General features: G+C 38.0%; 57 protein-coding genes, 1 pseudogene and 1 riboswitch (1 of these 59 running past the window's edge). Of the genes and pseudogenes, 34 read left to right on the plus strand and 24 right to left on the minus strand.

The genetic code is table 11. From position 1 onward, the window contains the following. Window positions 1-447: pseudogene (locus A3GE_RS12160) on the plus strand (hypothetical protein); the annotation flags it as partial. A 43-nt stretch (window positions 448-490) separates the two neighbouring features. Continuing rightward, entirely contained in the window at window positions 491-1,489 is a 999-nt protein-coding gene (locus tag A3GE_RS10920; RefSeq protein ID WP_018355505.1) for a hypothetical protein, read from the plus strand. A gap of 74 nt (window positions 1,490-1,563) precedes the next feature. Here the strand turns inward: A3GE_RS10920 and A3GE_RS0101465 are convergent, their stop codons facing one another. Then, window positions 1,564-1,893 carry a TusE/DsrC/DsvC family sulfur relay protein gene (locus A3GE_RS0101465; RefSeq protein WP_018355506.1) on the minus strand — a complete coding sequence of 110 codons (330 nt, stop codon included), beginning with the start codon at window positions 1,891-1,893 and terminating at the stop codon, window positions 1,564-1,566. A gap of 1 nt (window position 1,894) precedes the next feature. Next, window positions 1,895-2,827 carry a tRNA 2-thiocytidine(32) synthetase TtcA gene (gene ttcA, locus A3GE_RS0101470; protein ID WP_018355507.1) on the minus strand — a complete coding sequence of 311 codons (933 nt, stop codon included), beginning with the start codon at window positions 2,825-2,827 and terminating at the stop codon, window positions 1,895-1,897. A gap of 149 nt (window positions 2,828-2,976) precedes the next feature. On the opposite strand from ttcA, the gene mukF reads away from it, so the two are divergent. From mukF to A3GE_RS10925, 7 genes are all read left to right on the plus strand, one after another. After that, the gene (gene mukF, locus A3GE_RS0101475; protein ID WP_018355508.1) at window positions 2,977-4,311 is read left to right on the plus strand and encodes a chromosome partition protein MukF; all 1,335 of its coding nucleotides are present in this window, start codon (window positions 2,977-2,979) and stop codon (window positions 4,309-4,311) included. 67 nt (window positions 4,312-4,378) lie between these two features. Next, window positions 4,379-5,137, plus strand: coding sequence for a chromosome partition protein MukE (gene mukE, locus A3GE_RS0101480; protein ID WP_018355509.1), 759 nt, complete (start codon window positions 4,379-4,381; stop codon window positions 5,135-5,137). After that, a complete protein-coding gene (gene mukB, locus A3GE_RS0101485) occupies window positions 5,137-9,660 on the plus strand; it encodes a chromosome partition protein MukB (RefSeq protein WP_018355510.1) in 4,524 nt (1,507 codons plus the stop codon). Before mukE ends, mukB begins: the two co-directional genes overlap by 1 nt. 61 nt (window positions 9,661-9,721) lie before the next feature. Then, on the plus strand, window positions 9,722-10,612 hold the full coding sequence (locus A3GE_RS0101490) for a restriction endonuclease (RefSeq protein WP_018355511.1): 891 nt from the start codon (window positions 9,722-9,724) through the stop codon (window positions 10,610-10,612). Between the two features lie 17 nt (window positions 10,613-10,629). Then, window positions 10,630-11,505, plus strand: a complete 876-nt coding sequence (locus A3GE_RS0101495; RefSeq protein WP_018355512.1) for an EamA family transporter — start codon at window positions 10,630-10,632, stop codon at window positions 11,503-11,505. Between the two features lie 12 nt (window positions 11,506-11,517). Continuing rightward, the gene (gene sbcB, locus A3GE_RS0101500; protein WP_018355513.1) at window positions 11,518-12,939 is read left to right on the plus strand and encodes an exodeoxyribonuclease I; all 1,422 of its coding nucleotides are present in this window, start codon (window positions 11,518-11,520) and stop codon (window positions 12,937-12,939) included. 413 nt (window positions 12,940-13,352) lie between these two features. Beyond that, window positions 13,353-13,682: a hypothetical protein gene (locus A3GE_RS10925; protein WP_018355514.1), complete on the plus strand. Its 330-nt coding sequence runs from the start codon at window positions 13,353-13,355 to the stop codon at window positions 13,680-13,682. Here A3GE_RS10925 and A3GE_RS0101510 read toward each other — a convergent pair. The 4 genes from A3GE_RS0101510 to A3GE_RS0101525 all read right to left on the minus strand — a co-directional run bounded on the left by A3GE_RS0101510 (window position 13,641) and on the right by A3GE_RS0101525 (window position 14,777). Then, window positions 13,641-13,850, minus strand: a complete 210-nt coding sequence (locus A3GE_RS0101510) for a hypothetical protein (protein ID WP_018355515.1) — start codon at window positions 13,848-13,850, stop codon at window positions 13,641-13,643. The genes A3GE_RS10925 and A3GE_RS0101510 overlap by 42 nt on opposite strands. Before the next feature lie 12 nt (window positions 13,851-13,862). Then, on the minus strand, window positions 13,863-14,048 hold the full coding sequence (locus tag A3GE_RS0101515) for a hypothetical protein (protein ID WP_018355516.1): 186 nt from the start codon (window positions 14,046-14,048) through the stop codon (window positions 13,863-13,865). Window positions 14,049-14,133: 85 nt separating this feature from the next. Continuing rightward, complete coding sequence (locus tag A3GE_RS0101520; RefSeq protein ID WP_018355517.1) at window positions 14,134-14,595, minus strand: hypothetical protein; 462 nt, start codon at window positions 14,593-14,595, stop codon at window positions 14,134-14,136. Next, entirely contained in the window at window positions 14,592-14,777 is a 186-nt protein-coding gene (locus A3GE_RS0101525) for a hypothetical protein (protein ID WP_018355518.1), read from the minus strand. Before A3GE_RS0101525 ends, A3GE_RS0101520 begins: the two co-directional genes overlap by 4 nt. A gap of 149 nt (window positions 14,778-14,926) precedes the next feature. Between A3GE_RS0101525 and A3GE_RS0101530 the strand changes: the two genes are divergently transcribed. From A3GE_RS0101530 to ftnA (A3GE_RS0101585), 12 genes are all read left to right on the plus strand, one after another. Then, window positions 14,927-16,075 (plus strand): phage/plasmid replication domain-containing protein, encoded by a 1,149-nt coding sequence (locus tag A3GE_RS0101530; protein WP_018355519.1) that lies wholly within the window; start codon window positions 14,927-14,929, stop codon window positions 16,073-16,075. Window positions 16,076-16,109: 34 nt separating this feature from the next. Beyond that, on the plus strand, window positions 16,110-16,436 hold the full coding sequence (locus A3GE_RS0101535; protein WP_018355520.1) for a DNA-binding protein: 327 nt from the start codon (window positions 16,110-16,112) through the stop codon (window positions 16,434-16,436). 85 nt (window positions 16,437-16,521) lie between these two features. Next, complete coding sequence (locus A3GE_RS0101545; protein WP_018355522.1) at window positions 16,522-16,782, plus strand: hypothetical protein; 261 nt, start codon at window positions 16,522-16,524, stop codon at window positions 16,780-16,782. Window positions 16,783-16,800: 18 nt separating this feature from the next. Then, the gene (locus tag A3GE_RS0101550; RefSeq protein WP_018355523.1) at window positions 16,801-17,034 is read left to right on the plus strand and encodes a hypothetical protein; all 234 of its coding nucleotides are present in this window, start codon (window positions 16,801-16,803) and stop codon (window positions 17,032-17,034) included. A 50-nt stretch (window positions 17,035-17,084) separates the two neighbouring features. Continuing rightward, window positions 17,085-18,077 (plus strand): hypothetical protein, encoded by a 993-nt coding sequence (locus A3GE_RS10930; protein ID WP_018355524.1) that lies wholly within the window; start codon window positions 17,085-17,087, stop codon window positions 18,075-18,077. Then, window positions 18,028-18,477 carry a hypothetical protein gene (locus tag A3GE_RS10935; RefSeq protein WP_018355525.1) on the plus strand — a complete coding sequence of 150 codons (450 nt, stop codon included), beginning with the start codon at window positions 18,028-18,030 and terminating at the stop codon, window positions 18,475-18,477. The genes A3GE_RS10930 and A3GE_RS10935 overlap by 50 nt, the downstream gene beginning before the upstream one ends. A gap of 12 nt (window positions 18,478-18,489) precedes the next feature. After that, window positions 18,490-18,786, plus strand: coding sequence for a DUF2523 family protein (locus A3GE_RS0101560; protein WP_018355526.1), 297 nt, complete (start codon window positions 18,490-18,492; stop codon window positions 18,784-18,786). Window positions 18,787-18,790: 4 nt separating this feature from the next. Beyond that, entirely contained in the window at window positions 18,791-19,813 is a 1,023-nt protein-coding gene (locus A3GE_RS0101565; protein ID WP_018355527.1) for a zonular occludens toxin family protein, read from the plus strand. Next, window positions 19,810-20,937 carry a type II secretion system protein GspD gene (locus A3GE_RS0101570; RefSeq protein ID WP_018355528.1) on the plus strand — a complete coding sequence of 376 codons (1,128 nt, stop codon included), beginning with the start codon at window positions 19,810-19,812 and terminating at the stop codon, window positions 20,935-20,937. The genes A3GE_RS0101565 and A3GE_RS0101570 overlap by 4 nt, the downstream gene beginning before the upstream one ends. Window positions 20,938-21,072: 135 nt before the next feature. Further along, on the plus strand, window positions 21,073-21,372 hold the full coding sequence (locus A3GE_RS0101575; protein WP_018355529.1) for a hypothetical protein: 300 nt from the start codon (window positions 21,073-21,075) through the stop codon (window positions 21,370-21,372). Between the two features lie 854 nt (window positions 21,373-22,226). Beyond that, window positions 22,227-22,715 carry a non-heme ferritin gene (ftnA, locus tag A3GE_RS0101580; protein ID WP_018355530.1) on the plus strand — a complete coding sequence of 163 codons (489 nt, stop codon included), beginning with the start codon at window positions 22,227-22,229 and terminating at the stop codon, window positions 22,713-22,715. Window positions 22,716-22,725: 10 nt separating this feature from the next. Next, a complete protein-coding gene (ftnA, locus tag A3GE_RS0101585) occupies window positions 22,726-23,226 on the plus strand; it encodes a non-heme ferritin (RefSeq protein ID WP_018355531.1) in 501 nt (166 codons plus the stop codon). A 44-nt stretch (window positions 23,227-23,270) separates the two neighbouring features. On the opposite strand, the gene moaE is transcribed toward ftnA (A3GE_RS0101585), so the two are convergent. From moaE to moaA, 4 genes are all read right to left on the minus strand, one after another. Next, window positions 23,271-23,723, minus strand: coding sequence for a molybdopterin synthase catalytic subunit MoaE (moaE, locus tag A3GE_RS0101590; RefSeq protein ID WP_018355532.1), 453 nt, complete (start codon window positions 23,721-23,723; stop codon window positions 23,271-23,273). A gap of 1 nt (window position 23,724) precedes the next feature. Then, window positions 23,725-23,970 carry a molybdopterin synthase sulfur carrier subunit gene (gene moaD / locus A3GE_RS0101595; protein WP_018355533.1) on the minus strand — a complete coding sequence of 82 codons (246 nt, stop codon included), beginning with the start codon at window positions 23,968-23,970 and terminating at the stop codon, window positions 23,725-23,727. A gap of 3 nt (window positions 23,971-23,973) precedes the next feature. Continuing rightward, window positions 23,974-24,450, minus strand: a complete 477-nt coding sequence (gene moaC / locus A3GE_RS0101600) for a cyclic pyranopterin monophosphate synthase MoaC (RefSeq protein WP_026215344.1) — start codon at window positions 24,448-24,450, stop codon at window positions 23,974-23,976. 42 nt (window positions 24,451-24,492) lie between these two features. After that, window positions 24,493-25,506, minus strand: coding sequence for a GTP 3',8-cyclase MoaA (gene moaA / locus A3GE_RS0101605; protein WP_018355535.1), 1,014 nt, complete (start codon window positions 25,504-25,506; stop codon window positions 24,493-24,495). Further along, a riboswitch (molybdenum cofactor riboswitch) is annotated at window positions 25,495-25,634 on the minus strand. (Overlaps the previous gene by 12 nt.) A gap of 148 nt (window positions 25,635-25,782) precedes the next feature. Here moaA and A3GE_RS0101610 point away from each other — a divergent pair. Beyond that, on the plus strand, window positions 25,783-26,718 hold the full coding sequence (locus A3GE_RS0101610; RefSeq protein WP_018355536.1) for a gluconeogenesis factor YvcK family protein: 936 nt from the start codon (window positions 25,783-25,785) through the stop codon (window positions 26,716-26,718). A gap of 45 nt (window positions 26,719-26,763) precedes the next feature. Here A3GE_RS0101610 and thiI read toward each other — a convergent pair whose 3' ends face one another. Continuing rightward, a complete protein-coding gene (thiI, locus tag A3GE_RS0101615) occupies window positions 26,764-28,215 on the minus strand; it encodes a tRNA uracil 4-sulfurtransferase ThiI (protein ID WP_018355537.1) in 1,452 nt (483 codons plus the stop codon). Between the two features lie 169 nt (window positions 28,216-28,384). On the opposite strand from thiI, the gene xseB reads away from it, so the two are divergent. From xseB to dxs, 3 genes are all read left to right on the plus strand, one after another. After that, entirely contained in the window at window positions 28,385-28,624 is a 240-nt protein-coding gene (xseB, locus tag A3GE_RS0101625) for an exodeoxyribonuclease VII small subunit (protein ID WP_018355539.1), read from the plus strand. Between the two features lies 1 nt (window position 28,625). Continuing rightward, window positions 28,626-29,516, plus strand: coding sequence for a (2E,6E)-farnesyl diphosphate synthase (ispA, locus tag A3GE_RS0101630; RefSeq protein WP_018355540.1), 891 nt, complete (start codon window positions 28,626-28,628; stop codon window positions 29,514-29,516). A gap of 66 nt (window positions 29,517-29,582) precedes the next feature. After that, complete coding sequence (dxs, locus tag A3GE_RS0101635) at window positions 29,583-31,436, plus strand: 1-deoxy-D-xylulose-5-phosphate synthase (RefSeq protein WP_018355541.1); 1,854 nt, start codon at window positions 29,583-29,585, stop codon at window positions 31,434-31,436. Between the two features lie 212 nt (window positions 31,437-31,648). On the opposite strand, the gene A3GE_RS0101640 is transcribed toward dxs, so the two are convergent. Genes A3GE_RS0101640 through A3GE_RS0101650 form a run of 3 tightly spaced genes read right to left on the minus strand, consistent with a single transcriptional unit; the run spans window position 31,649 to window position 34,134 of the window. Continuing rightward, complete coding sequence (locus tag A3GE_RS0101640) at window positions 31,649-33,001, minus strand: anti-phage deoxyguanosine triphosphatase (RefSeq protein ID WP_018355542.1); 1,353 nt, start codon at window positions 32,999-33,001, stop codon at window positions 31,649-31,651. 5 nt (window positions 33,002-33,006) lie between these two features. Beyond that, window positions 33,007-33,699: a CidB/LrgB family autolysis modulator gene (locus tag A3GE_RS0101645; RefSeq protein ID WP_018355543.1), complete on the minus strand. Its 693-nt coding sequence runs from the start codon at window positions 33,697-33,699 to the stop codon at window positions 33,007-33,009. 9 nt (window positions 33,700-33,708) lie between these two features. Then, window positions 33,709-34,134: a CidA/LrgA family protein gene (locus tag A3GE_RS0101650; RefSeq protein ID WP_018355544.1), complete on the minus strand. Its 426-nt coding sequence runs from the start codon at window positions 34,132-34,134 to the stop codon at window positions 33,709-33,711. A gap of 227 nt (window positions 34,135-34,361) precedes the next feature. On the opposite strand from A3GE_RS0101650, the gene A3GE_RS0101655 reads away from it, so the two are divergent. The 7 genes from A3GE_RS0101655 to A3GE_RS0101685 all read left to right on the plus strand — a co-directional run bounded on the left by A3GE_RS0101655 (window position 34,362) and on the right by A3GE_RS0101685 (window position 41,739). Beyond that, window positions 34,362-34,847 (plus strand): thermonuclease family protein, encoded by a 486-nt coding sequence (locus A3GE_RS0101655; protein WP_018355545.1) that lies wholly within the window; start codon window positions 34,362-34,364, stop codon window positions 34,845-34,847. Then, entirely contained in the window at window positions 34,837-36,036 is a 1,200-nt protein-coding gene (locus A3GE_RS0101660; RefSeq protein WP_018355546.1) for a cysteine desulfurase, read from the plus strand. Before A3GE_RS0101655 ends, A3GE_RS0101660 begins: the two co-directional genes overlap by 11 nt. Then, entirely contained in the window at window positions 36,033-36,413 is a 381-nt protein-coding gene (locus A3GE_RS0101665) for a SufE family protein (RefSeq protein WP_018355547.1), read from the plus strand. The genes A3GE_RS0101660 and A3GE_RS0101665 overlap by 4 nt, the downstream gene beginning before the upstream one ends. After that, a complete protein-coding gene (locus A3GE_RS0101670) occupies window positions 36,404-37,189 on the plus strand; it encodes a Zn-ribbon-containing protein (protein ID WP_018355548.1) in 786 nt (261 codons plus the stop codon). The genes A3GE_RS0101665 and A3GE_RS0101670 overlap by 10 nt, the downstream gene beginning before the upstream one ends. A gap of 12 nt (window positions 37,190-37,201) precedes the next feature. Beyond that, entirely contained in the window at window positions 37,202-38,041 is an 840-nt protein-coding gene (gene queF, locus A3GE_RS0101675; RefSeq protein WP_018355549.1) for an NADPH-dependent 7-cyano-7-deazaguanine reductase QueF, read from the plus strand. Window positions 38,042-38,049: 8 nt separating this feature from the next. Next, window positions 38,050-39,405, plus strand: coding sequence for a nucleotide 5'-monophosphate nucleosidase PpnN (ppnN, locus tag A3GE_RS0101680; protein WP_018355550.1), 1,356 nt, complete (start codon window positions 38,050-38,052; stop codon window positions 39,403-39,405). A 294-nt stretch (window positions 39,406-39,699) separates the two neighbouring features. Next, entirely contained in the window at window positions 39,700-41,739 is a 2,040-nt protein-coding gene (locus A3GE_RS0101685) for a TonB-dependent siderophore receptor (RefSeq protein ID WP_018355551.1), read from the plus strand. Window positions 41,740-41,857: 118 nt separating this feature from the next. On the opposite strand, the gene mak is transcribed toward A3GE_RS0101685, so the two are convergent. After that, a complete protein-coding gene (gene mak / locus A3GE_RS0101690; protein ID WP_018355552.1) occupies window positions 41,858-42,763 on the minus strand; it encodes a fructokinase in 906 nt (301 codons plus the stop codon). A gap of 152 nt (window positions 42,764-42,915) precedes the next feature. Between mak and A3GE_RS0101695 the strand changes: the two genes are divergently transcribed. Further along, the gene (locus tag A3GE_RS0101695) at window positions 42,916-43,635 is read left to right on the plus strand and encodes a response regulator transcription factor (protein WP_018355553.1); all 720 of its coding nucleotides are present in this window, start codon (window positions 42,916-42,918) and stop codon (window positions 43,633-43,635) included. 155 nt (window positions 43,636-43,790) lie between these two features. Here A3GE_RS0101695 and A3GE_RS0101700 read toward each other — a convergent pair whose 3' ends face one another. From A3GE_RS0101700 to A3GE_RS0101710, 3 genes are read right to left on the minus strand one after another with little or no spacing between them, the layout of a single operon-like run. Further along, complete coding sequence (locus A3GE_RS0101700; protein ID WP_018355554.1) at window positions 43,791-44,720, minus strand: ABC transporter substrate-binding protein; 930 nt, start codon at window positions 44,718-44,720, stop codon at window positions 43,791-43,793. 29 nt (window positions 44,721-44,749) lie between these two features. Continuing rightward, the gene (locus A3GE_RS0101705) at window positions 44,750-45,721 is read right to left on the minus strand and encodes an ABC transporter permease subunit (protein ID WP_018355555.1); all 972 of its coding nucleotides are present in this window, start codon (window positions 45,719-45,721) and stop codon (window positions 44,750-44,752) included. Between the two features lie 45 nt (window positions 45,722-45,766). Beyond that, window positions 45,767-47,278 carry a sugar ABC transporter ATP-binding protein gene (locus tag A3GE_RS0101710; RefSeq protein WP_018355556.1) on the minus strand — a complete coding sequence of 504 codons (1,512 nt, stop codon included), beginning with the start codon at window positions 47,276-47,278 and terminating at the stop codon, window positions 45,767-45,769. A gap of 217 nt (window positions 47,279-47,495) precedes the next feature. On the opposite strand from A3GE_RS0101710, the gene A3GE_RS0101715 reads away from it, so the two are divergent. After that, window positions 47,496-50,084, plus strand: coding sequence for an ATP-binding protein (locus tag A3GE_RS0101715; protein ID WP_026215346.1), 2,589 nt, complete (start codon window positions 47,496-47,498; stop codon window positions 50,082-50,084). A gap of 35 nt (window positions 50,085-50,119) precedes the next feature. Here the strand turns inward: A3GE_RS0101715 and tyrA are convergent, their stop codons facing one another. From tyrA to nusA, 6 genes are all read right to left on the minus strand, one after another. Next, a complete protein-coding gene (gene tyrA / locus A3GE_RS0101720; RefSeq protein WP_018355558.1) occupies window positions 50,120-51,244 on the minus strand; it encodes a bifunctional chorismate mutase/prephenate dehydrogenase in 1,125 nt (374 codons plus the stop codon). Between the two features lie 88 nt (window positions 51,245-51,332). After that, a complete protein-coding gene (gene truB, locus A3GE_RS0101725; protein ID WP_018355559.1) occupies window positions 51,333-52,253 on the minus strand; it encodes a tRNA pseudouridine(55) synthase TruB in 921 nt (306 codons plus the stop codon). After that, window positions 52,253-52,639: a 30S ribosome-binding factor RbfA gene (gene rbfA, locus A3GE_RS0101730; RefSeq protein ID WP_018355560.1), complete on the minus strand. Its 387-nt coding sequence runs from the start codon at window positions 52,637-52,639 to the stop codon at window positions 52,253-52,255. Before rbfA ends, truB begins: the two co-directional genes overlap by 1 nt. A gap of 274 nt (window positions 52,640-52,913) precedes the next feature. Next, complete coding sequence (locus A3GE_RS0101735) at window positions 52,914-54,395, minus strand: nicotinate phosphoribosyltransferase (protein ID WP_018355561.1); 1,482 nt, start codon at window positions 54,393-54,395, stop codon at window positions 52,914-52,916. Between the two features lie 360 nt (window positions 54,396-54,755). Beyond that, a complete protein-coding gene (gene infB, locus A3GE_RS0101740; RefSeq protein WP_018355562.1) occupies window positions 54,756-57,284 on the minus strand; it encodes a translation initiation factor IF-2 in 2,529 nt (842 codons plus the stop codon). A 12-nt stretch (window positions 57,285-57,296) separates the two neighbouring features. Beyond that, a protein-coding gene (nusA, locus tag A3GE_RS0101745) for a transcription termination factor NusA (RefSeq protein ID WP_018355563.1) crosses the window boundary here: on the minus strand, window positions 57,297-57,671 show its final stretch. The gene runs 1,113 nt beyond the window's last position; 375 of the gene's 1,488 nt are visible here — the last part of the coding sequence; its start codon lies beyond the right edge, outside the window — the gene reads right to left on this strand; its stop codon occupies window positions 57,297-57,299.

Below are 57,671 nucleotides of genomic sequence, written 5' to 3' on the forward strand. Positions count from 1 at the left end.
TTAAGCGGTATCGTGTATAACCTTTACGGGCTTTATCCTTTTAGCCTAACGGGACGTTATTCTTTACAAATCGGCATTCCCAATAAAGCAGGGAAACTGCCTTTTTTAATGTACGGTTGCTACCCGAACCCAAGCCTTGAGCATAACCGTTATCTTTTGCGTGCCATTCGGGATTTTGTGCGTGAAGAAAACCCGAAAAGCCTAAAATATGTGGGGCGTTGGTATAAATTCCCTTGGCTGAATCCGTTAATTTTCCTGTTTAACGTGGGCAGTATTTTTCGAATGCCTTTTAACCAAAAGCTGGCGGATAAACAAATTGATGAGGAATTAAAAGCGTGGAAAAAACGCACTGAAAACAGTAAAAAACACTGGTTTGAAGCCGTGCAACGCCAACAGAAGAGTGTTAATCAACAACTGGCTGAATTAAAAATGGATAATAAAATTTAGTGAAAATTGACCGCACTTTTATGATTTTAGTTAAAGGAATCCAATGAAACTCCTCGAAAAATGGCTTCATTTTTACCGCACTTACACCTTGGGTTATTCCATTCGTCGGGTAAATCAAGATGAATTGGAGGTCCGACACTTAATTTTAGACGCTTTTCCACGAGGAATGATCCGCCTGATTTTTTTGGCGATTTTAGGCGTGATTGCCTTTATTGATTTTCAACACGGAGTTAGACCCTTTGATAATCAAATCAAGGCGATTAAATATGATTTTGAATGGGCTTTTAACCCAGATAAGAGCATAAAAAAAATATATGATATAGAACTTAGTGTAATGTCTAGAGAAGGTTTCAAAAGAAAATACCCAAATGTGAAATTAGATGACTATGAGGTATATAGGCAAAAGTATTTAGATAAAGACAGCTTACGTTTAATTCGCCCTATTTTCCATATTATCTGGCCGTTATTACTCCTTTGTATTCTTTTCCCGCCACGCCCTCGTGGGATTCGGATTAACCGCAAGAAAAAAGTGATTTATCAACAACATCTAGGCAAAGAATATTGGCTGGCATTCATACCGGAAGAGGGCGATCCGTTAAGCGGTATCGTATATAACCTTTACGGGCTTTATCCTTTTAGCCTAACGGGACGTTATTCTTTACAAATCGGCATTCCCAATAAAGCAGGGAAGCTGCCTTTTTTAATGTACGGTTGCTACCCGAACCCAAGTCTTGAGCATAACCGTTATCTTTTGCGTGCCATTCGGGATTTTGTGCGTGAAGAAAACCCGAAAAGCCTAAAATATGTGGGACGTTGGTATAAATTCCCTTGGCTCAATCCGTTAATTTTCCTGTTTAACGTGGGCAGTCTTTTCCGAATGCCTTTTAACCAAAAGCTGGCGGACAAACAAATTGATGAGGAATTAAAAGCGTGGAAAAAACGCACCGAAAACAGTAAAAAACACTGGTTTGAAGCCGTGCAACGCCAACAGCAGAGTGTTAATCAACAACTGGCTGAATTAAAAATGGATAATAAAATTTAGTGAAAATTGACCGCACTTTAAGGTTGTTTTAAAAATAGGACGGCACAATTACCCAATTAAGTTAATCAAAGAATTTATAAGCATTTTGCCGGTTTTGGCAAGCCGGCGAGTTTTGTGGCTTGTTTTGCCGGACCTTCAGGGAAAAGGCGTTGCAAATAACGGCTGTTTCCTTTGTCTGTGCCGAGCTTGTCTGCCATGGCTTTCACCAGCATTCTGATTGCCGGTGAGGTATTATATTCTTGATAAAAATCCCGCACAAAATAAATGACTTCCCAATGGGCAGGCGAAAGTTCAATATTTTCCTGCTGTGCAATGGCTTTGGCAACCTCTTCATTCCAGTCGTCAGTATTGGCGAGGTAACCGGATGAATCGGTTTCAATTTGTTTTCCTTGTATTTCAATCATTTTATTCAACTTGTTTAAAACTAATCATTTCGTGATCAGAAAAATCACCGCTTTCTTCATTGTCAAATTGCATTGGTTCAATTCGTTCTTCATCAAATGCCGTATCGCCTTCAATACCCTCTAATGATTGTCCGTGTTGAATACCTTTAAAATCAAAGAGTTTCGGATCACATAAATGTGACAACGTGATGTTTTGCATTGCGCTGAACATAGTTTCTAAACGCCCCGGATATTGGCGATCCCAAGTATTAAGCATTTCTTTTACCACTTGGCGTTGTAAATTCGGTTGAGAGCCGCATAAATTACAAGGAATAATCGGAAATTTTTTTGCAATCGCATATTTCTCAATATCTTTTTCTTTGCAGTAAGCCAACGGGCGAATGACGATTTGTTTCCCATCGTCTGAAATCAATTTTGGCGGCATAGATTTTAATTTTCCGCCGTAAAACATATTTAAAAAGAGCGTAGCCAACATATCATCGCGGTGATGACCGAGGGCGATTTTTGTTGCGCCTAATTCCGTTGCCGTACGATATAAAATACCACGACGTAGGCGAGAGCAGAGTGAACAAGTGGTTTTACCTTCCGGAATTTTTTCTTTTACAATACCGTAGGTGTTTTCTTGCACGATTTTGTAATCTACCCCAATACTTTCTAAATAAGTCGGTAAAATATGTTCCGGAAAGCCCGGTTGTTTTTGATCAAGATTCACTGCCACAATATCAAACTTAACGGGAGCACTTTGCTGTAAATTTAACAGAATGTCTAAAAGCGTATAGCTGTCTTTTCCGCCGGATAAACACACCATCACTTTGTCGCCGTCTTCTATCATACCGAAATCCGCAATCGCATTTCCCACGTTACGTCGCAATCGTTTTTGTAATTTATTAAAATTATAGCTTTGTTTTTTTTCTTGTTGGGTTAATTCGATCATTCTGTATTTTTGATTATTGATGAAAAGGGCACATTATACGTGAAAAATGCTAAAAGTGCGGTCAATTCAAAAGAAGATTTTTAAGATCTGTAAAAATTCCTGTATAATTGCCACAGTTTTTTGTTCAATTTTAACGCGTTGTCATTTCAATGATTGAGACTTCACAAACCATTCCCGAACTCGTCTCTTGGGCAAAAGAACGCGAGTTTTCATTAAATTTATCCACCGAGCGTTTGGTATTTTTGTTGGCGATTGCCATTTACAATAATGAACGGCTAGACGGTGAAATGTTAGAAGCCGATCTTGTGGATATTTTTCGCCATACGATCAATGCTTTTGATCAATCCGGCGATGCAATTTCCACCCGTGCCAATAACGCGATCAATGAGCTGGTTAAACAACGTTTATTGAATCGTTTTAGTAGCGAATTTACGGAAGGCTTGGCGATTTATCGTCTAACACCGCTCGGTGCTGGTGTGTCCGATTATTATATTCGCCAACGTGAATTTTCTACTTTACGGCTTTCCGTGCAACTTTCCATTGTTGCCGATGAAATACAGCGGGCATCCAATTCTGCCGAGGAAGGCGCTCAAAATAATGAAAGCGAGCATTATTGGCGTAAAAATGTATTTGCGCCGTTGAAATATTCGGTTGCTGAAATTTTTGATAGCATTGATCTTTCGCAGCGTATCATGGATGAAAATCAACAAAGTATTAAAGAAGAAATTGCAGAGCTTTTAACCAAAGATTGGCAAGCGGCGATTTCAAGTTGTGAACGTTTGTTAGATGAAACATCAGGCAATTTGCGTGAATTACAAGATACGCTAAATGCTGCCGGCGATAAACTGCAAGCCCAATTATTACGGATTCAAGATTGTGTTATTGGGCGTGATGATTTGTATTTTATTGATCAATTAATTACCGATTTGCAATCAAAGCTCGACCGCATTATCAGTTGGGGACAACAAGCTATTGACTTGTGGATTGGCTATGATCGCCACGTGCATAAATTTATCCGTACAGCCATTGATATGGATAAAAATCGTGTTTTTTCACAACGCTTACGTCAGTCCATTCATCATTATTTTGATCACCCTTGGTTTTTATGGGCAGCACAAGCGGATCGCCTTGCTGATTTACGTGATGAAGAAATGGTTCTCCGTGAAGATGATGCACTCGGTGAATTACCGGAAGAGTTGCAATATGAGTCTTTAGCGGATTTACATGATCAGATTGTTGACCATATGCAAAACCTGTTGATTGAATACCGTGAAAATAATCGCCCGATTGATTTAAGCCTAGTTCTTCGTGAACAGCTCGAAAATTATCCGCTTTCCCGCCATTTTGATGTGGCACGCGTTATTGTAGATCAGGCGGTACGTTTAGGGATCGCAAACGATGATTTATCCGGAATTTATGCGAATTGGAAAGAAATTAATGAGCAAGGTGCTGAGGTACAAGCTCACGTGATTGATAAGTATTAAAGTGCGGTCAATTTTAAAAGAGATTTAATTATCCTTGCGATAGGATAAAGAGTAAGAGAAATAAACCATGACAGATAATCTTCAAGATGTAATTTCCCCAAAACTTGCAATAGCGATTGCGAATCCGTTATTTCCTACGGTGGATAGCCTTTTGCGTTCAGGTCGCCATATCAGCACGGAACAGCTTGATAATCACGCCTTTTTGATGGACTTCCAAAACGAGTTGGACGGTTTTTATCGCCGCTATAATGTGGAGCTTATCCGTGCGCCGGAAGGCTTTTTCTATTTACGCCCTAAGGCAACCACTCTTATTGCCCGTTCGGTACTTTCCGAATTGGAAATGTTAGTAGGGAAGGTTCTCTGCTATCTCTATTTAAGTCCGGAACGTTTGGCTCAGCAGGGCATTTTTAGTACGCAGGAAGTTTATGATGAATTATTAAACTTGGCGGATGAAAGTAAATTATTAAAAGCGGTTAATCAACGTTCAAGCGGTTCTGATTTAGATAAACAAAAATTAGCTGAAAAAGTGCGTGCCGCAATTGGTCGCTTACGCCGTTTGGGAATGATTCATACAGTGGGGGAACAAAATAGCGGCAAATTTACTATCTCCGAGTCTGTTTTCCGTTTTGGGGCAGAAGTGCGTTCCGGTGATGATCCGTTGGAAGCGCAAGCCCGTTTAATTCGGGATGGGGAAGCCGCCACACCGCAATCTTTACAACTTGAAAAACAAGTACTGGCAAATACAGAAACTCTGTCTGAAGAAATTGATGGGGAAAGTGCGGTTGAAATTGAAGAAGAATTTGATGATGCAGGAGAACAAGAATAATGTCTGATGTATTAGAATTGAAAAATGATATTGCTCCGAACGAATCACGAGAACAAGACATTGAAAAGGCGGAAGAAGGTCAATTTGTTACGTCAATGCCAATCATCAATCATGATGTTGAACGTGGCAAATTTCGATCTTTAACCTTAATCAACTGGAATGGTTTTTTTGCCCGCACCTTTGATTTAGATGAGCTGGTCACTACGCTATCAGGTGGTAATGGTGCTGGAAAATCAACCACTATGGCAGGTTTTGTTACTGCGCTCATTCCGGATTTAACCTTACTTCATTTCCGCAATACAACAGAAGCCGGTTCAACGGGTGGATCACGTGATAAAGGGTTACACGGGAAATTACGTCCGGGGGTTTGTTACGCGGTATTGGATACCGTTAATTCCCGTCATCAACGCATTCTTGTGGGCGTTCGGCTACAACAAGTTGCCGGACGTGACAAAAAAGTCGATTTAAAAACCTTCTCTATTCAAGGTGTGGAATTATCGCAAAATCCGACCGCACTTTTCACCGAGACAGTAGGTGAACGTCAAGCACGCGTACTGAATTTAAACGAACTTAAAGATAAAATTGAAAATCTTGGTGCGCAGTTTAAACAATATCATTCTATCACCGATTATCACGGAATGATGTTCGACTTAGGGATTATCCCAAGACGCTTACGCTCTGCATCGGATCGCAGTAAATTCTATAAACTTATTGAAGCCTCCTTATACGGTGGTATTTCAAGCGCCATTACCCGTTCTTTACGTGATTATTTATTGCCGGAAAATTTAGGTGTACGCAAAGCCTTCCAAGATATGGAAAGCGCATTGCGTGAAAACCGTATGACGCTGGAAGCCATTAAAGTTACCCAATCTGATCGTGATTTATTCAAACATTTAATCACCGAAACCACAAATTATGTGGCATCGGATTATATGCGTAATGCGAACGAACGCCGTGGTAATATTGAAGCTGCACTAGAATTTCGCCGTGAATGGTATAAAGCCAAGTCAGAGCAGAATTTGTCGCAACATCGTTTAATCGATTTAAGCCGTGAAGTCGCCGAACTTGCAGAGAATGAACACACTTTGGAAGTGGATCATCAGAGTGCTGTAGATCATTTAAATCTTGTGTTGAATGCTTTGCGCCATCAAGAAAAAATTTCACGTTATCAAGAAGATGTAGCGGAGCTTTCCGAACGTTTAGAAGAACAAAAAATCGTCGTAGAAAATGCGAATGAGGCGTTAGAAGAAAGCCAAGCCCAGTTTGAACAAACGGAAATTGAAATTGATGAAGTTCGTACTCAACTTGCCGATTATCAGCAGGCATTGGATGCTCAACAAACACGCGCATTGCAATATCAACAAGCTATTACAGCTTTAGAAAAGGCGAAAACTTTATGCGGTTTAGCCGATCTGAATGTAAGAAATGTCTCGGATTATCACGCAGAGTTTGAAGCCCATGCAGAAAGCTTGACGGAAACAGTATTGGAATTGGAACATAAAATGTCTATTTCTGAGGCGGCAAAATCCCAATTTGATAAGGCTTACCAATTAGTTTGTAAAATTGCCGGTGATATACCGCGTTCTGCTGCTTGGGAAAGTGCCAAAGAATTATTACGTGAATACCCAAGTCAAAAATTGCAGGCACAACAAATGCCACAGCTTCGTACCAAATTGAACGAATTGGAACAACGTTATGCCCAACAACAAAGTGCGGTCAAATTATTGAATGATTTTAATCATCGGGCAGATTCAAATTTAGAAACAGCCGATGAGTTAGAAGCCTATCATGCAGAGCAAGAAGCTTTAGTCGATGAGCTTTCAGCTGATCTTTCCGAACAGGTGGAAATGCGTTCAATACTTCGTCAAAAACGTGAAAATTTAACCGCACTTTATGATGAAAATGCACGTAAAGCACCGGCTTGGCTGACCGCTCAGGCTGCATTAGAGCGTTTGGAAGAGCAGAGTAGTGAGACTTTTCAGCATAGTCAGGATGTGATGAATTTTATGCAGGCGCAACTCGTGAAAGAACGCGAATTGACGATGCAGCGTGATCAACTTGAGCAAAAACGCCAACAATTAGATGGGCAAATTTCCCGCTTAAGCCAGCCTGATGGTTCTGAAGATACTCGTTTGAATGCCCTTGCCGAACGTTTTGGCGGTGTATTGCTTTCCGAACTCTATGATGATGTACCGATTGAAGATGCACCGTATTTCTCCGCACTCTATGGTCCGGCACGACATGCTATTGTCGTTCGTGATTTAAATGCTGTGCGGGAACAATTGCTACAACTTGATGATTGCCCGGATGATCTTTATTTAATTGAGGGTGATCCGACCGCTTTCGATGACAGTGTGCTATCCGCCCAAGAGCTTGAGCTTGGCGTAGTGGTGCAAGTATCGGCACGCGAATTACGTTATTCTAAATTCCCAGAAACTCCGCTATTTGGTCGTGCCGCACGTGAGAAACATTTGGAAACCTTACAAACTCAACGTGATGAAGTTGCAGAAGATTATGCACAAATCGCTTTTGATGTACAAAAATGCCAACGTTTACACGAACATTTCAGCCAATTTGTCGGTTTACATTTAGCCCTTGCGTTCCAGCCTAATCCGGAAGAATTAATGGCGGAAATCAATCGTGAACGCAATGAAATTGATCGTGAATTAAATCAATTTAATAGTGGTGAGCAGCAATTGCGTATTCAACTAGACAGCGCAAAGGAAAAAATGCAGCTGCTTAATAAATTAATTCCACAATTAAGTGTATTGGCAGATGAAGATTTGATTGATCGTATTGAAGAATGTCGTGAGCAATTAGACATTGCGGAGCAAGATGAATTATTTGTTCGTCAATATGGAGCGACGTTGTCACAATTAGAGCCGATTGCCAATAGCTTACAAAGCGATCCGGAACATTATGAAGAATTAAAAAATGAATTAACGCAAGCCATTGATCGCCAAAAACAAGTACAACAACGTGTTTTTGCATTGGCTGATGTGGTACAACGCAAACATCATTTTGCTTATGAAGAGGCGGGCCAAGCGGAAACCTCAGAATTAAATGAACAATTACGCAAACGTTTAGAATTAATACAATCGCAGCGTGATATTCAACGTGAACAGCTTCGTCAAAAACAAGCCCAATTTGCACAATACAATCAGGTGTTTATTGGGTTACAAAGTTCTTATGAGAGCAAAAATCAGCTACTAAAAGAACTCATTAGTGAAATTGACGAACTGGGTGTGCGTGCCGATGAAGGGGCGGAAGAGCGAGCCCGTATTCGCCGTGATGAATTACATCAACAACTTTCAACCAGCAGACAACGTCGTACCTATGTGGAAAAACAGCTGACTTTAATTGAAAGTGAAAGTGAAAACTTAAATCGTCGAATTCGTAAAGCAGAACGTGATTACAAAACCCAACGGGAATTGATTATCGCTGCAAAAGTGAGTTGGTGTGTTGTATTGCGTTTGTCTCGTCATTCTGATGTGGAGAAACGCTTGAATCGTCGAGAGCTCGCTTATTTATCTGCCGATGAGCTCCGTTCAATGTCGGATAAGGCACTGGGTGCGTTACGTACTGCTGTAGCAGACAACGAATATTTACGTGATAGCTTACGTGCCTCGGAAGATAGCCGTAAACCGGAAAATAAAGTGCGGTTCTTTATTGCAGTATATCAACATTTGCGTGAACGTATCCGCCAAGACATCATAAAAACTGATGATCCGATTGATGCAATTGAACAAATGGAAATTGAGCTTTCCCGCCTAACGGCGGAACTTACCGGTCGTGAGAAAAAACTGGCAATTAGTTCTGAAAGCGTGGCTAATATTATGCGTAAAACCATTCAGCGTGAGCAAAACCGTATTCGTATGCTGAACCAAGGTTTACAAAATATCGCTTTCGGTCAGGTAAAATCTGTGCGCCTAGTCGTCAATATTCGTGATACGCACGCGATGTTATTAGATGCGCTCTCCGGTCAGCAAGATGAATATCAAGATTTATTTAATGACAACCGCATTACTTTCTCAGAAGCAATGGCTAAACTCTATCAGCGTATTAATCCGCATATTGATATGGGGCAACGCACGGCGCAAACCATTGGTGAAGAATTATTAGATTACCGTAATTACCTTGAATTGGAAGTAGAAGTTTTCCGTGGTGCAGATGGTTGGTTACGGGCTGAAAGTGGGGCGTTATCGACCGGTGAAGCAATTGGTACAGGGATGTCGATCCTATTAATGGTGGTGCAAAGCTGGGAAGAAGAAAGCCGTCGCATTCGTGGTAAAGATATCGTACCTTGTCGTTTACTCTTCCTTGATGAGGCCGCACGTCTTGACGGCAAGTCCATTTCCACTTTATTTGAACTGTGCGAACGGTTAGATATGCAATTATTGATTGCCGCACCAGAAAATATTAGCCCGGAAAAAGGAACGACCTATAAACTGGTACGTAAAATTTCAGGAAACCAAGAACATGTTCACGTAGTTGGATTACGTGGGTTTGGCGCAACGGAATAGAGGAGAAGTGCGGTTAAAAATGAGCCTGTTTTTGACCGCACTTTTTTGTTAAGGAACTAATATGCAAACGTATAAAGAAATGATGTTTCCGATTTTGAAATTGTTTTCTGATCGTAAAAAATATTCTCGCAATGATGTATATCAATTTATTACACAGCACTTTTCTTTAAGTGAACAACAGATGAGTGAAAAAATAAAATCAGGGCAAGCACTCTATAAAGATAGGGCAAATTGGGCTATCACTTATTTATCTGCACTAAACAACATGCCTGAAGGGAAAAGGCTTTTATCAAGAGTATCTCGTGGAATTTACCAAATAACAGAATTAGGTTTCTCAATTTCCAAAGATAAAAAACTCTTTGAAAACTGGTATCAAGAAATACATAGTAGGGAAGCTAAATTCAAGAATAAAAAAGAAATTCAAGTAATTCTTCAAGAAAAAACGCCAAATGAAAGAGTAGATGATATTTATCTTGAATTGATAACAGCGCTAAAAAGTAATTTACTAGAAGAAATTCACAATAAAGATTCAAGATTTTTTGAAAACCTAGTTTTACAAGTATTAAATAAAATGGGGTATGGAACGAATAACTATACATCTTTAACTACAAAAGGTGCGGATGAAGGGATTGATGGAATTATCAGTGAAGATGAATTGGGTTTAAGTAAGATTTACATTCAGGCAAAGCGTTGGGAAGGAAAAGTTTCTCGCCCTGAAATTCAAAAATTTGTTGGTGCTATTTCTGACAAACCTACACAAAAAGGCGTATTTATTACTACTTCTGATTTCACTAGAGAAGCTATTCAATATGCTCAGAATATTCAAAATTTAGTCATTATTTTAATTAATGGTGATCAATTATCTGAACTTATGATCAAACATAAAGTTGGTGTTTATGTAAAACAAGCTATTGAACTTTGTGAAATTGATCGTGATTTTTTTGAAGAATAATTTGATAAGAGAAGTCTATGTATAATCTCATACTCGCTATTTTATTCAGTGTGTCCGTTTCTGTGTTGCTCAAAATCGCACGCAAGAAAAATATCATTGTGGAGCAAGCTATTGCCTTTAACTACATTGTTGCCTTGTCGTTGAGCTATTTTTTGTTAAAACCGGATTTCAAAGGGCTGGAATTTACGAATTACATCGCACAAAGCGATAGTGTTCCTATTTTCTTCGCACTAGGGCTATTATTGCCGAGCGTGTTTATTATTATGTCGAAAGCCGTGGAATTTGCGGGCATTGTTCGCTCTGACGCAGCACAACGCCTCTCATTATTTTTGCCGATTTTGGCCGCATTTTTAATTTTCCACGAAACATTGAGCCAATCAAAAATAGTCGGGATTCTCTTGGCATTTATAGGACTGCTTTGCTTACTGACGAAACCAAACCATAGACAAAGTGCGGTCAATTTTAAGGGAGTTTTCGGGTTAATCGGTGTATGGTTTGGTTATGGCATTATTGATATTTTATTCAAACAGGTCGCAAAAAGTGGTGGGGCATTTTCAGCTACATTATTTATTTCGTTTTCTCTTGCCGCCTGTGTGATGTTTATCTACTTATTGCTAAAACGTACACAATGGACTGTACCTAGTGTCATCGGTGGCGTGATTTTAGGTGTGCTAAATTTTTTTAATATTCTCTTTTATATTAAAGCACATCAAAGTTTTGGTAGTAACCCAACATTAGTTTTTGCCGGTATGAATATTGGTGTAATTTGTCTTGGTACGATTACCGGAGCTTTAGTATTTAAAGAAAAGATAAGTAAAATTAACTGGTTAGGTATCATCTTTAGTTTAACTGCTATCTTTTGCTTATATTATTTAGATAAAATTTTGGCGTAAAAGAGAAATATCATGTCAAATAACCTTACCTTCTTTATTTATGACTATGAGAGTTTTGGGATAAGCCCATCTAAAGATCGTCCGGCTCAATTTGCCGGTATTCGTACAGATGCTGATTTTAATATTATCGGCGAACCTATAATGCTTTATTGTAAGCAAACAAACGATTATTTGCCTTCTCCGGAAGCTGTGATGGTGACGGGTATCACACCTCAAGAATGTAACGAAAAGGGGATTTCTGAACCGGAATTTGCCGAAAAAATCTTAGCCGAGTTTTCTCAACCTAATACCTGTGTAATGGGCTACAACAATATCCGTTTTGATGACGAAATGACTCGTTATACGTTTTATCGGAATTTTATCGATCCTTATGAATATAGTTGGAAAAATGGCAACTCCCGTTGGGATTTATTGGATTTAGTACGTGCTTGCTATGCATTACGTCCTGATGGAATAAATTGGGCATTTGATGAAAGCGGAATACCAAGTTTTAAGCTGGAGAAACTTACTAAAGCTAATGGAATTGAACACGAGAATGCTCATGATGCCATGGCTGATGTTTATGCAACCATTGCAATGGCGAAATTAATTAAAGAAAAGCAGCCTAAATTATTCCAATATTTCTTTGAAAATCGTGGTAAAAGAGAAGTGGAAAAACTCATTGATACCGCAGAAATGACGCCGCTCGTTCATGTTTCGGGTATGCTTGGTAACTATCGTGGTAATTGTACATGGGTTGCTCCTTTAGCTTGGCATCCAACTAATCAAAATGCCGTAATAGTGTGCGATTTGAGCGGTAATATTGATAATTTATTGGCAAAAAGTGCAGATGAATTACGGGCTGATTTATATACTAAAAAAAACGAATTGGATGAAAGGGAAGTGCCATTTGTGCCGTTAAAACTCGTACATATTAATAAATGTCCCATCCTTGCGCCCGCTAAAACCCTGTTACCAGAAAATGCTGAACGTTTGGGTATAGATCGCCAATTATGTTTAGAAAATTTAGCTAAATTACGTGCTTCTTTTGACATTCGTGAAAAAGTCGTCGATATATTTAGCGAAGAACGTCAATTTGAGCAAAGTGATAATGTTGAAACCGAGCTTTATAATGGCTTCTTCAGTAATGCAGATAAAAATAATATGTCTATTTTGCGCCAATTGCCGGCAGAAAAATTGGTTGAACACGGTTTAGCCTTTGAAGATAAACGCATACCGAGTCTATTATTTCATTATCGTGCCAGAAATTTCTATAAAACGCTGACACGGGCAGAGCAAATAAAATGGCAGAAATATCGTCAACGTAAACTGGAACAAAGTTTGAGTGATTTTGAGAACAGTTTGAGAAAGCTCTCCGACGACAATGCCAATAACCCTGAAAAACTTTTTTTACTGCAGCAAGTTTACGAATATGGAGTAAAATTATTGGATTAATTTAGTGACCGTATCACAAGAAAACTTTTTCAAAAAATAGAAGCATATTCATAAAATGAGTGTGCTTTTTTATTTTTTTAAGTCCTTATAAAAAGTTTATATTACTCAAGATAAAACTTCACCATCCATAGTCCTGACAAAATCCTGACATTAACTTTAATCATTCAATAAAACACCTCAAGAACCCGTTACAACGTTTAAAAACTGCTTTATTTGTGCTGTTTAACTAGTATTTGTGACCTGTGTGTAACTCTGTGATTTATTTAACCCGTAGTTTTCGCTCACCTTATCACTAATTTCGCATAATGATTTTTCGGATTATGTTGAATTCGAAGTGCGGTATAATGGCGCAAGCTCCGCACAAGAATTTACACATAATCCGCTGTTATGCGAAATTATAAGTTANTGAATTTATGTCAAATATTACCATTCAACATATCACTCCACGACATTTTTATGAGGCTGTAAAACTCTTGAAACAAACAGATCATCACATCAGATTTAGTTATGATACGGTTGAGATCCGTTTTGTTTTTGACAGATTAGAAACAGCAGAGCAGACACAAGCGAGATTTGAGCAAATGGAGCATTTAGGGGAATTTTTGAAGGAACTGACAAATTCACCAGTTCCTGTTGATTTAAATGATTTTGTCCGAAAGTATCGTTATCAACCAAAAAGAGATTTTTTAATAGGCGTTGATTTAGCTGTTTATTTTGATGATTTTAAGGATAGATGGTTTTAGTACTTCATCTTTGCCATTGAATTTTGAGATAGTAGAATAGTAGTCATCTACAATTCTGACAGCAATAACATCAGATTCGCAAGTTGCAGTGTACATTTCTTCTTTAGTTTCAATTTTACCCTGTTGATTTCTATAACGTTGTTCAAAGTGAACTTCAAATTTACTCATAAATTTCTCCTTTTATTTTTCAAATCTTAAAATGTTTTTTTGGATAATTTCATCCACTTCTTCATGTGTTGAGTTATTAGGTACTAAAGAAATAAGGGTATCCTTATTTCTTTGAATAGTTCTTAATTCATGTTTTCTTAGCACATACTCTAATTCATGGTCTTGGTTTTTGTTAAAATATTTGTAATCACTTGGCATATTAGCCTCCTTTTGGTTGTTAAAATTATTCATAAAAAGTTCGGGAGTTCTGTTACACCCGAACTTTACCGCAATATTCTGCGGTTTAGATCGGTGATTGACCTGTTTTTTCTAACCAATTTTTTAGAAACTCATTACTATCCAAAATTGATTTTATGTAATTTTCATCTTCATGATCAGCTGTTGCTATTAGGTAATTATCGTTGATTAGCTTAACTTCTCTTTGATAGGTCTCTTCATCTAAATATAAATCATACGTTCCCATTCTTGAAATGCCAACATTTAAGTTGATTAATTCAAAGTATTCTCGTGCCATTCTTCGGAAAAATAGTTCTTTTTCATTGTTATAGATACTATTTTTAATAGAGAAGAATATATGTTGATAGTGATTCAATGAGTTAGGGATAGGAAAATCAAGAGTGATTTGTGTTTCTTCAGGAACTGAGAACCCCTTTTCTTCTAATTTTTTAATGATGGTTTGATTGATAAGCTCAATATTTTTTCTACTTAGCTGCCTAGTATCGTAAGAAAGTCTGAAGTATTTCATTTGTTTTCCTTTTTGTTTGCAAAATTGATGTAATCATCTTCAGTAATGTTATCTAATCCCTTCTTAATTAAAATTTTAAGAATCTCGGTATCTTTTATACTCATTTTTGTAAGCACAACAGCTTTAACATGTTCTTCTTGGACTTTTTTCCAAGTTAGATCATCAATATGTTTAGTTGGCATTTTTTATTCCTATCTTTATCAATATGAAAAATCATATCATTTCTTAGAAAAAAAGAAATTATTTTATTGACATCTAAGAAATGAGATTATTATAATCTGGTCAAATCTAATTTCTAAGAAAAAAAGTTTTATTTCTTGAGGGTGGTTTTGTGAGCTTATTTATTGACTGGTTAGAGATAGAGCAGGATTTTGGGATAGAAGTTTCCGAAGATCTATTACTCTCTATTTATGGTCAATATTTAATGGTTGTCACTGAAGGTGGTGAGATTCAAAAAAGTAGAGTTACGGGTAAGTATCATCATAAAGGTAGTTATTGTGATGAAGTAAGTATAAAAATATCCGGTTCCATTATTAGAATGGCCGGGAATCCAAGTAGATGGGGTAGAGTAGAGAATGTTTTTGGTTTCGATACTGTAGATAGCTGTGTTTCTTGTTTTAATTCAATTCTTTCTTCTCTTAAATTACCTATTTTTACTCGTTGTACAGAAATTTTTTATCGTCAGGGTGAAGATGGCTCTAAAGTTTCAAAATTTTCAAATGGCGCAATTATTAAACGTCTTGATATTACAACAAATAAAGCTGTTGGGCAGGATAATGAGCGTACATTTTTAAAAGCTTTATCTCAAATGCGTTATCGTAATTCTATTGGGAGACTTCATACAAATGGTTGTACAACTGATTGGCTTAGTGAAAAAGGAAATGCAAATCTTATATATCCAAGTTGCTACATTAAACATGAAGAAATGCGAATTCATTCTTATGAAAAGATTAAGCGCAAATTTGGTGAAGAATCAAAAGAATTTAGATATTACAAAAGTGTTTATGAATATTGTAGAGAAAATGGTGTAGTCCGTTTTGAGCAAAAATTAAGATCTAGATATTTGCAGCGTGAAAATTTGTGTTATTGGGGAATTAGTGATTTTTCAGTATTAGAAAACTTACAGAAGGAATTTATTGATATGTATAAAAAGTTAAATGTAAGTCAATACGATTTAGAAACTATTGCTGAACAATTAGTTTCTCAAGGGATTGTAGATACATTAAGAAAAGCGACAACTTCAGCATATTATGCAATGTTATGGGCTAGTGGTAAAGAGCTAGGTTTAAAATCTCGTCAATACGAAACTCATAGAGCAAGATTAAGAAAAATAGGTATTGATATTGCTAACCCTTGTGATGTTGAGAAGTTCCAAGCCGTTAGAGTTATAGCCTGTGAAACTATTATTGTTCGTCCGTTTAAAGCACCTGATTTTTATCAATTTCCAAGTAACGCTCCTCAGTTACGTTTTGTTGTTTAATTATTTTTTCATCATCAATTAGGAGAAATCAATTATGCGTACCGGTTTTTATATTGTCGGCATATTAAAAGGCTACAAATCATCATCTTTTACTAACCGCGAAACAGGGGAAGTCAGAGAGCGCCACAATATGGGGGTTCAACTGCAAGAACCTGATGGTTATGGCGGCTATAATACATCAATACAAGAAATTAAGATTGATGATCGTTCTATGAATGATGTGTTAAGAAATACTATTAACCGCTTAAAAGATAAATTAGTTATGGTTCTTGTTTACCCACGTGAATGGGCTATGGAAAATGGCCGTAAGGGGATTACGTACAATTTTGATGAAAGCTCAATTATAGAAGAATTGAAATAATGCGTGAATTTATTCAAATGATTGGTGCAAGTTTTATTGGCTGTAGCCTTGCTCTAATAATTTTTTATTTTTTGGTATTTCATTTATGAGCAATGAAATAGAGATTACAACCAAATTCTGTCATCCTTATATGAATTTCGGTGGTGTTGATGGTTGTAATGATGTGGTTTTGAAAGTCCCACAAGTTGAAGCAGTTAAATTGCAACAGGTGGAACATTCAAAGGGCGAAACAGCAGGAATAGAGTATTACCCTGAATTCTTTGCTGTTTCATTTTCAATCACTTTGCTTTTTTGGCTTGTTGCTAAATTCGGTTGGATGATTATAGAAACAATCAAAAGAGCATAGTTAAAGAAGGAAAACATTATGTTGAAATTTTTGAAAAAGACAAGTGGAAAAGTCGCTGTTGCAACAGCTGGTTTATTAGCCTCTACAATGGCGTTGGCTGAAACACAATCAGTTGATTACACATCATTAACCTCAAAAATTGATTTTAGCACGGCAATTACGGCGGTTCTTGGTGTTATTGCTTTAGTTGTTGGAGCATTGGTTGCTTGGAAAGGTGGGCAGTGGATTATTAAAGCCGTTCGAGGTGCATAGATTAAAGGGGGCTTATAGGCTCCCTTTTTAATAAGGGGGATAAAAATGACTTGGCAAATGATATTTTTTATTTCGGGCTTATTATGTGCTTACGTTGTTATTCGTGGAATAGATGGCTGATTTCTTTTTTATTGATTTTATTTGCATCAACTGTCAATGCAAATACGCATACCACAGAAAACATTAATAAAATCTTGTTAAAAGATAAAATGCAAAAAATGTTTGATATTTCATACAGTGCAACAAAAAATTTACCTATGACATTAGATGACGCCAATGCATTAAAAAAAGCCAATCTATTACGTTCGATTGCTCAAAAATCAAGTCGTGCGGCACTAGCATTGGGTAAAAGACATCCTGTAACGGCATGTGTGGCTTTGGGGGCTAATGATGTTTTGGTTGATGGTTTAATTGATGAAGCATTTCAAAAGTTTACTTCAGCAGAGAAAGATGAAAAAGGGTTTTATGTGTGGGTAAATAACCCGGATACCGGATTGAAAGAAAAATTTTATTTAGATGATGAGCCAACAGAAAGACAACCTATGTTTGTTTATCGGAAAGAGAATGAAATTATTTTTTTCTGGAAAAGTGAACAATACAAAGAATGTAAAAATCAAGACTTTGAGGTTGTTTTAAATTGTACATTGGATAAATCAGAAGAAGATTTTAGAAATGATTCGCTTTTTGTGGTCAGTAATGTAACGTCATCTGCTTCATTAGAAGAAGAAAATAATGATTTTAAAAGATATGACATGACGATTTCTTATTGTAGTTTAGGTGATTGTGATGGCAGTTTTTCTTCAAAATTAACATTTAGTAGAGAGAAAAAAGAAATAGAAATCACGAAAAAATATAATGCGATTGCTGGATCTGATGGTAGCGTATTAGTTAAAGGGTTATCAAATAATAAACCATTTATTAAATCTTCAGATGATATAAGTATATTTCTTAATAATTTAATGAAATTGAATTACCGAAGAAGAAAGGAAAATAATGGATTATGCTTTTTCTCCTTTAATTGTATCTCAAGTCATTCCGAATGAAACATTAACTAAAGATGATATTTTAGGTTTCAAATATAAAGAAGATATGTTTGATAATCCTAAAAAGAATAATAATTCAACAGGAGGAAATTCCAGTTCATCAAAAAATGATCATACGTCATCAAGTAATGAAACTTATGGAGATCCTATTTATCCAGAATTAGAGCCTCCTACGGCATACCAAATTTTAGAACCACTTAAACAATTTTTCCCAGAATTACAAAATATCCATATTCAGAAAAAAGGTGTAGCTTGTCCAACATGGTCATTTAACGCCTTAGGTCATACTTATACAATTGATAGCCATTGTCCAATTTTAGAGAAAAATAGAAGTATATTATCAGCTTTATTTATTTTGATTTGGTCAATCATAGCTATTAGAAGATTGTTAAATGCATAGGGAGGGGAATATATGGGAAGTTTAATATTGCGTTTATTTAATGGTTTGTTAGGGTTTGTTTTTAAAGGACTTGTTGCAAAGTTTTTTGTTTTCTTTGCTTTGTTTTATATTACAACTGAATTTATTCCTGTTGTTATTGATTTATTTATTCCTCAAAATTTAAAAATTAATTTCCAACAATTATTTAATAATCTACCGAATGATATATGGTATTTCTTAGAATTATTAGAAATCCCTTTTGGTATATCGTTGTACATTTCAGCAATACTTGCAAGATTTATTATTAGAAGAATTCCGGTGATAGGATAGTTTTATGGCAATTTTAGCTTATGTTGGTATTCCTGGAAGTGGTAAGTCTTATGAAGTTGTCAGTTCCGTCATTTTAGAACATTTTAGAAAAGGGCGCCGAATTGTCAGTAATATCGAAGGTGTAACTCATCAAAAATTAGTTGATTATTGTGTATCAAATGGGGCAAAGATTGAAGATTTAGGTGAATTTATCAGTGTTGATGATGAAACCTGTCAAAGGGCTGATTTTTTCCCTTATAAAGGAGCAGATGAAACCATTTGTAAAGCTGGGGATCTCATTTGTATTGATGAAGTTTGGCGTATTTTTCCAAGTGATAAAATTCATGAAAATCACCGTTCTTTTTTGGCTGAACATAGGCATTTTACTCACGAAATAACGGGAGAATGTTGTGATTTGGTTGTAATTAATCAATCCATTTCCCAATTGCCCCGATTTATAAAAGATCGTATTGAAATGACTTATCAGATGTCGAAATTAACCGCATTAGGAATGAGAAGTCGCTATAGAGTAGATGTTTTTACTGGGGCAAAAACTACCAAAACAAATAAAACACTTCAACTACAACGTAAATATGATAAATCTATTTTTCCATTATACAAAAGTTATGATGGCAATAATGGTAAAGAAAATGTTGTTGATGATAGAGGAAATATTTTTAAATCGTTTCAGTTTAAGATAATGATAGTGCTGATTGTTGTTTTGGTTATCTTTGGGTATTACGGGTTCGCATCTTTCTTTTCAAATAGTCATAGTAAATTAGTTGACGGCAAAGAACAAAAATCACTACAGCATGACAACCTATCATCAGTAGATGTGAAAGCACCTATTTATATTGCACCTAAATTATCTGAAAAATGGCGAATAACAGGAGAATTAAAAAAAGAGGGGAAAGAATTTGTCATTCTCATTGATACTCAAGGTCGGCTACGATTTGAACCTAGAAATGCGTTTAATTTTAGTGGTCGAATGTTGGAAGGAAAAATTGATGGTGAATTAGTTAATTATTATTCAGGGGAAATAAAATGAAGCGTTGTTTAACGATATTTTTCGCATTTTTGTCAGTGTCTGTAATTGCTAAAAATGTTGATTTTAAATTAGAAGCTGTGCCATTACCTAAAGCAATATCAACGATTTATGATGAAGTATTAGAAAAACCTTATATGCTTGATCCTAAATTAGCTGGGGATACAAGATTAATTAGCTTTCATACTACTGAAAAACAGGATTTTAATCAGTTCATTGAACGCTATTTTGACAATATGAAGATCAAAGTTTATGAGAAAAAAGGCGTGGTTTATATTACCCACGTTGAGCCAAAACCAGCGAAAATAGTCAAGAAGAGTTTTGTTTATAATCCTGTTCATCGTGATACTGAATATCTTGCCCAATTTGTTCAAGGAGAAGGCTCAGTTTCAGCCAGTGGCGATAAACTTGTCTTTTATGGCACAAATGAAGAGATAGCGAGAGCAAAAAGTGTATTAAAATCGGTTGATACAAAGTCTAAAGAGGTTGTTGTAACAGGTTATGTCTTTGAAGTACAAGATATTGAAAAAGAGGGAAGTGGCATTAATTTATTGGCGAAATTGTTATCGGGTAAACTTGGTATTAATATCGGTTATAAACAAAACTATGAAAATTTTATCACTGTCAATGCTGGTAATTTAGATGCAATGATAGAGTTATTTCGCACAGATAGCCGTTTTCAAGTAGTGAGTAGCCCAACTTTAAGGGTTAAATCAGGCTCAAAAGGAAATTTCTCTGTGGGGTCTGATGTACCCGTTTTATCTAATCTCACTTATCAAGATGGAAGACCTATTCAGGCTATAGAATATCGTTCTTCCGGTGTTATCTTTGATATTCAACCGACCATCAAAAACCAAGCGATTGATTTGAAAATCCAACAGCAACTATCAAATTTTGTTAAAACTGATACAGGCGTCAATCAATCCCCAACTCTGATAAAACGAGATATTGTTACCGATGTTACAGTAAAAAATGGTGATGTGATTGTTCTCGGCGGACTTGCTGAAAATAAACTAACAGAGGGGGAGACAGGGTTTTCATTTCTGCCAAAAGGTTGGCTAACAGGGAAGTCAAAATCAAGTACAAAGACAGATATTATAGTACTCCTTCAGGTGAAGGAAATTTAATCTTCCTTTTTTTATAAAAAGGTATGGTAGTATTCAGGTTTGATTGTGTTGTAAATGTCAAACGAATGCTATGAAGAATTTTCTCTATTTTAATTTCAAAGGGATGATGATAGTTCTATCATAACCTGTTGTTCTATGGGTATTAATAGTATTATCGAATTAGATGAAAAATTAGGAGGAACTTCATTGTTTTTTGTTGTATGTTTTTCATTGACAGGTATTTTAGATAGTAATAACAATACCGATTTAAGGGATAAATTATTGGATATTAATACTGACATGTGTGAAGGAAGAAAAGATTTTATCTTGTTTGATTATTTGTCAGAGTTTTTAAGTTTCTGTTTAAAAAATAGCTATATTACCCAAAAAGAATACAACTTTTTGTCTCAATTCAAATTCTATTACAAAAGAGATGGTGTCATTAGATTAATTTAATTCCCATAAAAAATAAAGCTACGCTCGCAACGATGTGAGGACGTAGCTTTATTTTTTATGGGAAAAAGGTTCTAATAATGACATTGTCACAAATTGGCATTTTATCTAATTATTTTTCGCTTGCGAAAAATGGAAGGGCAAACCGGCTGGATTTGCCCGTAAACCTTGCTCGATATAATTTGAAAAATTGACTGTTTTGCGGTGCTGTCAGTTTTAAAAATCCCTGAATATTTGCCGCACCTGCCGNAAAATAAAAATCTTAATTTCTCACCAAAACCGAATAAAACCCACCTAAAAACCTTTACATTCTGATNACAAATCATTTTGCCTAGTCAATAAAATGATTTAAAAACCCGTTACAACGCTTAAAAACCGCTTTATTTGTCTTGTTTAACTAGTATTTGTGACCTGTGTGTAACTCTGTGATTTATTTAACCCGTAGTTTTCACTCACCTTATCACCAATTTCGCATAATAAGTATTATGTTAAATTAACTTTAAGATAATGTCACTTTTGAGTGTTTGTTTTTCTACTCTATTATTTAAGAAAAAATTAGATAGATCTAATTTTGAGTTTTAAGAAAATAATGGCTAGTTTTATTGAAAATATATACTGATGGCTAAAAACTAAATTTCAGTAAAATCGGTTTCAAAGTAATAAATAAGATAATAAGGAAGGTGTTAATTTGTTATATCCTATTAGGGTTATAAATGAGAATAATTTCTTTTGTTTTTTATTTTTAAAATTAATAACTTATAAAAAATAAAATGTAAAAAATATTGAAAATTCTCATTTATCTATCTAGAATGTCTTAGATTCATTATTTTCATCAATCAAGTGGAAAGGAGCTAGTTATGCTTAATCAAGCAATTACAAATAAACTGAATGAACAAATTAATCTGGAGTTTTATTCTTCTAATGTTTATCTACAAATGAGCGCATGGTGTTCAAAACATGGTTATGAAGGTGCAGCAGCTTTTTTACTTCGTCATGCGGACGAAGAATTAGAACATATGCATAAATTATTCCAGTATGTAAATGAAACCAGCGGTATGCCACTTTTAGGTAAAATTGAAGCGCCGAAAAATGACTATACATCATTAAAAGAAATATTTGAAATTACCTTAGAACACGAACAGCTTGTTACTTCAAAAATTAATGAATTAGTTGAAGTGACTTTTGCAAATAAAGACTACTCTACTTTCAATTTCTTACAATGGTACGTAGCTGAACAGCATGAAGAAGAAAAATTATTTAGTAGCATTATTGATAAATTTAATTTGGTCGGTGAAGATGGTAAAGGTTTATATTTCGTCGATCGTGATTTAGCAACGTTAGAATAGGAGAAATAAGATGTTATCAGCAAATGTGGTAAAACTATTAAATGATCAAATGAATTTAGAATTTTATTCATCTAATTTGTATCTTCAGATGAGTGCATGGTGTGAACAACAGGGGTTTGAAGGTACGGCAAAATTCTTATCTGCACATGCTGCAGAAGAAATGCAACATATGCGCAAATTATTCACTTATTTGAATGAAACCGGCGCATTGGCTATTATTTCTGAGATTGAAGCACCACCTCACGAATATAAATCATTAAAAGAAGTGATTGAAATTACTTATCAACACGAAAAATTGATCACCAATAAAATCAATAAGTTAGTTGGTTACACTTTTGAAGAAAAAGACTACTCAGCATTCAATTTCTTACAATGGTACGTAGCTGAACAGCATGAAGAAGAAAAACTTTTTAGCGGTATTTTAGATAAACTTAATCTTCTTGGTGAAGATGGTAAAGGCTTATTCTTAATCGATAAAGATTTAGGTAATCTTGCTGGTTTGAAAAGCTAAATGATTCAAATTGAAAGCTCGGGAGTACCGAGCTTTTTTTAGTTTTACCACTTTTCTAATGCTTTTTTATCAGAGTCTTGAGACTCAATCCATCGCTCTCCTTTTTTGGTTTGTTCCTTTTTCCAAAAAGGAGCTTTTGATTTAAGATAATCCATAATAAACTCATTGGCCTGATAAGCATTACCTCGATGTGCAGAGCTCACACCGACTAGCACAATTTCATCACCGGTATGTAATAGCCCAACACGATGAATCACCGCAACCCGCTGAATATCCCAACGTTGTTTGGCTTCAAATACAATTTCCCTCAACGCTTTTTCTGTCATTGCTGGATAATGCTCCAAATAGAGGCTGGACACGTCATCACCCAAATTAAGATCACGAACTTTTCCCACAAAAATAACTACCGCACCAACGGAATGCTGTGCTGAAAGCCATTGGTAAACCTCGTTTTGATCAAACTCTGCTTCTTGTACAGAAATATTAATATCACTCATATTAGCCTCCTGTCACTGGAGGGAAAAAAGCAATTTCATCGCCGGATTTAATAGTACTTTCAAGTGGCATTAAAGTTTGATTAATCGCCACAAGCAGTTTTCCTTTTTCCAGTGCTAATGCCCATTTGTCACCTTGTTTAGAAAGGTTTTGGCGTAAGGCTTCTGCGCTAGAAAATACCCCTTCCACTTTAATTTCATCTAGCCCGATAATTTCACGTGTCTGACCAAAAAACAATACATGTAACATCTACTACTCCGCTAAAAAATGACCTGATTTTCCACCGCTCTTTTCAAGTAGGCGAACTTGTGAAATCACGATATCTTTTTGCACTGCTTTGCACATATCATAAATGGTCAGTGCTGTAACACTCGCTGCTGTTAAGGCTTCCATTTCTACCCCTGTTTTTCCCGTAAGTTTGCAAAGGGATTCGATACGAACTTGGTTCGTTTCAACTAAAGGTTCTAAGCTGACTTCCACTTTTGAAAGTAACAAAGGATGACATAATGGAATCAGTTCCCAAGTGCGTTTTGCTGCTTGAATACCGGCAATGCGGGCGGTAGCAAATACATCACCTTTATGATGTTGTCCAGTTAAGATCATAGATAATGTTTCTTGTGACATTGTAACTAAGGCTTCGGCACGTGCTTCGCGTACCGTTTCAATTTTGCCGGAAACGTCCACCATATTGGCTTCGCCCTGACTATTAATATGAGTAAATGTTGTCATAATTTAAAAAAGTGCGGTTAATTTTGAAAAAGTTTTTGAATCTTACCCACCAATAGAGGCAAGATGGTTACGGATACCACTATCACCTTGGTGTAAATAATGATGTTCACGTTTACCTTGTAAAGCAGCAAAAATTCGAGCTTGTAAAAGTGTTTGATGTTCATCAGATTGTAACAAATCACGTAATTCAATACCTTCTTCGCCAAATAAGCAAAGATGTAGCTTTCCTTTTGAAGAAACCCGTAAACGATTACAACTTGCGCAAAAGTTTTTTTCATAAGGCATAATTAAACCGATTTCGCCCTTATAATTAGGATGGTTAAAAACTTTTGCCGGGCCGTCCGTTAATGTTTTTTGCTGTTGTTTCCAGCCTTGAGCAATTAATTTATCAGCAAGAATTTGCCCGGAAAGATGATAACGATGGAAAAAATGATCCATTTCTCCCGTTTGCATCAATTCAATAAAACGCATTTGAATCGGACGATATTTCACCCAATCAAGAAATTGATTAAATTCAATATCATTTAAATTTTTCATCAATACCGAATTAACTTTGATTTTCTCATAGCCTACTTCAAATGCCCTTTCAATTCCACGTATTACATCGTCGAATTTATTAATACCAGTAATTTGGTGAAACATTTTCGGATCGAGGCTATCTACGCTCACATTGATGGAAGTAATGCCTGCACGTTTCCAAACATCAACATCTTTTAACATACGATAGCCATTTGTAGTCAAAGCCACTTGATTGATACCTTCTATTTGAGCAATATTTTCAGTAATCGCAAGAAAATCCTTACGCAAAGTTGGTTCGCCACCGGTTAAACGGATCTTTCTCGTCCCCATATTGGCAAAAGTCTGTGCGACACGGGTAATTTCACTCAAAGTGAGAAAGCCGGGCTTGTTTGTTTCCGGTTGGTAGCCGTTTGGTAAGCAATAGTTACAACGAAAGTTACATTGATCGGTAATTGACAGCCGTAAATAATAGTAAGTACGTTGGAATGCATCGACTAAACGCGAGCTTCCCACGTTTTTTATTGGAATTGATTGCATGAGACACCTTTCTAAAATGGAGAGGATAAGCCGTTTCCAACGTATCCCTGAATAACAAACATCGTTATTGGCATTGCCGTCATATTCTTGAGAACTTAGACTAAACAAGCTCGGAGTTATGCGATAGAATATTTCTAGTATTTTAAAAGATTCTTGTGAAAAAACACAATGAATTCATCTGAACTTCATCATAAATTCAGTAAATTCTTTTAAATCAATTATATAAAAAAATATATAATGATTGATGTCTTAATTAATTTTAGGTAGAAAAATTCTATGTTGGATTTTACCCCATTGGGTCAATATAAATATTTAAATAATCAACGCGTTGTGGCGATTGGCGGCGGACACGGTTTAGGGCGGATAATGTCTGCTTTAAGTTTTATGAAAGAACGCCTTACCGGCATTGTTACGACCACAGATAACGGCGGATCTACAGGACGCATTCGTTTACAACAAGGTGGGATTGCTTGGGGGGATTTACGAAATTGTTTAAACCAAATCATTACCGAGCCGAGCACCGCATCAGCCTTATTTGAATATCGTTTTAGCGGTCAAGGCGAATTGGCCGGTCATAATTTGGGTAATTTAATGCTAAAGGCGCTCGAAAATATGCATGTTCGCCCACTTGATGGTGTAAACCTCATTCGAGATTTATTGCGCGTTAAATCATATTTAATTCCGATGTCTGAAAGCCCCGTCCACCTTGCAGCAAGCCTTGGAGCTGGTTCCAGTATTGTGGGAGAAGTAAGTATTGATAATTTAACCGAAACGCCACAATCATTATTTCTTATTCCATTGGTTCAGGCAACGCCGGAAGCCATTCAAGCAATAGAGCAAGCCGATGTTATTTTATTCGGGCCGGGAAGTTTCTTAACCAGTATTATGCCTCCTCTGCTTTTATCCGATATTGGCAGCGCAATTCGCACAAGTACGGCGAAAAAAATTTTTATTGATAACTTAGGTATTGAATTAGGTACTGCCGCTGCCCTTTCTTTAACTGAGCGTATCCATTGGATTCACCATACTGTCGGCGCAGACATTCTTGATGGTGTTATAACTCCAATACAGGAAAAAAGTGCGGTTGATATTTCAAGCATTTCTTCGGTAAAAATACTCGAAAAACGCTTAAATGCAGATGATGTCAGTTACCGTCACGATCGAACATTACTTGCAAAGGCGATTGATGAAATGTTGGAAGAATTGAATTAGGTTTCACCGCACAATTAAAATATAAAAGTGCGGTCAATATTGAGATTATTTTTTCATAAACACATAAACATTCGTGAAACCGTTTTCTTTTAAATACAAGGCTTGCAATTTACTCATCACACCACGTTCACAATACAACATATAATTTTTGCTTTGATCCAGTGAGCTAAATTGTGATGAAAGCTTATAAAACGGCATTTGTATAACTTCGTGGTGATCCGATTTAAACGGTTTTTCATCGGTTTCTTCTGGGCTACGAATATCTAAAATGACATCGTTTTCACTTAGCTCTGAAGCAGTATCAACTTCCACCACTTCTTTTTCCGTTTCTTCTGCAATTTGACGAATATCTAAATATTGCGCATTTTCTACCGCACTTTCTAAAATAGAAAAATTAAAATTGCTTTCCTCAGCAAGAATTTTCTCACGCACCGCTTTGATAGTTGGATTTTTCGAGATCACACCACAGAATTCAGGCATTGATTTTGCAATATCATCAGTCCCAATTTCTTTCGCCATAGCAATAATTTGTTCTTTATCATGGGTGATAAGCGGGCGTAACACCAAGGCATCTGCGGCTTCATCAATTAAGCGTAAGTTGGTTAAGGTTTGGCTGGATACTTGTCCCAAAGCCTCGCCGGTTACAATAGCTTCAATATTAAAACGTGCAGCCATTTTACTTGCCGCCCGTACCATCATACGTTTTAAGACAACGCCCATTTGGCCGTTATCGACTTTCTCTAAAATCTCACCGACTACCCCTTCAAAATTGATCGCAATAAAGCGGACTTTGTGGGATGAACTATAACGTTGCCAAATATGATAAGCCATTTGTTTTACGCCAATTTCGTGTGCCGCCCCGCCAAGATTAAAGAAACAATAATGCACGCGTGAACCTCGGCGAACCAACATATAACTTGACACACCGGAATCAAATCCCCCGGAAATCAAAGATAGAACATCTTCCTGTGTACCAATGGGATAACCGCCGATACCGGCATGACGAGCTTTAACCAACATCATTTTGTCATCTTCAATATCAATACGTACAGTGACATCAGGATTTTTTAACCGCACTTTTGCACTTTCAATATGTTGGTTTAAACCGCCGCCGATATAACGTTCTGCTTCAATGGAGCTAAATTTATGCTTGCCTTTGCGTTTTACCCGAACACAAAATGTTTTGTTTTGGAGCTGGGCTTCTACATCAGCAAGAGTGAGTTCAAAAATATGGTGTAAATCAGTGAAAGTTTTTTCCTCCACTTCTAAAAAATGATGAATTCCCGGAATGCGTTGCAATAATTCGATTAATTTTTCACGGTTCTTTTCATTTTTTGACCGCACTTCAATATAATCCCAATGGCGAACGACCGCAGTTTCTTCATCATATTTTTGCAGAATATTACGTATATTACTGGTGAGAATTTTGGCGAAACGTTTACGCACGGTTTCGCTTTTAATCATAATTTCAGGGAAAAGTTTAATAATAAATTTCATAGGAATAGAATTTGATAAAAAACGCCGGATATTTTACGCAAAGAAAGGGAAAAGTCCACAAAGCAAAATCAAGTGTAAGTTTTCCAATGAGGTTTTTGAAATAAAACTTTAACATCCGATAAAATAAAGTACAATGTTGCATATTTTCCATAAAAAGGAACACTAAATAATGGCTCGCAAAGCAGTAACATCACAAGATTTTGAAACCACATTGATGCAACTGGAAACCATTGTTTCTCGTTTAGAAAGTGGCGAATTGCCTTTAGAAGAGGCGTTAAAAGAATTTGAACAGGGAATAAAATTGGCACAGCTGGGTCAAGAGCGTTTACGACAAGCAGAACAGCGTATTCAAATTCTTTTGCAAAAAAGTGAAGATGCACCTTTGAGTGATTATCAAGGAAGCGAGTAAAATGAACCAATTTCCACAACAATCCAAAAATATTCAACAACGGATTAATTTATTTTTAGAGGCACAATTTGATGAAATTGAAAATCATGGTGCACCATTACGTGATGCGATGAAATATGGTTTATTGCTGGGAGGAAAACGGGTTCGGCCTTTTTTAGTTTATGCAACGGGAGAAATGCTCGGTGCAAATGAACAATCTTTAGATTATGCCGCTGCTGCCATTGAAACCATTCACGCTTATTCCTTAATTCATGATGATTTACCGGCAATGGATAATGACGATTTACGTCGGGGTCATCCAACCTGTCATATTACTTTTGATGAAGCCACCGCAATTTTAGCCGGTGATGCACTGCAAACTTTCGCCTTTGATATTCTCACCCAAACGCCTCACATTTCAGCGGAACAAAAACTGGCGTTAGTTCAGACTTTAGCCCAAGCTTCCGGTGTACAAGGTATGTGTTTAGGGCAGAGTTTGGATTTAATTTCTGAACATAAACAAATCAGTCTTGAAGAACTGGAAATAATCCATCGTAATAAAACCGGTGCATTGCTTACTGCTGCCTTAAAACTGGGATTTATTTGTTCCCCACATTTTGCAGATAGCACATTAGAACAATCGCTAACGCGTTATGCCGAAGCCATTGGGCTCGCCTTTCAAGTACAGGATGATATTTTAGATATTGAAGGCAACAGTGAAGAAATTGGCAAACCTGTCGGTTCGGATTTAAGCTTGGGTAAAAATACTTACCCGAAACTCCTCGGATTGGAGGGGGCAAAGCAAAAAGCTCAAGATTTATACCAAACCGCGCTATCCGAATTGGATAAAATCCCCTTTGATACCAACGCACTTCGTTCCTTGGCTAAATTTATCATTACAAGAAAAAGTTAATTGAGACCGCGTCACAAATTAACAAAAAGTGCGGTTAATAATCACAAATTTTTGGGAATAACCAACATGAACAACTACCCTATTTTATCCCTTATTAATTCACCGGAAGATTTACGTCTTTTAAATAAAAACCAATTACCACAACTTTGCAATGAATTACGTAGTTATCTTTTGGAATGTGTTAGTCAGAGCAGCGGTCATTTGGCTTCTGGACTAGGAACGGTAGAACTTACTGTTGCATTGCACTATGTGTATAAAACGCCATTCGATCAACTTATTTGGGATGTGGGGCATCAAGCTTATCCTCATAAAATTCTTACCGGTCGCCGAGATCAAATGTCCACAATCCGTCAAAAAGACGGTATTCATCCTTTCCCTTGGCGTGAAGAAAGTGAATTTGATGTCTTAAGCGTAGGGCACTCCTCTACTTCTATCAGTGCCGGACTAGGAATAGCTTTGGCGGCAGAACGCGAAAATGCGGGGCGTAAAACCGTATGTGTCATTGGAGATGGGGCAATCACCGCCGGTATGGCATTTGAAGCATTAAACCATGCTGGAGCGTTGCACACAGATATGTTGGTTATTTTAAATGATAACGAGATGTCAATTTCAGAAAATGTGGGCGCACTAAATAATCACTTGGCGCGTATTTTCTCTGGTTCTTTTTACTCTACGGTAAGGGATGGCAGTAAAAAAATTCTGAACAAAGTACCAACCGTTAAAAATTTTATGAAAAAAACCGAAGAACATATGAAAGGGGTCATGTTCTCGCCGGAAAGTACGTTATTTGAAGAGCTTGGTTTTAATTATATTGGTCCGGTGGATGGACATAATATTGATGAATTAGTTGCCACTTTAAGCAATATGAGGAATTTAAAAGGTCCTCAATTCTTACACATTAAAACGAAAAAAGGTAAAGGCTACGCCCCCGCAGAAAAAGATCCGATAGGCTTCCACGGCGTACCAAAATTTGATCCGGCTTGTGGCGAATTGCCAAAATCAAATGCAAAACCGACTTATTCCAAAATTTTCGGTGATTGGCTTTGTGAAATGGCGGAAAATGATCCCAAAACTATCGGCGTTACACCGGCGATGCGGGAAGGTTCAGGAATGGTTGAGTTCTCCCAACGTTTTCCTGAACAGTATTTTGATGTTGCCATCGCAGAACAGCATGCCGTAACTTTTGCCGCCGGCTTAGCGATTGGCGGTTATAAACCGGTTGTCGCCATTTACTCAACATTTTTACAACGTGCTTACGATCAGTTAATTCATGATGTGGCTATTCAAAATCTTCCGGTTTTATTTGCTATCGATCGTGCCGGTATAGTAGGGGCAGACGGACAAACCCATCAAGGTGCATTTGATTTAAGTTTTATGCGTTGTATTCCCAATATGATTATTATGACACCAAGTGATGAAAATGAATGTCGCCAAATGCTTTATACCGGCTATAAATGCGGTAAACCTGCCGCAGTACGTTATCCTCGCGGTAATGCTTTAGGCGTGGAATTAACGCCTTTGGAAATACAGCCTATCGGTAAAGCCCGTTTGGTTCAGGAAGGGCAAAAAATTGCGATTCTAAATTTTGGTACGCTTCTACCTGCCGCCTTAGAAGCCGCCAAAAAATTAAATGCAACAGTCGTAGATATGCGTTTTGTGAAACCGATTGATGTAGAAATGATAAACATACTCGCACAAACCCACGATTATTTAGTGACATTAGAGGAAAATGCGATTCAAGGCGGTGCAGGATCGGCGGTGGCGGAAGTATTAAATTCATCAGCAAAACGAACCGCACTTTTACAGCTTGGTTTGCCTGACTACTTTATTCCACAAGGTTCACAACAAGAAATGTTGCATGAATTGCAGCTAGATGCGGAAGGAATTGAAGCACAAATCCTTGCTTTTACAAAAAACTAGATGTTTATTAAATTTTTTTATTATTTTTTAAAGAAATGTGAACTAACTCACAAAATAACAGTCTGATAAATTGCTAGTGCACTGCATGTTTGCAGTTTTTTAAATTGTTATTTAATTTTAAGACCTCCTCCGCTATTCACAATGGATAGCGGTTTTTTTATACCCTAAACTAAAGGACGCCCCCTGCGTCCCTTTTCGTCCTTTTCTTTTCATTATAATTGTTGATAAACTCTCATTGCATGGGCATCCGACATACTCGCAATATAATCACAAATCACACGCTTTTTCTGTTCATCCGGAGTGTTTTGCCATTCTTCAGCGGTATGACGAGATAAAAGACGAATCGGATCGGATTCAAAAATTTGGAACATTTCTGTCAGCATTCTCTGCCCTTTGTATTCAATTCTCTGCGTATCAACACCACGGATAACATATTTCCAAACGAATTTTTTAAATACATCAAGTGCCATCACCACCTCTTCCGGTAACTCTGCGTTATAACGTAACAAAGGTTCATCAAAATTATCGGTTAATGTCCAACGAACATTGATAATAAAAAAATTTACTAATGCCCCTATAGCATTTTTTCGTTCAAAATGTTTGTCAGAAAAGAGCCCTTGGCTAATACTTTGGATATTTTTTTGTAACCATGGATAAGGGATTTTCTCCAGTGCTGAATGGGCTTCTTGCCATTGGTGCTGATTCACCATTTTGGTGACAATAGCGTCTTCTAAATCATGCACGGCGTAAGCAATATCATCTGCTAATTCCATAATACTGCAATCAAGAGATTTAAATCCGGTTTTTAAAAACTCGGCAGGATTTGACCGCACTTTTTGCACTGAAGTAAATAAAGTGCGGTCATTTTCAGAGAGATTTTGCAACAACCAATGAAACATCGCTAAATCATCACGAAAAATACCTTTACCCGGTTTCCAATCGCTAATTTTCACATAACGGGCATCAACTTGGGTTAAATGAGGTAAATACTCATATTGTGGAGATGCGGTATCTAAAATTGTTGGATATTTGATCACCCCAAGCAATGTGCGGCGTGTTAAATTCATTCCGGCATTTTCTGTATAAGGTTCGAGCTTTGTCAAAATTCGAAAAGTTTGCGCATTACCTTCAAAACCGCCATTTTGATGCATCATAAAATTCAATGCCACTTCCCCCCCATGTCCAAAAGGCGGATGACCAATATCATGGGCAAAGCAAAGGCTTTCGATTAAATCATTGCTGGGTAACAACCCTTTAAGCTGTTTTTGTAGCTCCGTTTGTTCCCAATTTAATTGTTTGGATAAATGGCTAAATGCTTCAGCATATTTAAGTTGCGCCACCAAACTACTCCCAATTTGTGCTACTTCCAGAGAATGAGTTAAACGGGTTCGATAAAAATCATTTTCACCAATAGCGTGAATTTGGGTTTTGGCTTGTAAACAACGAAATGCGGCAGAATGCAGAATCCGTCCGCGATCCCGACGAAATGGCGGACGATGATCTTTCTCACGGGGTAAATCGGGAATAAATCGTTCAGTCCAACTAGGTGACAAGGTATTTTTCATAAGGTTTATACAAACAAATAAATCATTTTAAACACCAATGGTGCAAGGATAGAACTGATAATGCCACAAAGTACCAAAGAAATCGAACTATAACTCCCCGCTTTCAGATTAATTTCCATACAACTTACAGTACCTAATGCGTGAGAAATAGAACCAACCGATAAGCCTATCGCCTCTTGGTGACGTAACCCTATTTTTTGCAAAATCAAATAACCGAAAATCGAACCCTGCAAACCGGCAAGCACAACACCTACTGCGGTAACGGCAGGAATCCCGCCTAAATGAGCGGAAACCTCCATTGCAATCGGCGTCGTAATGGATTTTGGTAGCACAGTAGCCACCATATCCGGTGTTGCCCCTAAAATTAACGCAAGGATTGCACCGGTAAACATAGAAAAAATAGAAGCGAGGACAACAACGGAAAGAATAATACGCCACTGTTTGGCAATTTGTCTTAATTGCTCATAGAGCGGTAAAGCGAGTGCCACGATGCTTAGGCTTAATAAGTGGTTAATTGGAGCATTGCCTTTCATATAGTCATCATAAGGAATTTTCCCCGCCACCAAAATCACAACCAAAATTAACACGGTAAGAATAAATGAGTTAAAAATGATTGATTTCCAACGTTTACTAATTTGGAGAGCAAGCCAAAATCCGAAAATTGTTAAAAAAGTATAAAAATAAAGGGGATAATTCATAGTTTGACTCTAATTAATATATTTATTTTTTTCTGTCGCCCTTTTGGCTAAAACTTTTTTACGTTTATGACGAAACGATTGATGCTCAAACATCATATTCGCCACAATACCGATAAAAACAAGCGTGGCACAGGTGCTGACAACATTAGGAATTATCAAAATATTCATTTGTTCCCATAATAAATCGGAATATTTGATAATTCCCACACTCACAGGGACAAACAAAATCGCCATATAACGAATCAATAAACTTGCCCCCAAATAAATCCATTCCAAAGGAATAATTTTGGTCGTCAAGCCAACGAAAAGCAACAGCAATCCCCAAATACTACCGGGTACACCAACAGGGATAAAATAGGCAATTTGATTACCGAGATAAAGCATAATGTAAAGAATTAATAAGGAACGAACCAAAAGAAACAGCTTGTATAACATCTTTTTCCTTTTCAACTTTTTCAACAACATTTAAAAAATATTTTACGCCTATTTTTCCGCCCTTTACTACCCTTTTTCTTGAAAAATACAGGAATTTATGCGTTTGATCAAAAATCATAACGCTGGTTCATTGGGTTTGTAATTTGCTACAATGCTAACTCATTTTCCAAAGTGTAAAAATTTTCAATAATTCGCCGAAATAAAACCTTTTATCTTTCATTAATCCTATGATTAAAAATATCCTTTTAATTTCATTTGTTTTTTTAACCGCACTTTCTGCCCATTCTTATCCTTCCAACAACTGCCTTGTGGTAGGGATCAGTGATGGCGATACCATCACTTGTCTTATGATAGGAAATAAGCCGATTAAAATCCGTTTGGAAGAAATTGATGCACCGGAAAGAAATCAACCTTTTGGGAAGAAATCCAAACAGCAGCTTTCAAAGCTGATTTATAAACGTAGGGTTAGCTTAAAAATAAGTGGTCAAGATCGCTATAAACGCACGCTTGCGACCGTTTATTACAACGGTAAAAACATTAATCTTGAAATGGTGAAATCCGGTATGGCTTGGGCGTATAATCAATACCTTCACCACCCCATTTATTTATACGCTCAAGAAAAAGCACAAGCACAACGATTAGGCTTATGGGCTGATCGTTTCCCCATTTCCCCCCATGAATGGCGCAAACAGGAGAAAAAATATGGCTTTTGATTATCAATCTTTTAAAGAACATTTCCCTTATTTTAAAAGCCCCAATGCCACCGTGTATTTAGATAACGCCGCTACGGCATTGAAACCTAATGTATTAATTGAACATACCGCTGAATTTTATGCCTCTGCCGGTTCGGTGCATCGCAGCCAATATGATGCAGAGCAAACTGCCCAATATGAACAAGCCCGCACACAAGTAAAAAGACTTATCAATGCGGAAAATGAAAAAGCCGTGATTTGGACATCGGGAACGACCCACGCGATCAATTTAGTGGCGAACGGGTTATTACCCCATTTAAAAGCAGGTGATGAAATTCTGATCAGTCAGGCGGATCACCATGCTAATTTTGTCACTTGGCACGAAACCGCCAAAAAGTGCGGTGCAAAAATTCGGATTTTGCCTATTTTAGATAATTGGCTTATTGACGAAACCGCACTAAAAAATGTTCTCAATGAACGCACAAAACTGGTGGCATTAAACTTTGTTTCAAACGTCACCGGAACGGAACAGCCTGTTAAACGCTTAATTCAATCTATTCGCCAGTATAGCAACGCCCTTGTTTTAGTCGATGCCGCCCAAGCAATCAGCCATATTAAGCTTGATCTGCAAGAGCTTGATGCAGATTTTCTCTGCTTTTCCGCCCATAAAATTTATGGTCCAAATGGAATCGGTATTTTAAGCGGAAAACTGACCGCACTTTCTCGACTCCAACCGCTCTTTTTCGGTGGCAAAATGGTGGATCGCGTGTCAGCAGAAAATATCACCTTTTCTGATTTACCCTATCGGCTTGAAGCCGGCACTCCTAATATTGCAGGCGTGATTGGTTTTAATGCGGTCTTGGATTGGTTATCTCAATGGGATTTTGACTCAGCAGAACAACATGCTGTGGCATTGGCGGAATCTGTCAAAGTACGGTTAAAAAATTATGCAAATTGTCGATTATTTAATTCTCCACAACCGAGTAGTATTGTGTGTTTTGTTTTTGATGACATAGAGAGCTCGGATCTTTCCACATTACTCAGCGAACAAAATATTGCTTTGCGTGTGGGGGAACATTGCGCTCAGCCCTATTTGGCAAGACTAGGAGAACGAACAACCTTACGGCTCTCTTTTGCCCCTTACAATACGCCTGAGGATGTGGCACAATTCTTCGCTGTACTGGATAAAGCTTTGGAACTTTTACAATGATCGACCAATTAAAACTTGCAAAAAACTGGGAAGAACGTTATCGCCAGATTATTCAAGCGGGAAAAAATTTGCCCCGCCCAAGTGATGATGAACTCGCTAATATGCAACAAATTACCGGTTGTGAAGCACAAATGTGGTTTCAAATTCGCCCTCAAAATGACCGCACTTTTCAATTCAATGCTTTCAGCGAATCACGCATTATGAACGGGTTACTTTGGATTTTACTGGAAAAAATCAATGGCAAGACTGCCGAGGAATTAAGTGAATTTGATCTCACCGCTTTTTTTACCGAACTCGGTATTGCACAACGATTAAGCGAAACCCGCTTAAACGGCTTAAATCAAATTAGAGAACAATTAAAACAACAATGTACTTAATCGAAACTTTCTTCAAATTGACCGCACTTGAAAATGATATTGCTGAACAAAGCCGTTTGTTGAATGCGATCATTGATCAATGGCGTTATAACGGTCAGATTATCGGGCGTGAAATTCCGCTCTATTTAGCGGAGGAAAACGGGCAACAAGGCTTTGCTATGCGTGTCATTTGCCCGGAAAAAGACAGCCTTTTGCCACAAAATAATAATTTAGAGGCCAATCACGCATTACAACATGCAGAAAAGTGTGGTCTGATTTTTGAGGGTTTTCAATTGATTGGTGATGATCTCAATAGTGATCAAACAGCCTCAAATTCTTATCCTGCGTGGCAAATGCTTTATACGACCCATTTGCAAAGCTGCTCTCCCCTTCATAGTGGCGAAAATTTTTCCCCAATTCCCCTTTATAAACAACTTCAAAACCAACCGCACTTGAGCCAAGATGTGATCAAATGGCAGGAAAACTGGCAAGCCTGCGATCAACTTCAAATGAATGGGGCAATCTTGGAACATCAAGCATTAAAAGAAATAGCCGATCATCAAAACACATTGGCAAAACATGGTCGCTATTTAGCGCAAGAAATCGAAAAAATAAGCCATATTCCCACCTACTATTATCTGTATCGTGTAGGCGGTCAATCCCTTGAAAATGAGCAACATCGCCACTGCCCGGAATGTGGCGGTAATTGGACGTTAAAGAAACCCATTTTTGAGATATTTCATTTTAAATGTGATCAATGTCGATTGATCTCGAACATTTCGTGGAATTTTTTATAGCGAGGAAAAACAATGAACAAGCAAGATTACGGATTAGCCTCACTTAAACTCGGACAAAAAACCGAATATGCCGACGAATATGACCGCACTTTATTGCAGGCGGTACCTAGAGCCTTGAACCGTGATGAGCTAGACATTACCAAAACGCCGCCCTTCACAATCGGTGCCGATATTTGGACAGCCTATGAAATTTCATGGCTTAATGAAAAAGGTGTGCCACAGGTGGCGATAGCGGATATCTACTTAGATCACCAAAGCCAAAATTTAATTGAATCTAAAAGTTTTAAACTCTACTTAAACAGTTTTAACCAAACTAAATTCATCGACTTCAAGCAAGTGGCACAAATTATGCAACAAGATTTAGCAGAATGTGCCCAAGGCGAAGTGAAAGTGCGGTTAAATCCGCTTGCGTTTTTTCAAACACAACAAATTGATCTGCTACAAGGTGAATGTATCGATGATCAAGACATTGAAATTACTGACTATCAATTTAATGCGGGCTGGCTAGAAAATTGCGTATCTGATGAAGTAGTAGAAGAATATTTAGTCAGTCATTTATTAAAATCAAATTGTTTAATTACCAATCAACCGGATTGGGGTTCCCTTCAAATTCACTATGTTGGTAAAAAAATTGATCAGGAAAAATTATTGCGTTACGTTATATCTTTCCGTCAGCACAACGAATTTCACGAGCAGTGTGTAGAGCGTATTTTTTGCGATTTAATGCACTATGCCAAACCGGAAAAACTTACGGTTTACGCCCGCTATACCCGCCGTGGCGGTTTGGATATTAATCCCTTCCGCTCTAACTTTGAAACCTTACCGAAAAATTTACGTTTAGCCAGACAATAAGGATTATTATGTCAAATATTCATTTTATCAATCCGAAAGGCAGTATGGCGTTACTCTCTCATCTTGAAGTGGAACACCTCACTAAAACGGTGCAATCAGAATTATACCAGCTTTATCGAAACAGTTCCCTTGCCGTGCTTAATTCCGGTGCAATCACTGATGATAGCCGTGCATTGTTACAACAATATGCAGATTTTGATATTCACCTTGTGGCACGCGAACGTGGCGTGAGTTTAGAACTTCATAATCCACCGGAACGTGCCTTTGTAGATGATAAAATAATCACCAATATTCAATACCATCTTTTTGCTGTATTGCGTGATATTTTGTTTGCAAATGTTTTACATCACGGGGCTGAACCACAAGATAGCAAACAAATTACCAACCAAGTTTTCTCTATTTTACGCAATGCTAAAGCATTAATTGTGGGAGAACATCCCAATTTAGTCGTATGTTGGGGCGGCCATTCGATTAATGAGGTGGAATACCGATATTGTCGTCAGGTAGGATTAGAATTGGGTTCACGGGAGATGAATATTATCACGGGTTGTGGCACAGGTGTAATGGAAGCACCAATGAAAGGTGCGGCAATCGGACACGCCAACCAACGTTATAAAAACAGCCGTTTTGTGGGTATTACCGAGCCGTCCATTATTGCCTCAGAACCGCCTAACCCTATTGTCAATGAGTTGATTATTATGCCGGACATTGAAAAACGCCTAGAGGCTTTTGTTCGTATGGGACACGGTATTTTGATTTTCCCGGGCGGCCCCGGTACATTTGAAGAATTACTCTATGTGCTTGGTGTAAAACTCAATCCGGAAAATAAAGCACAGCATTTACCGGTGATTTTGACGGGACCAAAAGAAAGTGCAAATTATTTTGCCACCATTGATCGTTTTATTGGCGAAGTTCTCGGCGAAGAAGCCCGAAAACTTTATACCATTGTGATTGATGATCCTGTTACCGTAGCACGTCATATGAAAAAAGCCATGGAAGATGTGAAAACCCAACGTTGCCAAACAAACGATTCCTACGGATTTAATTGGTCGTTAAAAATTGATCCGCGTTTCCAACATCCTTTTGAACCGACTCACGAGAACATGGCAAATTTGGCGTTACATTTTAATCAATCAAACATGGATTTAACGGCAAATCTCCGCCAAGTTTTTTCAGGTATTGTCGCCGGTAATATCAAACCTCAAACGCAAGATGCCATTGCCAAATTAGGAAAATTCAAACTAAAAGGCGACCGCACTTTAATGGAAAAAGTCGATACCGTACTACAAGATTTCATCCAACAACACCGAATGAAATTGCCTACAGGAAATGCCTATGAACCCTGCTATGAGATTGTAAAGTGAAGTGCGGTTGGTTTTAAGAAAATTTAAGGCAACAAGAAATAATCTATAGTTTCTTGTTGCCTTTTCCTTGTAAAACTTGAGGCTAAGCCAGCCTTGTTTTGATTATTCCTAACTCTCCCCCATTAAATTAGTGCAATGATATATGCCTATTACCATCATTATTTTCTTGAGATAAAAATAAAATAAATTATAATAATTATTATCATTTAGTTTTGTATAGATTTATATCACTAGTGATTTCGTAACTTACTATGTAAGTAAGACAACTATTATTTTTCATTTATAAGGAAATGTATGCAAGGAAAACAATTTAGCCTTACACACATCAGTTTTGTTGTGATGAGTGTATTAACTGCAAGTTCAGCTTTGGCAAATACCGGTTCAAGTACCACGTTAGATGAAATTACTGTGACGGATCGTCAAGGTACCAAAGTGCAGACAAATATCGTCACAATGCAAGAGCGTAGCGAAAGCACCGCTACCGATTTACGTAGTTTCTTAGCCAAAGAACCGTCTATTGATTTCGGCGGTGGAAACGGAACTTCTCAATTCCTTACAATCCGTGGTATGGGGCAAAATTCTGTTGATATTAAAGTAGATAATGCTTATTCCGATAGCCAAATTTTATATCACCAAGGGCGTTTCATTATTGATCCGGCTTTATTAAAAAGCGTTTCCGTACAAAAAGGAGCTGGCTCTGCAAGTGCCGGTATTGGGGCAACAAATGGTGCAATTATCGCTAAAACAGTCGATGCCCTTGATTTACTCAAAGGGAATGAGAAAGATTACGGCTTCCGTTTAAATACCGGGTTTTCATCCAATGACGGTTATAGCTACGGTGCAACGGCTTTTGGTAAATCAGGCAACTTTGATGCATTAGTATCTTATGCAAGAACCGATGATGATAACTACAAACCGGGTAAAAACTACCGCAATATTGAGGGTGGGGATACCGTGCCTTATAGCGCTTTAGATAAACGCAATTATCTAATCAAATTAGGCGGCACTTTTGGTGATGGAAATCACCGCATAGTATTAAGCCACCTTAAAGACGAACATCGTGGTGTACGTACCGTACGTGAGGAATTTACAGTTACAGGAGGAAGACTTTCTTTAGAACGTCAAAAGCCAACTTATCGTGAAACAAGTAAGAGTAATACCAATCTTGAATATACAGGTAAAAAACTAGGTTTTATCAAAGAACTAACGGCTAATGCTTATATTATGCAGGATAAACGTTATTCAGCAGATGATTCCGGTTGTGGCTACTGTGGCAACGTTGCCGGTCCAACCACCACAAGAATCACGACTAAAGGGGCGAATATCAATTTTGACTCTGATATTGGCGATTCGGTTTTACTCAAATATGGATTAAATTATCGTCACCAAAAAATTACACCTCATACATTCTTCCGTCCTAATTTAGTTGAACCAAGCAAAGAAGATACAGGTGCTTACGTTGAAGCGATCACTGCGCTAGGCGACTTCATCTTTACGACAGGTTTACGCTATGACTACTTTAATTTTAAAGCAACGGATAACAAATCTGTTTCTGATGGTAAATTCAATCCTAGCTTTGGTGTAATTTGGCAAGCAACCGAAGGATTAAGTTTGAGTGCAAATCATAACTATGCAACCCGTAGCCCACGTCTTTATGATGCATTAATGACTCATGGAAAACGAGGTATTGTATCTATTGCTGACGGTACGGTCGCTGAACGTGCACGTAATACGGAAATTGGTTTTAACTATAATTATGCGGGCTTCACATTAGAAGGAAGCTATTTCTGGCAACGTATCAATGATGCACTGGCAAACCCACAAGATAGACATATCGGTGGTATAAGAGAATCAGTGAATGCCGGCTTTATTAAAAACCGTGGTTACGAGCTCAATGCAGGCTACACCACTGGTGGATTTACCGCCCGTGTTGGTGTGGCTGAAAGTAACCCACGTATTTATGATACCCACCCTAAAAAATTGCTTAGCTCAAACCCTGAGTTTGCTGTAAAAGTAGGTCGTACATGGACAGCTGCGCTATCCTATCGCTTTGAAGATCCTAACCTAGAACTCGGTTGGCGTAATCGTACCGTTCAGAAAGCGAAAGGCTCTGTTTTGGTGCGTGATAATGAAACAGGTTCGGATATTGTACGTTCAGGTTATAGCGTGCATGATTTCTATGTAAACTGGAAACCATTGAATAACGATCAATTAAATATCAATGTTTCACTTAATAATGCCTTTAATAAATTCTATTATCCACACAGCCAACGTCCAAATGTGCTACCCGGTGTAGGGCGTGAATTACGTGTAGGCTTAAATTATCAGTTCTAATGGAAGCTAATTTAGCTGGATAATATTTTAAAATTGCTCCACCGTTTAAAACAAACGGTGGATTTTTTCATCATGATAAGCATTGAAAAAAGGAATGAAAAAATAATCGTAAATCGAATTACAAAGGCCACAACCAAGCTGCACCTCGGACACCGCTGGAATCACCATGTAAAGCTTTACGAATAGGAGTATGAAATTCTTTGCCAAAGATATAATTTGGCATTAATTTAGGGACATTATGATAAAGACGATCAATATTACATACTCCGCCGGCAAATACAATTACATCAGGATCAAGCACATTGACATAAGCAGAAAGTGCTTTTGCTAAACGGCGTTCATAAGCCTGCAAAGTTTGTTCTGCCAGTTCATCCCCCTGCTCTGCGAGAGCCACAATTTCATGCCCTTTTAACTGTTTCCCTGAGCGACGTGTATAATCATCACAAAGCCCTGTACCGGAAACAAATTGTTCAATACAACCGGAGCGACCGCAATAACAAGGTGACGTTTGAGCAATTTGTTGCTCTTCTTCATCCATCCAAGGTAAAGGATTATGCCCCCACTCCCCACCAATACCGTTACCACCATTATGGGGTTTACCATTGATCACAATGCCGGAACCACAACCTGTCCCCAAAATTAACGCTAAAACGACCGCACTTCCTGCGCCGGCACCGTCAGTTGCTTCAGAAACGGTCATACAGTTAGCATCATTGGCAATACGCACTTCTCTATTCAATACTTGAGATAAATCTTTATCTAGCGGTTGACCGTTTAACCAAACAGAATTGGCATTTTTTACTCTAAAACTAAAAGGTGAAATCGTGCCGGGAATCCCCACACCAACCGTTCCCGTTTGCCCCATTTCTTGTTCAGCCTCATCAACCAAACTTTTAATGGCAGTAAGCGTGGCTTCGTAAGAACCTCTTGGTGTCGGAATACGTTTTCTAAATAATGTTTCCCCATGATGAGATAACGCAATGACTTCTATTTTAGTGCCACCTAAATCAATCCCAATACGCATATTCCCCTCCTGTTTACCGGACTTAAAATTTAAAATATGTTTTTTCTAAAAACTTGTATATACTTTTAGGGCTTATGAACATGTTGTTTTTACTATGTTTCTGCAAAAATTGTCACGCCCCTTTTCTACTAATTAAATTCGTGAGATAAGCAATGCCATCAAATTTATCTATTCTTGTTATTGATGACGATATCCAAATCTGTGAACTACTCACCGATATTTTTGAAGAACACGGCTATGCTGTTTCAGCGGTCAATACAGGCAAACAAGCCTTAGCATTACTCCAAACCACCCCAACATTCTCACTTATTTTTCTCGATCTTATTTTACCTGATGTCAATGGACTTACTTTACTACAGCATTTAAAGTCACTCACTTCAATCCCAATTATTATGTTAAGCGGTTTGGATTCAGAATCAGATATTGTTGTGGGATTAGAAATGGGTGCAGATGACTATATCTCGAAACCTTTTTATCCCAGAGTCGTTGTTGCAAGAGCAAAAGTTGCCTTACGTCACCATCAACTTCAGCCTTTTTCCAATATACCGATTCGTCACGGTTTTCAGTTTGATCATTGGTTATTTGATACGGAAAATCACAAATTATATTCACCACAAAAACAAGAAATTATACTCACTCAAGGTGAATACACTCTACTGTATGCGCTAATCAGCCATGCTCAAAAAGTGCTTTCCCGTCAAAAATTACTTGAATTAACACACTCTGAAAGTTTGGATATTTTCGACCGAACTATTGATGTACTCATTATGCGTTTGCGTAAAAAAATTGAGCCGAATTCTAAAAATCCTCGTTATATCCAAACAATAAGGGGAATAGGTTATTTGTTTAATGCAATCGTAGAATCCTGTTAAAACACAGTGAAAAATTATTCACAAACTCGTTCACTCGTTTGTTCATCTCTAACGAGATCGTTGGCAAAGCCAACGTTCAAAAAACATTGTTTTTTGTGACCGCACTTTTTTATCTTTAAGGCAGATCTTAGATCTGCCCTCTATTTTTCGTCGTTTTATTTTACTGTCCAACCTTTATAATCCGTGATATTTTCACGAGTGATTAAATTCACCGGAATTAACACCGCCTCTTTAGGTGCCGGTTTAGCCTGTAAAATATCATAACCGATTTTTACCGCCTCTGCCGCCATCACTTGAGGATCTTGTGCAGGAGTACCACGAAATAGGCTATCGGATAATTTTAATGCTTCTTCACCATCAGGTGAACCATCCACGCCCATAATAAAGAATTCATTGCGTTGCGCCTGTTTAGCCGCTAAATCCGCACCAATTGCGGTCGGATCATTAATTGCAAATACGGCATCAATTTTTGGATGAGCGATTAATAATGATGTCATCACTTCCAATCCGCCTTCTCGGCTTCCCTTCGCATTTTGGTTATGGGATAGCACGTTGATCTCACTGTGTTTCGCAAACACATCTTGGCAGCCCTGAACACGATCTTGTACTGCTGAAACCGGTGGCCCGTTAATAATGACAACATTTCCCTTACCATTTAATTTATCTACAATGGTTTGGCAGGCAATTTCTCCGGCTTGATAGTTATTTGAGGTTACGGTGGCATTTGCCCCATCTGCCGCCACATCAACGGCAACAACGACAATTCCGGCATCACGTGCACGTTGTACTGCAGGGCCGATCCCTTTGGAGTCTGCCGCATTTAAAATGATCATATCCATTTTTGCGGCAATAAAATTGTCGATTTGCGCCACTTGCTGCCCTAAATCATAACCACTGGATACAGAGACAACATTAACTTTATCACCCGCCAATTCTTTCGCCTTTAATTCCGCCCCTTTTGCAATTTGTACGAAAAACGGATTAGCAAGATCTCCAACCGTCACACCGATAGAATTTAATTCTTTCCCTTGAGCAAAAGGTGCGATGGCTAACATTAACGATACAGCTAAAGTTTTTAATTTCATGACGATTTTCTCCTATGTTGAAGTAAATATTATGCTGAGCGAGTACGGTATTTGTCGATTAATACTGCCACGACAATAACCCCACCTTTGATGACGAGTTGCCAAAAATATGACACGCCCATTAATGTCATACCATTATTTAAGGTCGCAATAATTAATGCACCAATCAATGTTCCGGTGATCGTACCAATCCCCCCGACAAAACTGGTTCCCCCTAAAATAACGGCTGCGATTGCATCAAGTTCATAGCCGACACCAAGATTACCATTGGCGCTGTATAAACGTGATGCACTCATTACGCCTCCAAGACCTGACAACAAGCCACTGGTGGCATAAACAAAAATTAATACTAAAGAAACTTTAATACCGGTTAAACGGGCCGCTTGTAAATTTCCTCCAACTGCATAAATATGAGTGCCCAAAGTCGTACGACGTAAAATAAACCAACAGATTGCAATCACGGCAAAAGCAATGATCACCAACCAAGGAACAGAACCAAGGTAGCCGTTACCAATCCAGCTAAATGAGATTTTTGAATTGATTACCGTAGTACCATCTGCGACTAAATAAGCTGCGCCACGCAATGCCGTGTAAGTGCCTAAGGTAACAATGAACGGAGGTAAGCCTGCATAAGCAACAAGTAAACCATTGAATACGCCCATTCCCAATCCTGCAAGTAAAGCGATTGGGACTGCGAAATCTGCTAATGCCGGATTTAATGATGCCACTAACCCCATCACCGCCGTTACACCAAGAATAGAACCGACTGAAAGATCGATCCCACCGGTTAAAATCACAAAAGTCATTCCGGCGGCAAGGACAATATTGATGGAGGCTTGACGGGTAATATTCATAACATTAGCTTCCGTCATAAAATTAGGAGCAACAAAAGAAAAAACGATGACAATTAAAATTAAAATCGGCAAGATCCCCATCGCTTGCATCGCATCAGCTAATGCTATTTTCTTAAACCCAACGCTGGTTGATTGTGCTGTTCCCATTTTTTACCTCTCTTTTAAGATTTAATCCTTCATTTGATTTTTTATTTATTGCGCACCGCAAGCAAATGCCATAATTTGTTCTTGATTAATATTATTTCCCGTCAATTCACCGACCATATAACCCTCGCGCATTACATAAACACGATCACTCATTCCCACAATTTCTGGAAGTTCACTGGAAATCATCAAAATTGCTACGCCTTGTTTTGCCATTTCGATCATCATTCGGTAAATTTCACTTTTTGCCCCCACATCAACACCGCGTGTCGGTTCATCCATAATAAACAATTTAGGATGAATAGCCGCCCAGCGGGACAGCAATATTTTTTGCTGATTTCCGCCGGATAATCCACTCACATTCACGTTGGCACTGGGTACTCGCATTTTTAGCCCTTCAATGGCTTCCTGAGTCGCTCGTTTTCCCTTTGTTCGGTTTATCACCAACATTGTGGCATCACGCTCAATGGTTGCCATAGTTACATTCTTAAGAATATTTAAATCAAGAAATAGCCCTTCCTCTTTACGATTTTCCGGCAATAATGCGACATGATGAGCAATAGCCTCCCGTGGCGAATTAAAACTAATTTCGCCCCCACTAAGATAAATTTTACCTTGCGTTGCCCGTTTAACGCCGAATAATAGATGTGCCAATTCAGAACGCCCGGCACCAACTAAACCGGATAAACCAATGATTTCCCCCGCACGAACAACAAGGGAAGCATCTCTCACTTTATTACCGTCCGCAAGATTTTCCACTCGTAGTACTTCTTCCCCAATCGGAACAGATTCTTTGTTAAACAAATCGGTTAGCGGGCGACCTACCATCATTTGAACCAAAGTCGCAGAATCCACATTTTCACGAATCAATGAACCCACATATTTTCCATCACGTAGCACACTCACCCGATCCGCTAATTCATAAATTTCAGCCATACGATGACTAATGTAGATAATTGCCATTCCCTCATCACGCAGTTTTTTTACTAATTCAAATAATCGTTCTGTTTCACGAGATGATAATGCGGCGGTCGGTTCATCCATCACTAATACACGACTGTTACGATGCAAAGCCCGTGCAATTTCAACCTGCTGTTGTTCAGCAATGGTGAGTGATGACACTTTTTGAGTGGCAGAGAATTGTGCGCCTAATCGCTCCAATACTTTTTGTGATATATCTGCCATTGCCTTGCGATCAAGACCGTACCAATGTTTAATTTCACAACCTAAAAAAATATTTTCTGCCACCGTTAAATTTGGCGATAAATGAATTTCTTGATAAATCAAAGTAATGCCTGCTTTAATGGCATCTTTTGGAGAGGAAATTACAAAGCGTTCTCCATCAATAAAAATATCGCCTTCAGAGGCAGTGTAAGCACCGGCAAGAATTTTCATTAAGGTGCTTTTCCCTGCCCCATTTTCGCCCATCAAAGCATGAATTTCTCCTCGATAAATGGGTAAATCCACGCCTTGTAACGCATAAAACGAACCAAAACGCTTAGCAATACCTTTCATTTCTAATAATGGGTGGGTAACTTGATTAGAATTATGTTCTCGCATTTCATCACTTTCCCTTTGAACTATTTTCAACATTTAATCATAGGAATATGAATAGAAAATGTTGAAACTTATTCATAATTGTCATAATTCCTACTTTTTATCAAATTTGAGAGTTAGATCACAAAACGATCATAAGGGTGATATTCTTTATTTGTTTTTATTAATTTCTGCTTACAATAATCAAAAGCAGTATAGGTATAAAAGTGCGGTCAAAAAAATGAAGAATTGGATAACATCAACAAAAATTTATAGCGTACGTTTTCGTTTAATGCTGTTTTTAATCACAGTAATTTCACTTATTATTGCTATTAGTATGACGGCAATTATAGGATTGAATAATACCTATAATTCTTTATCCAATCTGCGTGATCGTTCCCTTAACCAAATGTTTTCATCAATGACATTAGGTGTTAAAACTGCACAAATTTCTACTTATGCGAAACGTTTAACACAAACCACCAGTGCTTTAGAATATCAAGGAGAATCAAAGTCACTCACGCATCATGCCGAAGAATTACAAAACCTACTCAAGCAAGCCAAACAATCCACTGCGGAACCCAATGAAATTTTCACTCAAGTTATTCATCATATTGATTTACTTGAAAAAAGTGTACAAGATTTATTATTGCAAACCCATGAGCGCCATGTATTGCACACGACAATGATTAGTCAATTAAACCAGGAGTTACTTTATATTCGACATATTAAGAGATTAGAAAAACGTGTTGTGTCCGCCGATGCAGAACATCAATTTCCACAAAATTTTCTTATACAGCTTGATCGGGTAGAAAAACTCATTGAAGATGCAACGAAAAGCCGATTTTCCGTGAGTGTATTTACAGGAATACAAGCTAATTTTTTGTTCTTTCCTCCTGTTCATCAGTTTCCGGATATCAATGAAGAATTAATGAAACTTCAACAGCAATTTCCCACCATGATTGACAATGCAAAAATATTGGAGAAAGTTAATTTACGTATTCAATTTCTGACATTCAAAATTGATGCTTTAGTACAACAAATAAACCAACACTATACACAATTAGTCAAAGACAAAGTTGAAAATGCCAATACTAATTCAGAACAAGTTCAACAACATTTATTCACATTAACGTTATTTATTTTATTATTTTCACTTTTTACGATTTTTCTAATCATTATCTGGGCAAAATATATTTACTCCCTTATTGGAAAACGACTTTATTCCATTACAAACGCATTAAAGTGTTTATCGCAAGGCAATAAAAATGTGACAGTGCCACAACAACATAGTCACGATGAAATTGGTGATTTAGCGAGAACCTTTGATGTGTTTTACCAAAATGTAATAGAGCTGGAACGAACGGATTCCTTATTGAAAGAAAAAAATGAATTAGTCGAACAGACTTTTTTAGCCATGAGGGATGGATTAGTCATTTTTGATAAAGAGTTAAATCTCATTTCTCATAACGCTCAATTTAAAATATTACTTCAACCGTTTTTTACAGAATACAAACAACACAGCCTTTATTCATTGGCCAGTTACTTTGATTCGCGACAAACCAAAGTCATGGGGAGCAATCAATCCATTAATTTAACGTTACTTACAGAAGTTCGCCAAGCACAAGACTTTCTTGAAATACAATATGAAAAATATATCTTAGAATGGCGTGTTAGCCCCTTAAAAGACGGATTTGTTATTTTTTTAATTGACCGTACACAACGGAAAAAATGGGAAAATGAGATTATTCATAACCAAAAAATGCGAGCGATTGGTCATTTAACAGGAGGAATTGCCCATGACTTTAATAATTTTCTTGCCGTGATTATTGGTAATTTAGATTTAATTAACCCTGCTCATCTTGATGAACGGCAAGCAAAACGTTTACAGCGAGCCTTAAAAGCTGCCGAAAATAGCGCAACTTTAACCCAACGTTTGCTGGCTTATGCAAGAAAACAACCACTCCACCCGATTTCTCTGAATATCAATCGGCTTGTTTTAGAGTTTAATGATTTAATCAAGCACAGTATTCCGACAAATATCAAAGTGCGGTTAGATTTAGGCGAGAATTTACCCCCTGTTTACATTGATAAAAATCAACTTGAAACGGCACTTCTCAACTTAATTGTAAATGCGAAAGATGCATTGAACGATCAAGGAACCATTACAATCCAAACAACGGCCCTTAATGTCACCCGAACGTATCGACAAGAACACATGGTTCAACTTTCTGTTATAGATGATGGATGCGGTATGGATGAAGAGACGATAAACCACGTATTTGAACCATTTTTTACAACAAAACAAAATGGTCGAGGGAGCGGATTGGGGTTATCAATGGTGTATGGATTTATTCGCCAATCGAAAGGTCGGGTGAAAATTGATTCTTGTCCGGCACAAGGTACGGCAATTCACTTGCAATTACCTATTACAAAGAACATGAATACCACTATACCAACGCCAAAAAACTTTAGTAAAAACGAAGTTCGCTATAAGATTTTGATTGTCGAAGATAAAACAAGTTTACGTGAAACCCTTGGGGAGCAACTCCATGTTCTGGGCTATATGCCTATCTTATGTGAATCTGCTGAACAGGCCATTGAACAATTAGAACAAGGAGAAAAAATTGACTATTTATTATCTGATATTATGTTATCAGATAAACTCACCGGCATAGATCTTGCTAAATGGATACAGAAAAACTTCCCTGCAATAAAAATCTTACTTATCACAGGCCACACGGCGCAATTAGAAAATGCCGAACAATTTCCTGTGCTAATCAAACCTTTTACACTACAATCGTTACAACAAAAACTCCTTTGCCTTTAATGAAAAAGTGCGGTCATTTTCACCGCACTTTTCGTCTATCCTTGTTTCAAATCATTCGCCTGTTGTAGCAATTGATGGCTTTCTTTTAAAAATTGTTCGGAATATTCACCGAACCATTCCCGTACTTGATGAAAAGTATCAATGAACCCCTGACGATCGTGGTTTTCAAAAAATTTCAACGCATTCTCATAGGTTTGTTTTAGACTTTCAATCACCTCTAGGTTTTCTGTTTTATCCATAATAATATCCGCATAAAGTTCGGCATCTTGTGCAAACAAACGCCCAATCATCGCCAATTCCAAACGATAAATTGGGGAAGAAAGCGCCAGTAAATTAGCGAGATTCACAGGTTGTTTAGAAAGGTGTAAACCGTTGGCAAAGGTCGAAAAGTGACGCAAGGCTTGCACATAAGTCATATTATGATCGTGTTCGATGGCATCGGTTTGATGAATTTTTACTCCCCAAATTTGAATTTGTTCCAGCAACCATTCATAGCGTTCAGGAAAACGTCCGTCACAACATACCACCACCTGTTTTGCCATACTGGCAATATCAGGGCCGAACATCGGGTGCAAGCCCACTACTGCCCCTTGGTGTATTTCCAGCATTTTCTCCAAGGGTTCACGTTTCACGGAAGTAAGATCCGCAAGTAACATATTTTCCGTTAAATAAGGCTTTAAGCGTTCAATGGTCTCTAGAGTATTGGCAATAGGCACAGAGACAATCACTACATCCGCATTGGCAAGAATTCGATCTGCCACATCCCAATCATCACGTTCTAAAACGGAAATCGGATAGCCTGAGGCGCGTAAATAACGGGTAAATAATCCGCCCAATTTTCCATAGCCCCCCACAATCACAATTTTTTGAATATTGGGATTGACGGTTTTAAAACCAAACTGGTTTTCATTGGTGTAGGATTCCCGCATAAAACGGCGTAGCACGTCTTCAATTAAATCCGGTGAAATGCCTGCTTTCTCCGCTTCCAGACGGCGTGCCTGCAACATAGCAATTTCACGATCGGGTGCATAAATAGGGAGACCGTGTTGATGTTTGACTTTGCCGACTTGTGAAACCAATTTAAGGCGTTTAGAAAAAAGTTGAATGAGTTCGCGATCGAGCGAATCAATTTCGGAACGTAAATCTTTGAGCGCTTCCATAATCCACCTGTAATTTTTCGTTTACATAAATTGTAATAAATTAATTACAGATGAGATTACTGGAATTTATTAGGAAAGGCAAATGAAATTATACGGATTGTGTGATTAATCTTTGAGGATGAATGATATACCCCTCAATGCGTGCTACACCTAAAAATAAATTCTCCGCTGAAAACAACCGCACTTGCCCTTGTAACTGCTGTTCATTGGTAAATTTTACACGCTGACCAAAACCAATGGCACGGCTTTGTGTGTCATTCAAATGTAACGCCGGCAATTTACTCACCGCCGTATCCGTTGGTAATAAATGCTGATCCAACAAGGCTAAATCCTGCTTCGCTGCGAGGTTTTGCAATTCATCCCAGCTCATCATTGCTTCAATGGGATAATCCGCCACAGCAAGTCGGCGTAACATTGTTACATGTGCGCCACAGCCCAATACTTCCCCTAAATCATCAACCAAAGTGCGAATATAAGTGCCTTTGGAACAATGTACTTCCAAGGTTAAATAAGGAGCATGGTATTCAATAAAATTGAGTTCAAAGATAGTGATCGGGCGGGCTTCTCGCTCTACGGTGATCCCTTGGCGGGCATATTCATACAAAGGCTTGCCATGATGTTTTAAGGCAGAAAACATGGTCGGCACTTGTAAAATATCACCTCTAAATTGCTCAAGTGCGGTCAAAATTTGTGGCGTTTCCACATTAACAGCACGAGTTTCCACTACTTGTCCTTCCGCATCGGAGGTATCAGTACGTTCGCCTAATTTTGCTGTTACCAAATAGCGCTTATCCGCATCCAGTAAAAATTGTGAAAATTTGGTGGCTTCACCTAAACAAATGGGTAACATTCCTGTTGCCAAGGGATCTAACGCCCCCGTATGTCCGGCTTTATTCGCTTGGAAAAGGCGTTTGACTTTTTGCATAATCTCATTGGAGGACATCCCTTGCGGTTTATCCAACAAAAACACACCGTCAATATCCCGTCCCCGCTTGCGTGGTCTTGACATTATTGATCGTCCTCAACGTGTTTGCGTTCATCTTCACGCACCACATTTGTTACCAAGTTGGACATTCTCATACCCTCCACTAAGGATTGATCGTAGATAAAACGAATTTCCGGCACAATGCGTAAACGCATAGCTTTGCCAAGTAAGGTGCGAATATAAGGTGCGGCTTTTTCTAACCCTTTCATCCCTTGTGCAATAGCGCTTTCATCATGATCAAACAAGAAGGTAACAAAAATTTTAGCATACGCCAAATCACTGGATACCTCCACATCGGATACCGTCACCATACCAATGCGCGGATCTTTTACCTCACGCTGTAAAATCACCGCAATTTCTTTCTGGATTTCCTGCGCAACACGGTCGCTGCGTTTAAATTCTCGAGCCATCATTTTTTCCTATTTTCAAAATTCGTTTTAAAGCGAGGGATTATAGCAAAATTTATCCCCCAAAAGTGAAAAGTGCGGTCTGTTTTGGGGGAATTTTTGAGATTGTTTATCGCAATAAATTGAGACAGGTTGTATTGAGTTAAATATTTTTTACCGATAATGTATTTTTGAAGCGGTGAGATACTAGGATTAAAATGAAGCGATCAGTTCATAAAACACGATAAAATCTGACCGCTCTTTACCTTTTAACCCGCAATAAAGTTGTTTTATTTTTCTAACCGGAACCAGCAAGTAAATTTTGTCTAATTTGATCAAAATCAGTCCGGCGTAACAGTTTGCCGTCTTCAAAGAGTACTTCTAATAAATCATCGCTAAAATCATCTTTTGCAGTTAGCCCATCAAGATAAGTATCATAAGAAAGGACTTTAACGCGACCTCTTTGAGATTTTTTTAAGCCGTTATCGGTTTTAGGATTTTTAAAGATCGCTTTTTCTTCACCATTAATCGTGATAGATGTGGCTTTGATGGCAAATCCCAAAGTATCACGCGTATTACGCTGATAGGTTTGCGCACCGACACCAAACACAATATTGCTTGAAGCAAAGCCTTTGGCTTTCAGCCCCTCTAAAATCTTCACCATTTTTCCATAGGTCACGCCATCGCCATAAATAGCGCCGATATGAGGATCGAGAACTTTATAACCTTTCTGATTAACTGTGCCGCCAAAAATATCCCATAAACAGGCGATCAAACCTTTACGTTCATGCTCGGTATCAGCCGTAGGATCGCCACAAATAATGGCAAAAAAATCACCGCTATCAGGGCGAATAACCAAGCGGGCATTTTCCGGTCTTGCCATAATTTCTGCCTTTAATAAAGGTAAATTAACCGTAATGTTATGCCAAAAATCGGTGGTGTCAGACACAATGGATAACATACTATTCGGAAATTTTGCCATTAAATAACGAAATGTGGGCAATTCATCAATGCCATGTGAGCTCATCACTGAGTGTTCTGAAGCCGGTATTGAAGTGCCAATTAACTCTTTTGAACCATAATAGGCTTCGATGAAAGAAATCGCAGGAATTGTATCCGTACCTAAAAAAGAGGTTAAATGACCGGCACCTGAAGTTTCCGCCGATTCTAAAGAACTCATACCACGCATTGAAAAATCGTGAGATTGAAATGGAACATGATCTGGGTTATCGCAAGTTTCATTCGCAAACTTTACTAATGCCGTTCGATAAGCTAAAGCCATAGAAGCCGATGTCATCGGCTGCCAAAGTGAGACATTAATGAGCGTTTCTAAATAGTTTGTCAGCCAAAAGAAATCGGGATGGGTATTCTCAATGGTCATTACAGGAACTTTAATTGCAACGGTTTTTCCCTCAGGAATGGCTTTAATTCTGATGGGTAAATAACCTAGCTCGTGTAATTGTTTAATATGCTCACCTGTATCATCCAACCGCAACGTCTTTTTTATGAAGGCTGAATATTCAGAAACAATTTCATCCTTATCTCGAGAAAAGAAGTTGTCATTAAAATAATGAATTAAATATTTAGTAATAAATGCTTGAAAACCAAAGGACACAACCCTTGTTAAATAAGGTGCTTGTTTATTGCTACGAGGCGTAAATGTACTATAAAGAATTTGTGAACCTTCAGGATACATCATTCGATGAGATGTTTTGTAAAAATCACATAATAATGATGGTATAGCGCTGGCACGACTATAATGATTTAATAGATTATCCATAAAATTTATTACCATCTAAGTTAGATTTATTGTTAATACAAAATGTAAGTAGGATAACTTTTTAAAACTAATATATTAAAGCGGTTATCTCCTATCACAGAATATAACCGCATTCAATATTTAGCAGAATATTTCTCCTTGTCATAAATGTTATTTTAGTGTTCTAGGTAGTTACTAAAAAAGTGCGGTCAGATTTTCCAATGTTTTCTACATTATGTAGTAGTTACACAAACATGATTTTGCTTTTATTCGAAGGACACACTGCGTATATATTAAGCCAACACACGCCATGTTTAAATTCCTGTTTCCTAGGATAATCTCACCGCAACTTTTAACATTTCGACAGGTACAAGGTAATCATTAAATCGAACGTTTAACTTCTACAACCTCAAATACTTCGATTTGATCGCCCACTTTTACGTCGTTGTAGTTTTTCACTCCGATACCACATTCCATATTGCTACGCACTTCTGCCACATCATCTTTGAAGCGGCGAAGTGATTCAAGTTCGCCTTCAAAAATAACGACGTTATCACGCAACACACGAATTGGGTTATTACGTTTAACAATCCCCTCTGTCACCATACAGCCGGCAATCGCACCAAATTTCGGATGACGGAATACATCACGTACTTCTGCCAAGCCAATGATTTCTTGTTTGAATTCAGGCTGTAACATACCGCTCATTGCTGCTTTGATTTCATTAAGTAATTCATAAATAATTGAATAATAACGTAAATCAATATTTTCGCTTTCAATCACTCGGCGGGCTGAAGCATCGGCACGAACGTTAAAACCGACCATAATCGCATTGGATGCCGCTGCTAATGTGGCATCGGTTTCTGTAATACCGCCTACGCCCGAACCTACGACTTTCACTTTTACTTCATCCGTTGAAAGTTCGTGTAACGCTTGAACAATCGCTTCCACAGACCCCTGTACGTCTGCTTTGACAATAACGTTCAATTCGGCTACATCACCTTCCGTCATATTGCTAAACATATTTTCAAGTTTTGCTTTTTGCTGACGGGCAAGTTTAACTTCACGGAATTTACCTTGACGATATAATGCCACCTCACGTGCTTTTTTCTCATCACGTACAACGGTCGCCTCATCACCCGCAGCCGGCACACCGGAAAGCCCAAGCACTTCCACAGGGATAGATGGACCTGCTTCGTCAATTTCTTTACCATTTTCATCACGCATCGCTCTTACACGACCATACTCGAAACCACAAAGTACAATATCGCCTTTGTGTAATGTACCGGATTGCACCAAGATTGTCGCCACAGGACCACGACCTTTATCAAGATAGGATTCAATCACTACACCACTTGCCATACCGTCTTTCACAGCAGTTAATTCAAGTACTTCAGATTGAAGAAGAATTGCATCTAACAATTCATCAATGCCGAGACCTTGTTTCGCTGAAACCGGTACAAATTGAACATCACCACCGAATTTTTCTGAAATTACCTCGTGTTGGAGTAACTCTTGTTCTACACGATCAGGATTGGCTTCCGGTTTATCAATTTTGTTTACTGCGACCACTAATGGCGCACCCGCGGCTTTCGCGTGCTGAATAGCTTCAATGGTTTGAGGCATCACGCCATCATCAGCTGCTACTACAAGTACCACAATATCCGTTGCTTTCGCACCACGGGCACGCATTGAGGTAAATGCCGCGTGTCCCGGTGTATCAAGGAAAGTAATCATCTTGCCGTCATCCATTTCCACATGGTATGCCCCAATGTGTTGGGTAATTCCCCCCGCTTCTCCGGCAGCGACTTTCGCTTTACGGATATAGTCAAGTAAGGACGTTTTACCATGGTCAACGTGCCCCATAATTGTCACGACCGGCGCACGGGTAACTTTCTCCGCATTTACATCACGATCGCCAAGTACTGATTCTTCAAGTTCATTTTCATTACGGAGAATCACTTTATGACCGAGTTCTTCCGCCACTAATTGTGCTGTTTCTTGATCAAGCACTTGGTTAATTGTCACCATTTCGCCCATTTTCATCATCATTTTGATGATTTCAGTGGCTTTAACCGCCATCTTATTCGCCAATTCTGCAACGGTAATAGTTTCACCAATCACGACATCTGCTTTAGCGACTTGAACAGGTTTTGTGAAAGCCTGTTGTAATGCTGCCCCTTTCTTAGCATGTTTACCTTTACCCAATTTACCTTCTTTTTGGTTTTTACGGTTAGATTCACGCTCATTTCGACTATTCTTACTATTATCGTCATCTCGACCGCCTTTTTTTGCTTTCGCGACTTTATTTTTTCCACGGCCACGACTTTCATTACGGCGCTCTTCTTCATCTTCCGCTTCAAGGGCATATTTAGAGCTTAAATTGTAGTCAGAATAATCTTCTGAAGATGATTCGTTATCCTCATCATCCATCTCAGCGTAACGTCTTGCTTCTTCAGCAGCTTTACGAGCTTGCTCTTCTGCTTTTTGACGGGCAACTTCTTCCGCTTTACGGCGAAGTTCGGCTTCTTCCGCTTTGCGTTTTTCTTTTTCTACATCGACAGATTTAGGCTTAGAATCGACCGCACTTTTCGCTGCTTTTTCGGCTTTTGCTTCCGCTTTTTCTTTCTCGGATTTTGCTTTTTCTGCTTCTAAACGTGCTTTTTCTTCCATAGCTTTCTTTTCTGCCGCTTTTTTAGCTTCCAATTCTTCTTGTTGTGCTTTTAATTTTGCAGCCTCTTCTGCTTTTTGAACTGCATCGGTTTTCACCGTACGTTTTTTACGCACTTCCACTTGAACTGCTTTACTTTTACCGGCTGTCGTTGTTCCACTAACTGTTGTTTTTGTTCTGCGTTGAATACTTAATTTTTTCGGCGCTTCACTATCCGCTTTTTTTACTTCATCTGTCATGATTAATTCTCCTTATTCTTCGCTGAACCAACAAATATTACGTGCAGCCATGATCAACTCTGCGGCTTGTTCATCGGTTAATTCTTCAATATCCGCCAAATCATCAACACCTTGTTCGGCAAGTTCTTCAAGGGTAGTAATTTGTTTTTCGGCAAATTTAACTGCAATATGGCGATTCATACCATCCAAGTTTAATAAACGTTCTTCAATATTTGCCTTTTTCAATGTTTCTTCTTCTGCTACGGCGACTGCTGTAATCGCATTTTTGGCACGAGTTTGAAGCTCTTCAATAAGATCTTCATCTTCCAAACCATCGATTGCCGTTAATTCGCTTACCGGCACATAAGCAATTTCCTCTAAACTTGTAAAACCCTCTTCCACAAGGAT

This window comes from Rodentibacter pneumotropicus DSM 21403 (genome assembly GCF_000379905.1).
Taxonomy (GTDB): Bacteria; Pseudomonadota; Gammaproteobacteria; order Enterobacterales; family Pasteurellaceae; genus Rodentibacter; species Rodentibacter pneumotropicus.

Bases quoted from the DNA above. Each gene is read 5' to 3' on its own strand.
- A3GE_RS10920 (WP_018355505.1), top strand. From the start codon at position 491: ATGAAACTCCTCGAAAAATGGCTTCATTTTTACCGCACTTACACCTTG.
- A3GE_RS0101465 (WP_018355506.1), bottom strand. From the start codon at position 1,893: ATGATTGAAATACAAGGAAAACAAATTGAAACCGATTCATCCGGTTAC.
- ttcA (WP_018355507.1), bottom strand. From the start codon at position 2,827: ATGATCGAATTAACCCAACAAGAAAAAAAACAAAGCTATAATTTTAAT.
- mukF (WP_018355508.1), top strand. From the start codon at position 2,977: ATGATTGAGACTTCACAAACCATTCCCGAACTCGTCTCTTGGGCAAAA.
- mukE (WP_018355509.1), top strand. From the start codon at position 4,379: ATGACAGATAATCTTCAAGATGTAATTTCCCCAAAACTTGCAATAGCG.
- mukB (WP_018355510.1), top strand. From the start codon at position 5,137: ATGTCTGATGTATTAGAATTGAAAAATGATATTGCTCCGAACGAATCA.
- A3GE_RS0101490 (WP_018355511.1), top strand. From the start codon at position 9,722: ATGCAAACGTATAAAGAAATGATGTTTCCGATTTTGAAATTGTTTTCT.
- A3GE_RS0101495 (WP_018355512.1), top strand. From the start codon at position 10,630: ATGTATAATCTCATACTCGCTATTTTATTCAGTGTGTCCGTTTCTGTG.
- sbcB (WP_018355513.1), top strand. From the start codon at position 11,518: ATGTCAAATAACCTTACCTTCTTTATTTATGACTATGAGAGTTTTGGG.
- A3GE_RS10925 (WP_018355514.1), top strand. From the start codon at position 13,353: ATGTCAAATATTACCATTCAACATATCACTCCACGACATTTTTATGAG.
- A3GE_RS0101510 (WP_018355515.1), bottom strand. From the start codon at position 13,850: ATGAGTAAATTTGAAGTTCACTTTGAACAACGTTATAGAAATCAACAG.
- A3GE_RS0101515 (WP_018355516.1), bottom strand. From the start codon at position 14,048: ATGCCAAGTGATTACAAATATTTTAACAAAAACCAAGACCATGAATTA.
- A3GE_RS0101520 (WP_018355517.1), bottom strand. From the start codon at position 14,595: ATGAAATACTTCAGACTTTCTTACGATACTAGGCAGCTAAGTAGAAAA.
- A3GE_RS0101525 (WP_018355518.1), bottom strand. From the start codon at position 14,777: ATGCCAACTAAACATATTGATGATCTAACTTGGAAAAAAGTCCAAGAA.
- A3GE_RS0101535 (WP_018355520.1), top strand. From the start codon at position 16,110: ATGCGTACCGGTTTTTATATTGTCGGCATATTAAAAGGCTACAAATCA.
- A3GE_RS0101545 (WP_018355522.1), top strand. From the start codon at position 16,522: ATGAGCAATGAAATAGAGATTACAACCAAATTCTGTCATCCTTATATG.
- A3GE_RS0101550 (WP_018355523.1), top strand. From the start codon at position 16,801: ATGTTGAAATTTTTGAAAAAGACAAGTGGAAAAGTCGCTGTTGCAACA.
- A3GE_RS10935 (WP_018355525.1), top strand. From the start codon at position 18,028: ATGGATTATGCTTTTTCTCCTTTAATTGTATCTCAAGTCATTCCGAAT.
- A3GE_RS0101560 (WP_018355526.1), top strand. From the start codon at position 18,490: ATGGGAAGTTTAATATTGCGTTTATTTAATGGTTTGTTAGGGTTTGTT.
- A3GE_RS0101565 (WP_018355527.1), top strand. From the start codon at position 18,791: ATGGCAATTTTAGCTTATGTTGGTATTCCTGGAAGTGGTAAGTCTTAT.
- A3GE_RS0101570 (WP_018355528.1), top strand. From the start codon at position 19,810: ATGAAGCGTTGTTTAACGATATTTTTCGCATTTTTGTCAGTGTCTGTA.
- A3GE_RS0101575 (WP_018355529.1), top strand. From the start codon at position 21,073: ATGGGTATTAATAGTATTATCGAATTAGATGAAAAATTAGGAGGAACT.
- ftnA (WP_018355530.1), top strand. From the start codon at position 22,227: ATGCTTAATCAAGCAATTACAAATAAACTGAATGAACAAATTAATCTG.
- ftnA (WP_018355531.1), top strand. From the start codon at position 22,726: ATGTTATCAGCAAATGTGGTAAAACTATTAAATGATCAAATGAATTTA.
- moaE (WP_018355532.1), bottom strand. From the start codon at position 23,723: ATGAGTGATATTAATATTTCTGTACAAGAAGCAGAGTTTGATCAAAAC.
- moaD (WP_018355533.1), bottom strand. From the start codon at position 23,970: ATGTTACATGTATTGTTTTTTGGTCAGACACGTGAAATTATCGGGCTA.
- moaC (WP_026215344.1), bottom strand. From the start codon at position 24,450: ATGACAACATTTACTCATATTAATAGTCAGGGCGAAGCCAATATGGTG.
- moaA (WP_018355535.1), bottom strand. From the start codon at position 25,506: ATGCAATCAATTCCAATAAAAAACGTGGGAAGCTCGCGTTTAGTCGAT.
- A3GE_RS0101610 (WP_018355536.1), top strand. From the start codon at position 25,783: ATGTTGGATTTTACCCCATTGGGTCAATATAAATATTTAAATAATCAA.
- thiI (WP_018355537.1), bottom strand. From the start codon at position 28,215: ATGAAATTTATTATTAAACTTTTCCCTGAAATTATGATTAAAAGCGAA.
- xseB (WP_018355539.1), top strand. From the start codon at position 28,385: ATGGCTCGCAAAGCAGTAACATCACAAGATTTTGAAACCACATTGATG.
- ispA (WP_018355540.1), top strand. From the start codon at position 28,626: ATGAACCAATTTCCACAACAATCCAAAAATATTCAACAACGGATTAAT.
- dxs (WP_018355541.1), top strand. From the start codon at position 29,583: ATGAACAACTACCCTATTTTATCCCTTATTAATTCACCGGAAGATTTA.
- A3GE_RS0101640 (WP_018355542.1), bottom strand. From the start codon at position 33,001: ATGAAAAATACCTTGTCACCTAGTTGGACTGAACGATTTATTCCCGAT.
- A3GE_RS0101645 (WP_018355543.1), bottom strand. From the start codon at position 33,699: ATGAATTATCCCCTTTATTTTTATACTTTTTTAACAATTTTCGGATTT.
- A3GE_RS0101650 (WP_018355544.1), bottom strand. From the start codon at position 34,134: ATGTTATACAAGCTGTTTCTTTTGGTTCGTTCCTTATTAATTCTTTAC.
- A3GE_RS0101655 (WP_018355545.1), top strand. From the start codon at position 34,362: ATGATTAAAAATATCCTTTTAATTTCATTTGTTTTTTTAACCGCACTT.
- A3GE_RS0101660 (WP_018355546.1), top strand. From the start codon at position 34,837: ATGGCTTTTGATTATCAATCTTTTAAAGAACATTTCCCTTATTTTAAA.
- A3GE_RS0101665 (WP_018355547.1), top strand. From the start codon at position 36,033: ATGATCGACCAATTAAAACTTGCAAAAAACTGGGAAGAACGTTATCGC.
- A3GE_RS0101670 (WP_018355548.1), top strand. From the start codon at position 36,404: ATGTACTTAATCGAAACTTTCTTCAAATTGACCGCACTTGAAAATGAT.
- queF (WP_018355549.1), top strand. From the start codon at position 37,202: ATGAACAAGCAAGATTACGGATTAGCCTCACTTAAACTCGGACAAAAA.
- ppnN (WP_018355550.1), top strand. From the start codon at position 38,050: ATGTCAAATATTCATTTTATCAATCCGAAAGGCAGTATGGCGTTACTC.
- A3GE_RS0101685 (WP_018355551.1), top strand. From the start codon at position 39,700: ATGCAAGGAAAACAATTTAGCCTTACACACATCAGTTTTGTTGTGATG.
- mak (WP_018355552.1), bottom strand. From the start codon at position 42,763: ATGCGTATTGGGATTGATTTAGGTGGCACTAAAATAGAAGTCATTGCG.
- A3GE_RS0101695 (WP_018355553.1), top strand. From the start codon at position 42,916: ATGCCATCAAATTTATCTATTCTTGTTATTGATGACGATATCCAAATC.
- A3GE_RS0101700 (WP_018355554.1), bottom strand. From the start codon at position 44,720: ATGAAATTAAAAACTTTAGCTGTATCGTTAATGTTAGCCATCGCACCT.
- A3GE_RS0101705 (WP_018355555.1), bottom strand. From the start codon at position 45,721: ATGGGAACAGCACAATCAACCAGCGTTGGGTTTAAGAAAATAGCATTA.
- A3GE_RS0101710 (WP_018355556.1), bottom strand. From the start codon at position 47,278: ATGCGAGAACATAATTCTAATCAAGTTACCCACCCATTATTAGAAATG.
- A3GE_RS0101715 (WP_026215346.1), top strand. From the start codon at position 47,496: ATGAAGAATTGGATAACATCAACAAAAATTTATAGCGTACGTTTTCGT.
- tyrA (WP_018355558.1), bottom strand. From the start codon at position 51,244: ATGGAAGCGCTCAAAGATTTACGTTCCGAAATTGATTCGCTCGATCGC.
- truB (WP_018355559.1), bottom strand. From the start codon at position 52,253: ATGTCAAGACCACGCAAGCGGGGACGGGATATTGACGGTGTGTTTTTG.
- rbfA (WP_018355560.1), bottom strand. From the start codon at position 52,639: ATGGCTCGAGAATTTAAACGCAGCGACCGTGTTGCGCAGGAAATCCAG.
- A3GE_RS0101735 (WP_018355561.1), bottom strand. From the start codon at position 54,395: ATGGATAATCTATTAAATCATTATAGTCGTGCCAGCGCTATACCATCA.
- infB (WP_018355562.1), bottom strand. From the start codon at position 57,284: ATGACAGATGAAGTAAAAAAAGCGGATAGTGAAGCGCCGAAAAAATTA.